This window comes from Acinetobacter sp. UBA3106, assembly GCA_002365595.1.
In the GTDB taxonomy this organism is placed as follows: domain Bacteria; phylum Pseudomonadota; class Gammaproteobacteria; order Pseudomonadales; family Moraxellaceae; genus Acinetobacter.
Window position 1 is genome coordinate 27,382 of the sequence record DFAM01000003.1, and the last position, 48,390, is coordinate 75,771.

The following is a 48,390-nucleotide window of genomic DNA, read 5'->3' on the forward strand; positions in this document are numbered from 1 at the left end:
GAGCGTTTCAATGTCCAGTTTAATTCAACCTGAAATTTTCTTTTCTGCCCTTCCTCCTGCCGAGCAGCGCATTCAACAAGCGCTGGAAGATATACGCCAAGGCAAACCTGTTCTGGTGATGGATGACTTCGACCGTGAAAATGAAGCCGACCTGATTGTTGCCGCAGAAACCTTAACTGTAGAAACCATGGCACGCATGATTCGTGATGGTTCAGGTATTGTCTGCTTATGCCTGACCGATGAACTTGCTAATCATTTAAAACTTTCACCTATGGTAGCTGATAACTCAAGCCAGTTTAAAACAGCCTTTACCGTGACCATTGAAGCAGCGACAGGTGTAACTACCGGTGTTTCAGCCCAAGACCGTACTACTACAGTTAAAGCGGCAATTAAAGATGGTGCTGTAGCAAGCGACTTAAACCGACCAGGTCATGTCTTCCCTTTGCGTGCCCGTGAAGATGGTGTATTGACCCGTCGTGGCCATACCGAAGGTACCATTGATTTGGCACGTTTAGCCGGTTTAAAACCTGCTGGAGTTTTATGTGAATTAACCAATCCTGATGGCAGCATGGCATCCGGTATTCAGGTGCTATCTTATGCACAAACTCATCATTTAACCGTGATTACCATTGAAGAATTGGTGCAATACCGTTTAAAGCACCAAATTTAATCAAATACTCAAATTTAAAACCCAGCCAATCTGCTGGGTTTTTATGTCTAATCATAGTCAAAAGAGGTAAAAACGAATTCAAATTTATTTAGAAGAATGATGATACAACCCTGTAAATACCATACTCTGCGACAAGCATTAAAATTGCAGCGCACATACCCAGTAATTTCGAATAGCAGCGTGACTGGGATAATTTATTAAAAGAAAAATACACTATAGATAAGGTTGCGAAATCTAAAATAATCCAACTCAGGGTTAATAACCACAGACTCATATCCAGATGCGGGGTCACCGTGACAAATTGCGGAAAAAATGACGCAAAGAAAATAATATCCTTGGGATTGGAAATACCCACCAGAAAACCGGTTTTGAATCCGCCTTGAACCGGTTTTAAATATAATCCTGCATCAGCCTGACCAGCCCATACTTCCTTGAGCAAACCAAAGCCCAGATAGGCAATATATAGACAACCCAATAACTGAATTGCATTCAACCAGTTTTCATTCACAACCAGTAGCCCCTTTAAGGTCAGAACTGATAACCCAATTAAAATCAGCGAGGCAAAATTTGTTCCAAATATGGTTCTAAGTGCAGCAGAATAACCACCGCGCAGACCTGCACTTGCCACCAAAAGCATCACTGGACCAGGCGTAGCAATCATCACAATGACAGCCAAACAATACAGCACATATTCAGTCACATTCATCCTTGACTCTTTTTACATTTAACCCGCATATAAAAAAAGGACTTACTCGTCCTCTTCATCTAAATTCAATAAATGTTGGCTCATGCCATCGGCTCGCAAGAAAGCCAAATCATAACTGGCCTTGGCCAAGGCCAGCACACGATGTTCAAACTCATCCCAAAGCGGGCGGACGTGCTTATAGTGAATGCCTAAACCGCTATGATCAGTGAGATGACGATTTTTTTCACAAAGTTTCAGTGCATGGTACAACTTACGCCCGGCAGTAGCATCCTCTCGCAAACGGATGCGTTTAGATAAAATGAAGGTTTCGACTTGTGCCAGATTGGCATGAGGTAGCATGGGTACCAGAATTTGATTCAACTGTGCATCCAGGCGTTGCCAGACCACAGTATGTTGCTCTGTTGTATAAGTATTCCATTGAATCACTTCATGATTAAAACGACGGCAACCCCGACATACCGAATCACCAAACACGGTAGAGCAACGCCCTGCACATGGAGTCAAAGAGGCAATTCGACGATCAGTATTCAAAATAAACTCCGAAATTCAACAACATTCAGGTCCAAAGAATTGAGACCATCTTCTGATTTAATATGAAATAAGCATAGGCATCATACATCCCGGCACAGCAAATTAAAAACCATATTTTGCGAAGGGTTTTCTCGCTAATTTTGACAATTCAAGGTAAAATATGCGCCTTAAATTTTGTCCTATTTTAAATACATTTGGAGTATTCCATGAACGCTACTGTAGAACAGCTTGCACCTGTAGAACAGCAAGCGACCACTGACTGGGTTGTTGCCGCACTTTATCAATTCAAAGAAGTTCAAGATCCTGCCAATCTTCAACAACGCCTTCTTGATTTGGTAAAAACCATCAATCTTTGTGGAACTCTAATTGTAGCGGGTGAAGGCATTAACGGCACTGTAGCCGGAGACCGTGCAGCCATTGATACCATTCATCAATTTCTGCTGAATGAAGGCTTTAACGCAATGGAATATAAAGAGTCACACAGCGCTGACAAACCATTTCGTAAAATGAAAATCAAACTGAAAAAAGAAATTGTGACCCTAGGCGTTGAAGTAAAACCGCGTGATTTAGTGGGTCACTATCTAGATCCAAAAGAATGGAACGAACTGATTGCACGTGATGATGTCATCCTGATTGATACACGTAACGACTACGAATATAAAGCCGGTACTTTTAAAGGCGCAATTGATCCTAAAACTGAAACCTTCCGTGAATTCCCGGAATATGTTAAACAAAATCTTGAACAGCATAAAGACAAGAAAATTGCCATGTTCTGTACAGGCGGTATTCGTTGTGAAAAATCTACCTCATTATTGCTTCAAGAAGGCTTTAATGAGGTGTATCACTTAAAAGGTGGTATTTTAAAATACCTGGAAGAAACCCCTACTGAAGAAAGCATGTGGGAAGGTGAATGTTTTGTATTTGATGGCCGTACTGCTGTTACGCATGGTGTAGAAGAAGGTCAAAATATTAAGTGTCATGCTTGTGGCTGGCCTTTGCTTCCTGAAGAAGCTGAACTTCCAAGCTATGAACACGGTGTATCGTGCAAATACTGCATCGACAAAACGACCGAGAAACAAAAAGCCGGTTTCCGTATGCGTCAGTCGCAAATTGCAGCCGCTAAACGCAAACGCCTGTAATCTAAATGCATGATAAAAGCCCTCATTTGAGGGCTTTTTATTTACCGCAAATAAACAATAAATAAAAAAAGATCACCAATTTTTACCATAAAGGTATGTTAAGTCACAAATAATCTGATATTCTGAGATAAAAATTAAAACAACCATGTAACTTATTAATTTTTAACGTGAAATATTCAACATATAGCATGAAAAAGTAACATGAAAAAGGAGCTAAATTATGTCAAGAACAATTAGTCGTTCAGCCGCTTCTACACAACGTTTCCACTTGGTTCGTGAAAAAAATCTTCAAAAAGTAGAACAAATCAAACACGCCTTAGAACAAGAATCTCATCTTTTTATAGTGATCATGGGTGCTGTTATTGGCAGTATTTTTTCCATATTCATTGCATATCATCTTACGCCTAATTTTATAGAATACGCCCTACTCAGTGTGATTCCTTTTGCACTCGCCTATAGTTTAAGAAAAGTTTATATCCATACTCTGATTCATAGCCAGGAATAATCCGGACTGATTACCTGGCTACACTTTACCCTAAATCTAATAAACTTTAGGATGGTGTAAATATCACGATTATTTTTATAACTTTATGAATCTGACAGACTGGATTATCTCCATCATGGAACAACTGGGCTATCTCGGTATTGCCCTACTGATGTTTCTTGACAACGTATTTCCGCCTATTCCCTCTGAAATCATCATGCCCTCGGCTGGCTATTCTGCATCACAAGGTCAGCTTATATTATTTGGGGTAATTATTGCTGGCTGTTTAGGTTCACTGCTCGCTGCAGCTTTTCTGTATTGGATTGGCTATCAATTCAAACATGAAAGCATTTTTCGCTTTATAGATCGTTACGGCAAGTATTTGTTTATCAAGACCCAAGATGTAAAAAAATCACTGGACTGGTTTGAACACTATGGCCATCGTATCGTATTCTTTGGCCGTATGATTCCAGCTGTACGTTCTCTGATTAGTATTCCCGCAGGCATGAGCCGTATGCCTTTTTGGAAATTTATGTTTTACAGCGGCTTAGGTACTATTATCTGGACCACTTTTTTGGCCTATGTCGGATTTTATTTTGGTGAAAACCAGCAGCTCATGCAGCAAATTTTCAGTAAAGTCAGTTATGTGATTATTGCCATCGTAATCATCATTATTGGTTGGGTTGTATACCGTAGACAGCAGCGCAAAAATCGCTCATCCTGAGTGAAGGCTATCTTCAGGAGACTAAGACAATGTCGCATTATCTTAAATATTTTGCTGTTGTTTATAGTATGGTCTTAATCCTGTTAGTAATTATCTTGATTTATGCTTTAAAACTCGATGCCATTACCTTGCTGCCTGGACTAATCGCTTGTGCTTTCCTAAGTGCCAGACATTTTGTCGAAAAAGAATAACGCTTACCGAATGCCAAAGAAAGAAATACTCTGGTGTGGGGATCAACTGTAGTCGCCATGACCATTGGTTTTATCGTAATGCTGGTCTTAATTGTAATGCATCCACGTGCTGAAGAAATTTTGATGACTATAGGTTATGCTGGAAGATCTCTGAATTCATTGCTGGTTGCAGCTGCCATTGCCCTACATGGCCTGATTTTCCATATCGCTTACAATGGTTATGCTCGATATACTCTCAATAAGCACAAGTTTGAATAAATACAAATCAGGCCTACTGATGAATTTGCCTGATCCACTCTAAACATAAAAATTCAAGCTTAAAAAAAGCACCATAAGGTGCTTTTTTTATTTAACGAATGAATTTGCTGTGTAATCCATGAGCCGCGATTGTACGGCTCAAAATGTGACATTACGCTGGCGTGTGATACATTAAATAAAGTTCATTTAAATTATCTGGAATTTCTTCAGCAATTTCATCCATAAGCTGACCGTTGCGGCGGAAAGATTCCATTTGTGGATCTTCTTCATCCACACCACTGAAGACCATCATCGGTAAAGTTAAATCTACCAGTTGCTCTTCATGTTCAGGCGTGAACCAGGCTTCTTCGTTTAAGAACATGGCATCGACAAAGCCAACACTCCAGTCGCCTAAACTTGAATCCACATCTGCTTCTTCAATTTCAAAAGGAAATTCAATTCCTTCTTCATTAGCCAGGCTTTGACGAATCGATTCTAACCATGCTTTTACTTGCGCAATAATTTCAGCAGGTACTTTCTTTTGATTGTTGTCAAAAAGTTCATCCAACCATTTATCGAATTTCGGACCAACCGCAATTGCACATAAAAAGCCATGAGTAGCCGGGAAATCTAGACCATATTCATTTTGGTCGCCATCTAGATATTCGCTCAAAAGGTCTAAATCTAAAGCACTCATTTAAAATCCAGTTTTGTAAAATAACTACGGCATAGCATAGCATTTTAGCCCGCTATACAGAATCCTATTTTAGCCTTCTTCATCATCAAAATCGTCGTCATCATCCAGATCATAATCGAAATCTTTCAGCTCACGCTCTAAACGACGTTGTGCGAGAAGGTCATCAATGAGACGACGTTTTTCTAACGACTCTTTAGCACTAATTTTGCTTGATACTTCATCAAAACTAACATCATCATCACTGTAGCTATCATCTAGTTCAAAATCTGTAGAAGACACTAAAACTACCTCATGGTGAAAAAAAGTGAATGGGTCTAGGCGCTATTTATCGTGCTTATGCAATCTTGTCAAGTTTTTTTATTTTTTTATCCTAGAAATACGATTTAATCTTGTTTTTTACCTCTAAAATTGTGTATTTATGAACACCTAGAATTTTTATCATGCCGTATAAAGAAAACGCAGAATATTTTCAAAGCAAAGTCTCACGGACTTGAAAAAAAAAATTCCACCCCAATATTGAAAACAATTGTTAAATCAAATTCATATTTTAAATGAGACTTGAACAATCAATATTCAAAACAATTTTAAGCGAATTGTGCTATCATGCACGGTTTTTCACTGCCACAGATTCAACGAAGAGTAAGCAAAGATGAGCGATATGACTTCCCCTACTTCGCAAGTAGCGGCTCTGATTAGCCGAGGCAAAGAGCAAGGTTACCTAACTTACGCTGAGGTTAACGATCATCTCCCAGACTCGATCACGGAAAGCGAACAGATTGAAGACATCATTCAGATGCTTCAAGACGTGGGTATTCCTGTGCATGAACGTGCACCTGAATCTGATGACACCATGTTTGATGGATCTAGCGCTGAAGCAACCGATGAAGTTGCGGAGGAAGAAGCTGCAGCTGTTCTTGCCTCAGTTGAAAGTGAACCTGGTCGTACAACCGACCCTGTGCGTATGTACATGCGTGAAATGGGAACGGTTGAACTGTTAACGCGCGAAGGCGAAATTAGCATTGCTAAACGTATTGAAGAAGGTATTCGTGACGTTCTTCATTCTATTGCCTATTGGCCAAATGCTGTTGAAGTTGTACTAAAAGAATATAACGATGTCACTGAAGGTGAACGTCGTCTTGCTGATATTTTATCGGGTTATTTGGACCCTGAATCTGATGAAGAAATTCCGGAAGTTTTAGAAGATGAAGCTGAAATCGAAGAAGATGAAGAAGCAACGTCTAAAACCACCAAAGATGTGAAACTGGATGATGACGACGAAGAAGAATCTGAAAGTGATGATGATTCTGAAGGTGAATCAGGTCCTGATCCAGAAATTGCACGTGTACGCTTTGCTGAACTGGAAGAAGCATGGAAAGTGACTAAAGCTGCCATTGCAGAACATGGCCGTAACAGCAAACAAGCTGAAGAAGCGCTTGAAGCACTTGCAACCGTGTTTATGATGTTCAAATTTACTCCACGTTTATTTGACATCATTTCTGAAATGATTCGTGGTACTCATGAACAGATTCGTACTTCTGAACGTGAAGTGATGCGTTATGCAGTACGTCGTGGTCGTATGGATCGTACTCAATTCCGTACTTCTTTCCCGGGCCAGGAATCAAATCCAGCCTGGTTAGATGAGCAAATTGCCAAAGCACCTGCCGAGCAAAAAACTTATCTAGAAAAAGTACGTCCAGATGTATTGGCATTCCAGCAAAAGATTGCCGACATCGAAAAAGAATTGGGCTTGAATGTTAAGGACATTAAAGACATTTCTAAACGTATGGCAGTCGGTGAAGCGAAAGCTCGTCGTGCCAAGAAAGAAATGGTTGAAGCCAACTTGCGTCTGGTTATTTCGATTGCGAAAAAATATACCAACCGTGGCTTGCAATTCCTTGACTTGATTCAAGAAGGTAACATCGGTTTGATGAAAGCCGTAGATAAGTTTGAATACCGTCGTGGTTATAAATTCTCGACCTATGCAACTTGGTGGATTCGTCAGGCAATTACCCGTTCGATTGCCGATCAGGCACGTACCATTCGTATTCCGGTACACATGATTGAAACCATTAACAAGATCAACCGTGTATCTCGTCAATTGCTTCAAGAAATGGGCCGTGAACCGACTCCTGAAGAATTGGGCGAACGTCTGGAGATGGATGAAGTTAAAGTTCGTAAAGTGCTTAAAATTGCCAAAGAGCCGATTTCTATGGAAACGCCGATTGGTGATGATGAAGATTCGCATTTGGGCGACTTCATTGAAGATGGCAACATCACTTCTCCGATTGATGCTGCAACTTCAGAAGGCTTAAAAGAAGCGACTCGCGAAGTACTTGAAAACCTGACTGAACGTGAAGCGAAAGTCTTGAAAATGCGTTTTGGTATTGATATGCCAACCGACCATACTTTGGAAGAAGTTGGTAAACAGTTTGATGTCACCCGTGAGCGTATTCGTCAGATTGAAGCTAAAGCATTACGCAAATTACGTCATCCTTCTCGTTCTGAACACTTGCGTTCATTCCTTGAAAATGACTAACCCATAGGGATACGACGGGGAGTTGAAAATTTGTTTAACATCCCCATCTAGTATTCAGCAACATAATAACGCCTGCATCTATGCAGGCGTTTGATATATAAGTGGGACTACTATGACCATGTTAGACCGTACACCCTCTCGCGAACTTCAAGAACATCTTTGGGTTTTCCCAATGGATTACCCTATTAAACTGATTGGTGAAGCCTGCGAAGAGTTACATATTGCTGTTGTAGAAATTTTGGTAAAACATTTTCCGGATTTTGATGGTAACAGCATCAAGGTACAACCTTCACGTACTGGAAAATACCATTCTTTAACTGCCCAGATTGTGTTTGTAGAGCTGGAACAGGTGCACGCTTTATATTCTGACCTCGCAGCCTGCCCGTTGATTAAAACTGCTCTTTAAGAGCACATAAAAAACACGCTTCTGGCGTGTTTTTTTATTTATATAACAATAAAAATATGACTAATTCTGCAAAAAACTTTAAATCGGCCAGCGATCACCTCCTATCTCAGCATGATTTCATTATAATCCTTCTATCCTGTTGAAATTTTTTAAGGACGCACTTCACGTGACTGATGCTGTTCTAAAACCCAAACTGATTATTCGTCAATTTAACCAGCTTACTCCCTACCTCGATCGTTTTCAGGACATGAAAAACCTGACTGAAAACCGCGATGAGAATACACCGGATGAACTGTGGATTCTGCAGCATCATGATGTGCTTACCCAAGGCCAAGCTGGCAAGCCTGAACACATCCTGATGCCCAGCAATATTCCAGTCGTTCAAACCGATCGTGGTGGACAGGTCACCTGGCATGGTCCGGGGCAACTGGTTGCCTATTTCATGTTTGATTTAAACCGCTTGGGCTGGAATGTACGCACTTTGGTATCGTATGCTGAAAATTTGATGATTGAACTGCTGGAAAAATATGGCATTGAAGCTTACGCCAAACCGGATGCACCGGGTGTATATGTCAATGAGCGTAAAATTGGTTCTCTGGGTTTTAAAATCCGCAAAGGACGCAGTTATCATGGACTGGCATTGAATATTGATTGTGACCTGACTGGTTTCCATACTATTAACCCATGTGGTTATGCTGGTTTGGAGATGGTCCGCATTCAGGATTTAGTGAAAGATTACCCAAAATTCGAGAACTTATGCGTCGATATTATTGAAACTTTCAACAACAGCGGTTACTTTAGTGAAGTTCAAATCATGCAACAATAACTTTGCTTTTGGCATAAAAATAAATTAGAGTATTTACTCTAAACTAATAAAATATTTTTTAGATAAGGGATACGCGAGTGATTTCAACCAAATCCGTTAAGCCCGCTTTACAACTGACCTATGTCAAACTCATGATGGATGTGATTGGCAGAGGTCTGGTAATGGCGAGTCAAGTCGACGCCGAAGTCAAACAGGAAGTTGCAAAATTCCCTGTGGATTTCGTTCTATCGATGAAGGTATTTCCCAATGGTCCTGCTTTTATTGCAAAAGTCACGGAAGACCATCAATTACAATTACTTCGATCTGTCAGCAGCAAACCTGACCTTACCATTACTTTTAAGCACTTAAGTCATGCTTTTTTAGTATTTTCTTTTCAGGAAAGTACTGCGCAGGCTTTTGCTCACGACCGTATGATTGCCGATGGAGACATTTCTTTCGCGATTCGTCTGGTACGCTGCTTAAACAAAATGGAAGCACTGATTTTACCTAAACTGCTTGCTGAGCTTGCTGTAAAACAATATCCAACCGAATTAAGCCTAAAAGAAAAACTGACTGGAGCTGCAAATATTTATTTGAAACTAGCTCAATCCTATTTTAAACGGAGTGCATAACATGGCTAAGCCTTATTACGAATTTTTCTGTCCAGTAAAAGTCATCGCAGGTCATGCCGCGTTAGAACATATTCCGTTTGAACTTGCTACTTTAGGTGCAAAACGCCCACTGATCATTACCGACAAAGGTGTACGCAGCAATAACCTACTTGCCCCAATTGAGGCGGCTTTTGAATCGACCGATGCGGTAATTGGTTATATTTTTGATGATGTTCCACCAGATTCAAGTGTACAAACCGTTCGCAATGCAGCCAAAGCTTATCGAGACAATAATTGTGATGCGATTATCGCTGTGGGTGGCGGTTCGGTGATTGATACCTCCAAGGCAACCAATATTCTGGTGACTGAAGGTGGCGATGACCTGCTTAAATATTCAGGTGCACATAACCTGCCAAAACCGTTAAAACCATTTTTTGTGATTCCCACCACCTCGGGTACCGGCTCAGAAGTGACGATGGTTGCGGTGGTCTCTGATCTTGAGAAAAACGTCAAAATGCCGTTTGCATCTTATTATTTGATGCCGCATGCAGCGATTCTTGACCCGCGTATGACCCAGACCTTACCACCGCATTTGACTGCCATGACGGCTATGGATGCACTGACTCATGCAGTTGAAGCTTATACCTGTATGGCAGCCAACCCGATCAGTGATGCCTATGCGACCGCTGCGATCAAGAAAGTCAGCAACAGCCTGTTCAATGTTCTGGACAATCCGACGGATGAATTTGGTCGCCTGGAACTGGCACAAGCCTCAACCATGGCTGGCATTGCTTTCTCTAACTCTATGGTCGGTCTGGTTCACTCACTCGGACATGCCTTAGGTGCAGTGGCTCACCTGCCTCATGGTTTATGCATGAACCTGTTCCTGCCTTATGTGCTTGAGTACAATAAGGAAGTGAATGGTGACAAGATTGCCGAATTGTTACTTCCTTTAGCAGGACCAGATATTTATGCGCAGACTCCTGCGCATTTACGCGCCGACAAAGCGATTGCCACAATTCTGACCATGCGCGACCGCTTATATGCTTTAACCAAGTTGCCACGTACTTTACGTGAAACCGGTAAGGTTTCAGAAGCGCAACTCGACGAGGTTGCAGATAAAGCATTAAATGATGGTTCCATTATTTACAATCCTAAAGAAGCCAGCTTGAGTGATTTAAAAGCAATTTTAGAAAAAGCTTGGTAAATATTGAAAATTAAGCGAATATAGCTAAAAATTAGCCTGATGTTTTTTTAAGCATCAGGCTTTTACTTTATGGAAAATTAAAGCTAATTTTTTATATCAAATGGCATATTTTCTGCATTAAAAATTCATAAAGATATTGGCAAAAGGGACCAAACTAGAGTAGATTGGCGCACTTTTGTTTTATTCATATAGGGGGGATCGTTCGTCTCAAACGATCCTTGTAAACATGACTGATCCTTGATCAACGATAAGAGGATAACGCCGTTGACAAATATCTCTGGGACTCAATCGGCAGCTAAACTGCAAAAAACGCTTGGACTCTGGCACATTATTATTATTGGTTTAGCTTATATTCAACCAATGACACTATTTGATACGTTCGGTCTGGTTTCTGAAGAAAGCCATTACCACGTACCAACTTCTTACATTATTGCCTTAATTGCAATTCTGTTTACGTCTATCAGTTACGGACATATGATCCGCCGTTACCCGTCATCAGGTTCGGCATATACTTATGCACAAAAATCGATCCATCCTAATGTCGGTTTTATGGTCGGCTGGTCATCATGGTTAGATTACCTGTTGTCACCAATGGTCAACATCATTTTGGCGGTCATTTATCTGGAAGCACTGTTCCCTGAAGTTAACCATTGGGTTTGGGTGGTTGTACTGACTGCATTCATGACCGGGGTAAACTTACGTGGTGCCAGATTCGTTGCCAACTTTAATGGCCTGATTGTAGTGGTTCAGCTGGCAGTCATCGCTTACTTCACCTGGATGGTTTACACGCTGCTTGCAGGCGGGGTCAATGCCGATGGTAGCTTAGCGAATGCCAAGTACCAGTTATGGAGCCTGGAACCCTTCTGGAATGAAATGACGGCTTTAGGTCCTTTAATTACCGGTGCAACCTTACTGTGTTTCTCTTTTACCGGTTTTGACTCACTCAGCTCACTGGCAGAAGAAACCAAAGATACTGAAAAAACCTTACCTAAAGCGATTTTCCTTACGGCGCTGCTTGCAGGTATTATCTTCATTATCAGCACCTATTTCATGCAAATCTACTTCCCGAATGATCCGAAGACTTACTTTGAAGATGTCGCTGCAACCCAGCCAGATATTCTTCTAGCAGTAGGCGGCGTAGCATTCAAAACTGTAGTGCTTTACTTTGCAATCGTCACCGTGATGGCATCGGGTATTTCTGCGCATGCAGGTGTATCACGTCTCATGTATGTGATGGGTCGTGATGGCGTGATCAATAAAAAAATCTTTGGTCATATCAGTCCAAAAAGCTACACACCGGTTTACAACATTCTGATTGTAGGTGCGGTGGCTTTAACCGCTGGCTTTATGGATTTGGACATCGTGATTTCGATGATCAGCTTTGGTGCTTTAACTGCATTTACCTTTGTGAATTTGTCGGTGATTTCACGTTATGCATTACGTGATGGCCGTACCAAAAACATCAAAGACATTTTCAGCTTTGTTGTGATTCCTTTACTGGGCTTCTTAAGCATTTTTGCGATGTGGCTAGAAATTGAAGATACCGCACTAAAATTCGGTCTATGGTGGGCAATGTTCGGTATTTTGTACCTGGGTTATAAAACCAAAGGCTTCAAACACCCGGCTCCACAACATAACGAGTTTGATAATACTCATTAATGGGTTAATTCCATGCATAAAAAAAGACGCTTCATGCGTCTTTTTTTATAACTTTATTTTAAACCAGTTCTTTAAAACCTTGCTGACGCCAAGCTTCATAGAGAATAACAGCGGTGGCATTCGACAAGTTCAAGCTGCGTGAATTTGGCGCCATTGGCAAACGAATCCAGTGGTTCTCAGGAAACATCATGCGAACATTTTCAGGCAGACCACGGGTTTCAGGTCCCATCAACAATGCAACCGGACGGTTTAAGTCTGAAGTATGCGGAGTTTCAAAACCTTTGGTGGTTAAGGGATAAATCGCATCGTTATCAATCCCCTGCTCTTTTAAATGCGCCACACATTCTGCAAAGTTTTCCCAAACTTTCATATGTGCCCATTCATGATAGTCCAACCCTGCACGTCTGAGCTTTTTATCATCCAGCTCAAAACCTAGTGGTTTGACCAAGTGCAATTGCGCACCGGTATTGGCACATAAACGAATGATATTCCCCGTATTTGCAGGAATTTCTGGCTCGTATAAAACAACATGAATCACTGAATTTCTCTACTCTTTCAATGCAACAGGACTCGAATTAGCCTTGCCACTGTAATTGTTCGCGCAATTTTACCACCTCACCAATAATGGTCAGGGTCGGCGCTTGAATTTGATGTTCTGACACTTTTGAAGCGATATCTGCCAAGGTTCCGACCACGACTTTCTGGTCTGGTGTCGTCCCTTTAGAGATCAAGGCGACTGGCATATCTGAACGTTGACCATGTGCAATCAGTTGAGCACATATTTTTTCCAAACCCACTAGACCCATATACAGTACCAAGGTTTGGTTTTCATAAACCAGTTCATTCCAAGGCAACTCCGGCGAGCCTTCTTTTAAATGTCCAGTCAGGAAGCGAACACTTTGCGCATAATCACGATGCGTTAAAGGAATACCGGCATACGCAGAACAGCCAGAAGCAGCAGTAATCCCCGGCACTACCTGGAACGCCACACCGGCAGCAAACAGCTCCTGAATTTCTTCGCCACCACGACCGAAGATAAACGGATCACCACCTTTTAAACGGCAAACACGCTTACCTTGGGCTGCATATTCCACCAATAAAGCATTAATGCCTTCTTGCGGCACACTATGATTGGAACGGGCTTTACCGACATAAATCTTTTCCGCATCACGGCGGCATAAATCCATAATCGCAGGAGAAACTAAACGGTCATAAATAATGACATCTGCCTGTTGCATCAAGCGTAATGCTTTTAAGGTCAACAGTTCAGGATCACCCGGACCGGCACCGACCAGATAGACCTCGCCTTTAGGCGTTTGCCACTCAGTTAAGGCTTGTTCGATTAAACGATCCGCTTCTGCAAGATTGTCATTAAACACCTGTTCTTTGAGCGGACTGGCATACAAGTCTTCCCAAAAAATACGGCGTTCATCCGGATTTGCAATTTTCGCTTTGACTGCAGCACGCCATTTTCCGGAAAATTCCGCCAGCTTGCCCATACCATGCGGAATACTGGCTTCGAGCTGAGTACGAATTTGACGGGATAACACCGGTGATGTGCCATTGGTGGCAATGGAAACTACTAACGGTGAACGATCGATAATGGCAGGAACCATAAAACGACAGTGCGGCGGATCATCGACACTATTCACCAATATTTTTTCAGCTTCAGAGGCTTCAAAAACTTGAATGTTGGTGGCTTTATCGTTGGTTGCGGCAATCACCAAACGGTAATCACGTAATGGAATATCTGGACTAAAAGGTGCCTGAACATACTGCCCCTGGCTTGACTCAACAATCTCAAGCAAAGAACTTTCGATTTCAGGTGCAATCACATCAATGACTGCGCCTGCTTTTGCCAAAAGTACCGCCTTACGGTAAGCAATATGTCCACCACCGACAATCAGACAAGGTTGCTGTTGCAACTTTAAAGAGATTGGAAAGATATCCACGAATTACCTCAATATTTTAAATCTGACTGTCTTAAGCAATTTTCATGCACAAAATTGTGCTATTCACATAATTATTGATCAATCCGGAGATTAATCAATAAATTCTGCACCACCCATATATGGACGTAGCACTTCAGGAATCTCAATCGAACCATCTGCACGTTGATAATTTTCCATCACAGCAAGCAAGGTACGGCCAACCGCCAAACCTGAACCATTTAGAGTGTGTAAAAACTCAGTTTTCTTTTGATCGACACGGTAACGTGCTTTCATACGGCGTGCCTGGAAATCACCCATGCATGAACAGCTTGAAATTTCACGGTAAGTATTTTGACTTGGTACCCATACTTCCAGATCGTAAGTCTTGATTGCGCCAAAGCCCATGTCGCCACCACACAGGATAATTTTACGATATGGAAGACCTAAGGCTTGCAAAATACCTTCAGCATGACCAGTCAATTCTTCTAGAGCCTGCATCGAGTCTTCAGGTTTTACAATTTGCACCATCTCAACTTTGTCGAACTGGTGTTGACGAATCAAACCACGAGTATCGCGACCATAAGAACCGGCTTCACTACGGAAACATGGCGTATGCGCAGCATATTTCAGTGGCAAACGTTCAGGATCGACAATTTCATCACGCACGAAATTGGTCACTGGCACTTCGGCAGTCGGAATCAGGTAGTATTCTTTTTCACCTTGTAATTTGAATAAATCTTCTTCAAATTTAGGCAATTGACCTGTACCACGTAATGAATCTGCATTCACCAGGTATGGTACATAGGCTTCGGTATAACCATTTTTTAAGGTATGGGTATCGAGCATGAACTGAGTTAAAGCACGTTGTAAACGCGCCAATGGCCCTTTTAATACGCTGAAACGCGTACCGGTGAGTTTGGTCGCAGTTTCAAATTCCAAACCGCCCATCCATTCACCGAGGTCAGTATGATCTTTGATTTCAAAATCAAATTGACGCGGTGTGCCCCATTTTAAAATTTCAACGTTATCGTCTTCATCTTTACCCTCAGGTACAGATTCATGCGGCATGTTTGGAATAGTTAAAGACTTGGTTTCAATTTCAGTTTGCAATTCAGTCAGCGCAACTTCAGCTGCTTTAATTTCATCACCAATGGCTGCCATACGCGCCATGATTTCAGATGCATCGCCACCAGATTTTTTAATTTGGCCAACTTGTTTAGCACCCGAATTACGTTCTGCCTGTAAAGCTTCAGTTTTCGACTGGAGCTCTTTACGGCGAGCTTCAAGTGAAGCCCACTCTTCTACATTCAGCTGTACACCACGTTTTGCCAAGGCTAAATTTACAGCCTCAATATTATTTCTGATTAATTTCGGGTCGATCATAGCCAATCTTTTGCAAAGAAAAAAACTGGCTATAGTGTAAGCGCTAAACACTAAAAAAGACAGTGATCGAACGGACAGCTGTGGCTTATTAAAGCAACTTTAGCCGAATTAAGTTGAAATTATGGTGTTGGATACTTTGGCAAACTTGGCAGATATTCCGCTTTAATCAGTTTGCTTAGTGCTGAATAAGGCAAGGTCAGCTCAGTCATGCCTTCTGCATAAGAAGCCAGTTCATATAAGGGATAAACAAAGACAATGCCGTTAGCACCATAATAAAAATTATCACTTAATTTTAGCTTGTCTCTTTCTATACTGTGCTGTTCCAGCCAGATGCTATTTGAATCATACAAAGTATTTAATAGTTGCTGTTCTGTGCCTTTCATCAAAATATCTTGCAGCGCCAGACGCTTTTTGTTTTTCAAATCAAAATTGACAAATTCCTGATGATACATGCCATGCGCTGCACCAGATGAATAGGTATAGGTCTGAATGGCAAAGGTTGCCCGATCATACTGTTGACTGACAAAACGGATATAAGTCGAGCTTTGACTTAAATCAGGACTCGCCCCTTCGGCAGTATTGATCTTTTCATTGGGCGCTGTAGAAAACGCAATCGGATCGGCTTTTTTCACCCGATCGATAAAATAGTCATCCACCCACTTCAGGTTGCTCTTTACCGTTTGAATTTCATACTGGGTACAACCTTCAGCATCACACGCTTCTGGTTTGCTCAGTTTTACAGGAACAACTTTGGCTTGAATCAGAGGAATTGTCTGCACATTTTCCTGCTGGGTCGTACTTGCCTGTTCAGGCTGTGGAGCAGGTCGTTCCTGACATCCCGCCATGACAAGCGCTGCTAAAGAAACAGGAACTGCCCATAGCCATTGTTGATTCATGCGTATTTCCATTTTATTTTTACAACCTGATACCTTTTATAATGCCCCTGCACTATACAAAGCCAAGTCACTGAATAAAATTTTAAATATGTATCTTGCAGCAGTTTTAGTTGAATAAAGCTGAATCCTGATCAGAATTGCATGATTTTAAGATAAATCGATCCAATTACCGTGAAAACCTAAAGGTACATGGGTTCCCAGTATAATTTCTGCCTGAGGCTGAATATTTAAACCTTGGGCTTTTAAAATAACCACTTTGGAGGACTGTTTAGGGATATGATGCAGATAAGACAACAAGTAGCCTTCACCTTCTGCTGCGACTGCTGACTCCGGAATAAACACCACTTCTCCAGTCATCCATTGTTCACCAAATTTATAGATGGTTTTTTCATGGCTTTGCAGGTCATGGCAAATTAGATGATTGGCTTGGGTCATGTTTAAAGAATCAAAACTGGCACTATAAATATAACGATGCTGCTCACCAGTATAGCGTTCATCGATTCTTGGGAATTCCTGCGCCTGCCAATCAATAACCTTGCGATCTACCGCATTCCGTTTTAGATCTATGGTCCAGCGTTCCAACTGGGTTTTTTGCTGCTCAAACGGACCCTGATGGGACTTTTTAAACATGGAGCGATGCACGACCACATCCAGAATAATCTGCTGTTGCTCATTGCGGTAAGCATTGGCGGCATGGAAAATAAAACAGAGTTCAATATTGATCCACTGTACTTCATCGGCATGACCATATTTAGGCAAAATGCCAATTCGCGCAGCATGCTGGTCATTCCACTGATAAGGCAAAGGATTGCCTTTGATGAGTTGCTTGAAAGAGAACGTGACCGGTAAATCAAAAATTAAGACATCTTGCTCGGTAATAGCACAGTCATGGATCATGGGACCATGCTGTACCGGAATTTTGGTCCAATGCAGCAACATACCTTGCTGATCTATCACTTCATAATAGGCATGCTTAATATCCAGCGCATCATAGCAAATCGCGTGCAAATGCCCGCTATGAGTGTCTTTATGCGGGTGTGCAGTAAAAGGCAGATCTGCATCGGTATTAAAAAAACGGTGTTCCTGTGTGTTCAACTCCAAGTCTAAACGTGCGGGCAAAGCGCCTGCTTCAACACTCGCCCAGATCTGATTGGCATGATAAAAAGCATTGGTATTGACCACATCCCCTGGCCCACGGCGAAACCCGGCTTTAACAGGCTCATGCTTTTGCTTTTGGATGGAAGCCGTGGCGATATAGCGGCTTTTGAACCATGTAGCTCGACCCTGCTCAATTTTTAAAGCGTGCAACATGCCGTCGCCTGCAAACCAGTGATATAAATCTTGATTCTCAACATGAATGGGATTGGATCCAATTCTTAACAATAGCCCGGTCAGGTGCTGGGGAATTTCACCGATCACCTGAAATTCGTGCTTTTCCACTTCATCCACAGGGCCAAATATGCCATGTAGATAGGGATTTTCTGCCCTATTTTTAGCTGTCTTTTTTGATCTTCTTTGCAGCCAGCTCACCCCTAGCCCCATCACCCTTTGGCGATAGCTATTGAGTTTGGATTTAAGCGGGGTAAAACGCGGATAATCTGACGATGAAGCCACTGTACTCTTATTTTCCACTATTTTAATTCTCCTGGGCTTTTGCCTTTTTGCTTTTTCTTAGTGTTAGGCAAAGTTGATCTTGCGTATGGTTATACTCAATCCTGATCACTAAATTATTATCTTTAAGTAGTATGAATTGTAAGGTCTATGGCCAAGCTTGAACATATTTTTGTAAGACTGGGCTGGGTTAATTAAAACTTAACTCATTTTTAACAGAATAAACGCAAAAAAGCAGTCCCATAGGACTGCTTTTAAGTGAGGCTTAAAACCTTTTTAAGTGATTAAAAATCAATTAATTATTGATCAATAATATCGGTGCCTTTAGGCGGAGTAAAATTAAAAGTTGACGAAGCAATCGATGGATTCAATTTCACATTGTTAAAGCGAACAGTGGTGGTTTGACCCAACGAATCCTGCAAAATCATCAGACTTGGGGCTTTGTTTGCACCAAAACTAATGGTCAAGCTTTGGAATGCACTGTCTTTCACTTTTGGATACAAAGTGTAATAAGTCTTGCCTTTATCGGGTTGAGTCACACGATAAGACTTCATAATCTGACTGGTATTGCCCGATAGTAATAATGCAGGGGTATTGGCCACCTGTTCATCCAGACTTTGACGCACGGCTTGCTGCAAGTCAGGATCATAAATCCAAACGGTTTTACCTGAAGTCACAATCGTTTGTTTTGAAGGACTGGTGGTTTCCCAGAAGAATTTACCCGGACGTGCAACCTTCATCACCCCTTTAAAGGTTTGATTCATGTGTTGTCCAGTCAAGCCTTTTTTCTGCGGGGCTTTAGCAGCAGAGGTCGCTTTTGTGGTTTGTTCAAAGTTAGCAGACAAAGTGCGAATATTGGTTAACTGTTTCACCAGATTATTGGTTGCTTGCTGCTCCGATGCTGCTACAGGTGCAGCAAAAACAGTGGTACTCATTACCGGTGCGAGCGTTGCAGCACCTAGGGTCATCGCACACAGGGTTTTACGAAGCATTTTCATATCATCACCTTTTTTATTTGCAGTATCGCAATTTGTTCAATGTGTCCATCTTAAACGAAATAATGTGGCTAAAAGTAGAGAAAATAAGAAGTTTTGTATTGTTATTAATATCCAATGTAGAGATTTCTACATCATGATGAAGAACTGAAATTGTTTTGAATAATTTACACCCATAAAAAAACCCACATTAAATGTGGGTTTTTCGCGCCATTAAAACTTATACAGTTTCAACAGATACGTAGCGACGGCCAAATTGACCTTTCACTTCGAATTTGATCACGCCATCAGCGGTAGCAAATAAAGTATGGTCACGGCCCATACCTACGTTTGCACCAGCGTGGAATTCTGTACCACGTTGACGAACGATGATGTTACCAGCAGTCACAGCTTGACCACCGTACATTTTAACACCTAGCATTTTAGGGTTTGAGTCACGACCGTTACGTGTCGATCCACCAGCCTTTTTAGTAGCCATGTTTCATAATCCTCGTAATTAGCCTGAAATAGCAGTAATTTTCAACTCGGTAAACCATTGACGGTGACCTTGTTGTTTACGGTAATGTTTACGACGACGCATTTTAACAATACGGATTTTGTCGTGACGACCGTGGCTAACTACTTCAGCAGTTACTGTAGCACCAGCAACAACTGGAGCACCAATTTGAATGCTTTCGCCGTTTACAAGCATTAATACGTCATCAAACGTAATAGTTGTACCAGTTTCAGCTTTCAATAATTCTACTTTAAGGGTTTCACCCTCAACCACACGGTGTTGTTTACCACCGCTTTGGATTACTGCGTACATAATGTACTCCAAACATGCCCGTGTCGTCGTGCCGATAAAGGAATATATCGATCTTAATACGAACGCCACTGGGGGGATATATAAGGGCAAACATATTAAGTGATAATAAATCAAACAACAAGCTGTTTCAGTGTTTTTTTGAGCTTTAATTTTGTTTAATTTATCAACGATCAAATTATGAAGCCGAAATTGCTTTTACATCCGGATCTTAGATTTTATAAAATGAAATAGATTTTTAAAATCAATTCGCTACTATACACTAGGAAATGCCAACGCTATCCAGACAGCAGATGAGTTGCTGGATTGGGGACGCGTTTAAAATCATTTGCTTAGTCAGGATTTAAGCAACTATATTAAGATCTTAACTATATCGTCAGATATAGTTGTTACACTAAGGTCTGCTGACATTTCATCAACGGCTAGCGTTGCAGGTTAAAGTTGAGCATGAAACTTATTTCCTGCCGAAATATCAACAGAACTTATATAAGCAATTCAATTTTTAGAGGTTTCTCTTCGTATGGCCATCGACTTCAAGCAAGACATTCTCGCTCCTGTTGCTTCAGATTTTGCTGCGATGGACACGTTTATCAATGAAGGGATCACTTCAAAAGTTGCTTTGGTGATGGCGGTCAGTAAACACGTAGTGGAAGCCGGTGGTAAGCGCATGCGTCCGATTATGTGCTTATTGGCTGCAAAAGCCTGTGGCGCAGAAGATATCGAACGGCAACGTAAACTGGCAGCGATTATTGAAATGCTGCACACTGCGACCTTGGTGCATGATGATGTGGTGGATGAGTCAGGCTTACGTCGCGGTCGTCCTACAGCAAATGCCACCTGGAATAACCAGACTGCGGTTTTGGTCGGTGATTTCCTTATTTCGCGTGCTTTCGATTTGCTGGTCGATCTGAACGACATGACCTTGCTGAAAGACTTTTCTACCGGCACCTGTGAAATTGCGGAAGGTGAAGTGTTGCAACTGCAAGCACAGCATCAGCCAGAAACCACGGAAAAAACCTATCTCGACATTATTCATGGCAAAACTTCACGCCTGTTTGAACTGGCTACTGAAGGTGCAGCCATTTTAGCGGGTACCCCACACTATCGTGAACCGCTACGCGTTTTTGCCGGTCACTTTGGCAATGCCTTTCAAATTATTGATGATATTTTAGACTACACTTCTGATGCTGAAACATTAGGTAAAAATATTGGTGATGATTTAATGGAAGGCAAACCGACTTTGCCATTAATCTCTGCACTGCAAAAAACCACCGATGAAGAACATGAAATTGTTCGTTTAAGTATTGCCACGGGTGGTCTTAACCATCTGGACCGTGTGATCGAGATTGTGCAAAACTGCGGGGCTCTGGATTATTGTCGTCAGCGTGCCACTGAAGAAACACAATTTGCACTCAAAGCTTTAGATGCACTTCCGGACAGTGAATATCGCCAGGCATTGATTAATTTGACCCAGCTTGCCCTCAACCGGATTCAATAATGAGATTTGAAAAATATAGTTTTACTCCTCGCCTATGCATATAAATTTTACTGATCTATTCTTAAAAATGCAGGAACAGCTTGAAACCAATCAGGCTGTTCTTGATGATTCACTGCTTATTGAGTTAGTGAACCGTATTCGACCGGATGATTCCACCGATCTGGACGAAATTAACAACAAATTTCAGGCTTTCATTCAAGCGCTGCTGCTTACTCCGCAAGCGGCCATTAGCTTTCAAAATTTTATCTTAAAACTCATTAATCAATACAAGCAAACCAGTCTATATGCTGACACTGGTATTTTGTCTCTGGATGGCTTTTGGAATCAGCTGGTACAGCGTCTGGGGGCGCACTTTCTCCCCCTGATTAATGACGAAAGCCAACTGCAAGATTTGCTACGCCGGGTTTTTTATCAACGCAGTGATAAATACTGGCTAGACAGTATTGCTGAAGAAGACTGGCAAAAGCTGTTTGGACTCATCAATCAAGGGCACAGCAATCAACAGCAAAAGCTCAAAATTAAAAGCGAGCTGATTAAAGCGATTACCGTTTTATCTTACCGGATTAGCGGCATTGGCCTGTATCCGGAATTTATTAATGCCCATCCGGAACTCACCGAATATGAATCACCTTTTCTGGCGCAGAACCGGGAAATCAATGAATTCATCCAGCATTACAAGATGCTCTATCAAAACACCGACGCACTGGCCTTAACTGTTGTACCAGACGCTTCTCAAGCGCTGGTTATGATTGAGCAATGTCGGGATGTGGCGTTGAAAATTCGTCGTGCCACCAAAAGAATTGGGGTCAGTTTAAGCCTGACTTATTTGCTATCATTACTGGAACAATGCCTGGACCGTATTGAACTGTTGCTGAATCTGATTATGGATGAAGATCAGCTTCGCTATGAGTCTCTAGGCTTATTGCTGGTCGATATCACGCATGCCATTTATAGCGAGCGCAGTGTACGCTCACTGTTAGCCGCAAACAGTGAACTGATTGCATTACAAGTCACAGAAAATGCCAGTAAAACCGGTGAACACTACGTAAGTACTGACAAGCAGGGTTTCTGGTCGATGTATAAATCGGCCGCAGGTGCAGGTGTGATTATTGCCACCATGGCAACCCTCAAGATACTGGCAGCACGACTGGCCATGGCGCCGATCATGCAGGCCTTTGTCTTTAGCATGAATTATTCACTCGGATTTATGTTGATTCATGTACTGCATTTTACCGTTGCCACTAAACAGCCCGCCATGACGGCAGCCGCGCTTGCCGCCACAGTACAGCATACTAAAGGCTCCAAAACTGCACAGATTGCTGAACTTGCCGCACTAATCATTAATATTATCCGGACCCAGTTCATTGCCATTCTAGGTAATATTTCGATTGCCATTCCGACCGCAGCGGTCATTACCCTGTTGTGGCAATATGGCATGGATGAACCCCTGTTAACTCATGCCAAAGCCACCAAGACTTTACATTCACTGAATCCATTTACTTCACTGGCGATTCCTCATGCCGCCATTGCCGGTGTGTGTCTGTTCTTTTCAGGTCTGATTGCCGGTTACTTTGACAATATGGCGGTGTACCGCAAAGTTGGTCCACGCTTAAAGGCGCATTTCCGCTTAAAGCGCTTAATGGGACAAGAACGCCTGAATAAATTCGCAGCCTATATTGAACGAAATTTAGGAGCTTTGGCGGGGAACTTCCTGTTCGGGATTATGCTTGGCAGTATGGGCACCATCGGTTTTATTTTAGGGCTGCCACTGGACATTCGCCATATTGCTTTTGCTTCAGCCAACTTTATTCAAGGCCTGATCTGTATTAATGGTAGTCCTGAAATTGGCCTGATTATTGTTTCATTTTTAGGGGTGTTGTTGATTGGCCTGACTAACTTATTTGTGAGTTTCAGCCTGACCATTATTGTGGCTTTACGTGCCCGCCGGGTTCGCTTTGAACAATGGAAACCATTGGCTAAACTGGTACTCACTCACTTTTTAACCCGCCCAAGTGACTTTTTTTGGCCACCGAAAACGCCATTGGAAGTAGATGAGTTTGCACCGGCCCAAAAATCGGCACTGAAGTAATTTGCTATTTTTGTTTTACTTCGCGTTAAAAAATCGGTAAAAAGAAAAGCATAATTTACACATACTTGAAATAAAGTGTACTGATGAGTACACTTTAACCATTAAATTAGTCATGCTTCAATCGGCTAAGATAACAAAGGTTCCTTACATGCCTTATCTGTTGCTTGGTGTAGGATTTTTCTTATTTATTTTCAGCATATTAATGCTTGCCTTCCCATCCTTGAATCTCTTCGACTGGGTGATGATTGAATGGCTGAGCCAGCATCGTACCTTGTCTCTAAATAGGATATTTATCGCACTTTCGACTATAGGCGGTATGCCATTTGTGTTATTTTTAACCACAATCTGGTGTTTACACCAAGCTTGGTATAAAAAATATACAAATGTTATTTTCATTAGTTTAGGACTGATAGGAAGTATAGCCACGGTTTGGCTACTCAAATACGTAATTTCAAGGCCTCGCCCACCCGAAATGTATCATCTGGTTCAAAGTTATGGTGCTTCATTTCCCAGTGCGCATAGTATTTATGCCGCGGCTTTGGGCTGTCTTGCAATTTATCTCAGTCAGAAACATCCACAGCATACCTTAATTTGTATATGTGCTTTTGTTTGGTTGTTCATTATGGGAATTTCAAGGGTTTACCTTGGGGTACATTTCCCCTCTGATGTGTTGGCTGGTTGGAGCATAGGTTTTATTTGGATCACACTACTTTATCTGCTGTATGTCAAATTTAGTAGGGCGAAAACAAATTAGTTTTTAGATAAGAATCTAATCGAGGTGGAACAATGATGTCTGCAAAGCTATGGGCGCCCGCCCTTACCGCTTGCGCATTAGCAACAAGTATTGCACTTGTTGGTTGTAGCAAAGATCCTAAGGATGCGCAGCAAGCTGCAGCAGCCCAACAAATGCCACCGACTGAAGTGGGTGTCATTGTTGCTCAACCCCAAAGCGTAGAGCAATCGGTAGAACTTTCAGGTCGTATGACGGCCTTTGAAATTTCTGAAGTTCGTCCACAGACCAGTGGTGTCATTCTTAAACGTCTGTTTACTGAAGGTAGTTATGTACGTAAAGGACAGGCCCTGTATGAAATTGACTCGCGAACCAACCGTGAAACTGTAGCCAGTGCACGTGCTGCGCTAAATCGTCAACAGGCCAACTTGAACGTATTACGCGTGAAAGAAGGACGTTACAGTCAACTTGTTGGCACCAATGCCATTTCAAAACAAGAATATGATGATATTGCTGCACAAGTAAAACTGGCTGAAGCAGATCTTGCTGCAACTCAAGCTGAGCTTAAGAATGCAGAAATCAATCTCGGTTATTCAACCGTGCGTTCCCCTATTTCAGGTCAAACCAACCGCTCTACCGTGACTGTAGGTGCGCTGGTTACAGCCAGTCAGGCTGAACCTTTGGTGACTGTACAGCGCCTAGACCCGATTTATGTCGACATTAACCAGTCTAGTGCAGAATTATTGCGTTTACGTCAACAATTAAGCCAAGGCAGCTTAGGCAGCAGCAACAACACGAAAGTGAAATTAAAGCTTGAAGATGGCAGCACCTATCCGGTTGAAGGTCGCCTTGCATTCTCTGATGCCAGCGTGAATCCGGATACAGGCACCGTGACTTTGCGTGCCGTGTTCCCGAACCCAAATCATTTATTGCTTCCAGGTATGTATGCCACTGCTCAAATCGTGCAGGGTGTGATTCCAAATGCCATCCTGATCCCTCAGGCAGCGATTACCCGTACGCCAACAGGTCAGGCTATTGCCATGATCGTCAATGCCAAAGGCGCTGTTGAAACACGTCCGGTGGAAACTGCGGGTGTTCAAGGTAAAGACTGGATTGTGACCAAAGGTTTACAGACTGGTGAAAAAGTGATTGTTGATGGTATTGCCAAGGTGAAAGAAGGCGCAACTGTCGTTGCCAAGCCTTATCAACCTCAAGCTGCGCCTCAAGGTGCCGGTCAACCTGCCGCACAAGCCAATAAAACAGCTCAACCTGCGCAGCAAGCACAACCCAAAACTGAACAAAAATCTACTTCAAATACATAAGGGGTAGACTAGATGGCTCAATTTTTTATTCATCGCCCGATTTTTGCCTGGGTGATTGCATTGGTCATTATGCTGGCGGGTATTTTAACCATCAGCAAAATGCCGATTGCACAATATCCGACCATTGCTCCGCCAACAGTCAGTATTTCTGCGACTTATCCGGGTGCATCTGCTGAAACTGTAGAAAATACAGTGACCCAGATCATTGAGCAGCAAATGAATGGTCTAGATGGCTTACGTTATATCTCGTCAAATAGTGCGGGTAACGGTCAGGCATCTATCGCTTTGAACTTTGAACAAGGCATTGATCCTGATATTGCCCAAGTTCAAGTTCAAAACAAATTACAGTCAGCAACGGCGCTACTCCCTGAAGATGTACAACGTCAAGGGCTTCGCGTAACCAAATCGGGTGCAAGCTTCTTGCAGGTTTTGGCTTTCTACTCACCCAATGGTGAATTGACCGATGCCGACATTAAAGATTATGTGAACTCGAATATTTCTGAACCGCTCAGCCGTGTGGCGGGTGTCGGTGAAGTACAGGTATTTGGTGGTTCATATGCCATGCGTATCTGGTTAGATCCTGCAAAACTTAGCAGCTACCAGCTGACTCCAAGTGATGTCGTGGCTGCCTTGCGTACTCAAAACGCGCAGGTTGCTGTGGGTCAATTGGGCGGTGCGCCAGCGGTTGAAGGTCAAGTACTGAATGCCACTGTAAATGCACAAAGTCTTTTGCAAACGCCTGAACAGTTCAAAAACATTTTCTTGAAAAATGCCGGTTCTGGTGCAAAAGTAACTATTGGTGATATTGCCAAAGTCGAATTAGGTTCGGACAACTATCAGTTTACCTCGAAATTCAACGGCAAGCCTGCCGGTGGTGTAGCGATTAAACTGGCCACGGGTGCAAATGCATTAGACACCGCGACTGCGGTAGAAGAACGTTTAGTACAGTTACGTAAAAACTATCCAACAGGTTTAAAAGATCAGCTGGCGTTTGATACCACCCCGTTTATCAAACTTTCGATTGAAAGTGTAGTTCACACTTTAGTTGAAGCGATTATTCTGGTATTCCTGGTTATGTTCCTGTTCTTGCAGAACTGGCGTGCAACCCTGATTCCAACCATGGCTGTGCCGGTGGTTGTACTCGGTACATTCGCGATTATCAACCTGTTTGGCTTCTCAATTAACACGCTCACGATGTTTGCCATGGTTCTTGCCATTGGTCTTCTGGTGGATGATGCGATTGTCGTGGTCGAAAACGTTGAACGTATTATGGGAGAAGAGCATCTAGAGCCGGTTGAGGCGACTGAAAAGTCGATGAATCAGATCTCTGGTGCATTGATTGGTATTACCACGGTATTGTCTGCCGTATTCGTCCCAATGGCGTTCTTTAGCGGAACCACCGGGGTGATTTACCGTCAGTTCTCGATTACCCTGGTGACTGCAATGGTTCTGTCACTGATTGTGGCATTAACATTTACCCCTGCGCTTTGTGCGACCTTGTTGAAACAGCATGACAAGAATAAACCGCAAAGCAACAGTGCCCCTGCCCGCTTCTTCCGCTGGTTCAATGAACGCTTTGAACGTACTGCTGAAGGCTACCAAAAATGGGTCGGAAAACTGCTGATTCATAAAATCATTGCCGGTGCGATTTATGCGGTCGTGATTGTCGGTCTATTGTTCTTGTTCAAAAGCTTGCCAAGTTCATTCTTGCCGGATGAAGACCAAGGCGTGGTCATGACTCTGGTTCAGCTTCCACCGAATGCTACCCTGAACCGTACTGAAAAAGTTATTGATCAAATGACTGGCTTCTTTATGGAAGGTGAAAAAGCCAATGTCGACTCTGTCTTTAGTGTCGCAGGTTTCTCGTTTACCGGTGTCGGTCAAAATGCCGGTCTGGCTTTCATCAAATTGAAAGACTGGAGCGAACGTACTTCTCCTGAATCGCAAATCGGTGCCATTATCCAGCGTGGTATGGCATTGAACGTCATTGCTAAAGATGCGTCTTATGTAATGCCATTGCAGCTTCCTGCAATGCCTGAACTGGGTGTTTCTGCTGGCTTTAACTTGCAGTTGAAAGATGCAGCCGGTCTTGGTCATGAAAAACTGCTCACTGCACGTAACATGATCTTGGGTATGGCTGCACAGGACAAACGTCTTGCGGGTGTTCGTCCAAATGGTCAGGAAGATACGCCACAGTACAAAATCTATGTAGATAACGAAAAAGCCAGCGCTATGGGCGTCAGCATTTCTGAAATCAACAGCACCATGAGTATTGCTTGGGGTGGTTCATACATTAATGACTTTGTCGACCGTGGTCGTATTAAGAAAGTTTATGTTCAGGCCGTTCCGGATGCACGTATGATGCCGGAAGATCTCAACAAGTGGTACGTACGCAGCAACGCTGGTCAAATGGTTCCGTTCTCTGCTTTTGCTACAGGTGAATGGACTTACGGTTCGCCACGTCTTGAACGTTATAACGGTATTTCATCGGTTAACATTCAGGGTACGCCTGCTCCGGGTGTCAGCTCGGGTGATGCGATGCTTGCCATGGAAGAAATCATTGCCAAATTGCCTGAAATGGGTATCGCTGGCCTTGACTACGAGTGGACAGGTTTATCGTTGGAAGAACGTGAATCTGGCTCGCAAACGCTTGGTCTGTATGCGCTTTCAATGCTGATTGTATTCTTGTGTCTTGCGGCATTGTACGAGAGCTGGTCAATTCCATTCTCAGTCATGCTGGTGATTCCACTAGGTATTGTCGGTGCAATTGGCTTGACTTTCTTGGGTATGGTTCTGTTTAAGGATCCAAACCTGTCGAATAACATTTACTTCCAGGTTGCGATTATTGCCGTCATTGGTTTGGCTGCGAAAAATGCGATCTTGATTGTCGAATTTGCCAAGGAGCTGCAGGAAGATAAAGGCGAGCCTTTACTTGAAGCGACCCTTCATGCAGCAAAAATGCGTTTGCGTCCAATCATCATGACCACTTTAGCCTTCGGTTTTGGTGTACTTCCGCTTGCCCTGTCTACAGGTGCCGGCGCAGGTAGCCAGCACTCGGTCGGTTATGGTGTACTCGGTGGCGTAATCAGTTCGACTTTATTGGGTATCTTCTTTATTCCTGTGTTCTATGTCTGGATTCGAAGTATCTTTAAATTTAAACCTAAAAAACCAAATAATCAGGAGCAAGCATCGTGATGCAAAAGGTATGGTCTATCTCAGGTCGTAGCATTGCGGTATCTGCACTTGCGCTTGCTTTGACTGCATGTCAAAGCATGCGTGGCCCAGAGCCCGTAGCTCAAGCGAATATTCCAGAACAGGGTTACTTAACCGCGAATTCTGGACCTTCAATTGCTGAACAAGGTTATAAAGACTTTTTTGCCGATCAACGCTTAATCCAAGTGCTTGATCTGGCATTAGCCAATAACCGTGATTTGCGTACTTCGACCTTGAATATTCAACGTGCGCAGCAACAGTACCAAATTACCCAGAACAATCAGCTGCCAACCATTGGTGCCAGCGGTAGTGTGCTGCGTCAAGACACGCTCAACACCGGTACCATGACCAGCTACAATGTAGGTCTGGGCGTGACTGCCTATGAGCTGGATTTCTGGGGTCGTGTACGTAGCTTAAAAGATAATGCTTTGGATACGTATCTGGCCACTTCAAGTGCGCGTGATGCGACTCAAATTGCCCTGATTGGTCAAGTGGCGCAAGCCTGGTTGAATTATTCGTTTGCCAATGCAAATTTAAGACTTGCAGATCAGACGCTGAAAGCCCAACTTGAGTCTTATAACCTCAACAAAAAACGTTTCGATGTTGGTATCGACAGTGAAGTTCCTGTTCGTCAGGCACAGATTTCTGTAGAGACTGCACGTAACGATGTGGCCAATTACAAGACTCAGATTGCTCAAGCACAGAACCTGCTTAACCTGCTTGTAGGTCAAGCTGTTCCTGCTAACCTGTTACCGACTCAACGTGTGACACGGATCAGTCAAGGCAATGCGCTAAGTGCGGGTTTACCAAGTGACTTACTCACCAACCGTCCAGACATCCGTGCTGCGGAATATCAGCTTTCTGCCGCAGGTGCAAACATTGCTGCAGCGAAAGCACGCTTATTCCCGACCATCAGTTTGACCGGTAATGCAGGCTATGCGTCAACCAGCTTAAGCGACCTGTTCAAATCAGGCGGATTTGTCTGGTCAATTGGCCCAAGTATTGACCTTCCAATCTTCGATTGGGGTACACGTCAAGCCAACATCAAAATTTCAGAAACAGATCAGCAAATTGCTTTATCTGACTATGAAAAATCAATTCAGTCCGCTTTCCGCGAAGTGAATGATGCCTTGGCAGTACGTCAAAACATTGGTGACCGTTTAGCTGCACAGCGCCGTTTGGTGGATGCAACCAATACCACATACCGACTGTCAAATGCCCGCTTCCGTGCCGGTATTGACAGTTACTTAACCGTATTGGATGCGCAACGTGCATCATATGCAGCTGAACAAGGTTTATTGTTGCTTGAACAAGCCAACATGAATAACCAGGTTGAATTGTATAAGACCCTGGGTGGTGGTCTTAAAGCCAACACCGGTGATGCTGTTCAACAGGTGCCATCTAGTGCTGAACGCAAAGCTGCAAACAGCGCTCAATAAATTATAGCTCATAAAAAAGCCTGCGCAATGCAGGCTTTTTTATTGCTTTTTCAAGCCCGATTTCCTATCTTCACTAGACTCCATTTCGTTTGAATATCAAAAAATGCTCCTTAGTAATTTAGAATCTGTTCCGGCTCACACCATTATTCGTCAAATTGATGTGGTCTACGGCAGCACTGTACGCAGCAAGCATGTCGGACGTGACTTGCTGGCTGGCCTGAAAAATATTGTTGGTGGTGAACTGACTGCCTATACTGAACTGCTGGAAGAATCGCGTCAGGAAGCCATGAACCGGATGATTGAAAAGGCTCAATCTTTAGGTGCAAATGCTGTGGTCGGCATCCGTTTTTCTACCTCGAATATTGCACAAGGCGCTTCTGAACTTTTTGTTTATGGAACTGCAGTGGTTGTGGAACCAAATGCGACCAAACTTCCTGATCCCTTCCCGACGCAAGGTTAAGTCATGGATGCTTTTCTATTAAAAGTCATTATCTTTGTGGTTTTATTTACTATTGGCTGGGGATTTGGCCGCCGCGCGGAAAAAAAACATTTTACTGAACTGGATGAGCAAGAACAGCGTTTGGCTTATATCACCCTGGACAATAGCCGCTTTAAAACGTCTTCCCATCCTGGGCAACTGGTCAGTAGCAATGTGGTGATTTCGCATGATTACTTTAAATATGTCATTGCCAATATCCAGAATTTTTTTGGTGGTCGCTTAACCAGTTATGAAAGCGTAGTTGAACGAGCCCGCCGTGAGGCAATTGTGCGCTTAAAACAGGAAGCGGAAAAAATCGGTGCGACGTATATTATGGGTTTACGCTTAAGTACCACAGAGCTTGGTATGCAAGGCGGCATGGTCGAAGTGTTTGCATATGGAACGGCGATTCAACGACCTTCAGATTAAATAAAGCAGTTAAAGACTCAGTATCGGTAGTCTTCAGCAAAAGCTTGAGGAACCTGGTATTGAGTTCCATCAAATTTCAGTATAAAACTTTGCTGAGCTCGGTTGCGTTTTCCCTCTACACAATGTTCTAGTGTTCCTGACATTTCGTAGTGGCTGATTTTGCTGCGTACCTGAATATCAGAATATTGATGTGACTTTTTTGGAAGCATCACTAATGTTGAATTACGTTCCTCAATCTCAGCATTGCATTGTGTATCGGTTTCAGCACGATAACGCTCTACAATCAAGCCATCTAAAATCATCGTTTTATTGTTTAAATCGTACAAATTAAGCAATTGCATACGATATGGATTGGGCTGTGAATGTCCGCTGTAATTTAATCTTAAGCCAATGGCTCTAACCGTCTGTGAAACTTTATAAGCTCCTAGATCGAGTGATATTGAATCCAGTGAAATCGCATCGGAAATTAAAGATTGCTGCACCACATACTTCGATTGTACGGTATTGGTTTTCGTCTCCAGAGTTAAAAACGTGAGTTGATAAACGCCAATAGTTTCATCTTCCTTCGAAGCTATCCATTTCGTATAGGCAACCAGACTCAGCTCAGGAGATTGCGGCAATGACTTGCATGACAAATAATTTGAATCAAATGAGCCTATAATTTTTTGCTGCCTTAACAATTTTTCAAGTTGGGCTTTATTACTGCATAAGTCCCCGGCAAAGGAATATTGCGCTGCAAAAAGAAAAGAGATCATACATAATCCAAGAATGAAAAATCGATTTTCATAGTGTTTAACCATGTACAACCTCGTAATATTATTTTTTTAAGAAATCTGAATAAATCAGACCTTACTTCACTTTCATCTTACGAATCATTTTATACAGTGTACTTGGTGATAGGCGCGATACCCATACGCCCAGTTTTTCTTTCGTCCCGCCTACCACAATGTATTCTTCACCGTTCAGCAATGCACTCACCACTGTTTTGGCAAACACATCTGGCTCTAAACCATTTTCAATCGCTTCATCCTGATGCCCCTGTGGTTTACCTGCACCATTCAAGGCATTAAACGACACATTGGTTTTAACAAAGCCGGGGAAAATCACCGAGACATCCACGCCATTCTGCGCCACTTCCGCACGCAAGCTGTTGGCCCACATGTGAATGGCTGCTTTCGCTGCTGAATAGGAAGCACGGTATTGCGTACCCAAAATTCCTGCCACACTGGACACAAAGGCAATACGACCGGACTTTTGTGCAAGGAATGTCGGTAAAACTGTTTTGGTTAGAAACACTTGCGAGAAATAATCCACTTCCATAATGGCGCGTTCAGTTTGCATAGTGGTATCGGCAATCAGGGCACGCTGGCTGAGACCCGCGTTATTGATTAACCAGTCAATACGACCTTTCTGATTCAGCACTTTTTCATAGGCATGGCGAACCTGATTTTCATCGGTAATATCGGCACTGACACAGATATGCCGCTCAGGATCGGTCAAACTTAAACGGACATTTTCCAGTTCATCCATACGCCGTGCAGTCAGTACGACTTGCGCCCCTTGCAAGGCACACTCATGCGCCAGTGCCTTGCCTAAACCTGAAGATGCGCCGGTAATCCATACCACTTTGTTGTTTAAACTGTCCTGCTGCGCCATGTTATGTTTCCTGTTTTGAATTACGATTCTGAATGGTTTGATCTGTCATTTTTAGGCCCTTGATTCAAAAACATCAGAAAATGATCAAAGTAACGATGGGTTTCTTGAGCATCGTAATAAGCACCCAATTTTTCCAGACGTTTATAGCCTAATTGCGTGGTCAAACTAATGACACCATTTAAGGTTTTATCAACCACCAAATTGAATTTCAACATTTTTTTGGGTTCACGTACCAAATACGTCACACCTTGATCGACCATTTCGGTAAATGCTTTCAAGGCAGGCGAAACGTATTGGCTATTTCCACTTTTTACCTGTTCCACACAACCTAAAAGCTCCACCACCAGCACATGATCAACCTGATAGGAAATATAGTGTTGATCATCTTTTTCGTGGGCCATTTTAATCAAATAGTTGACCATTGGAATTAAGCGGTCATTGCCAAAAAATGACACTGACCACGGCATATATTTACGGACCGTATCTAAAATCTGCTGCACCACCTTGTCTGACTCTCGGTCACCCGAGGTAGATAAACGCGAGATTTCGCCAAAAACCTGATCGACAATTTCGCAGGAAATATCTGCCAGCACCTCACCCAGCGGTTTCGCCAGGCTTTGGGTTTCACCTTCATTCAGTTGCTGGTGAATCTGCCGGAATCGTTGATGGGTTTCAGCTTTTAATTTTAAAGAAATCAAATGACTCATAATAATTATCTCCTTTTAGAATTGTTCTGCGATCTTCTGCGCTGTTTTTATAATACTCTCATCATAGAACCTAATTGTGTATGTGCCAAATGCTTATTTTTTGCATTTTCTTTAGCTGCCTAATCTGCCATTTTTTTTGCTACAATAGATGCAATTTTTTATTCACTTTCGATCTGTTTTCACTATGACTGATTCTGCGCAAAATATTGCTACAACCTACGATCCGACCGAGATCGAGAAAAAATGGTACCAAACCTGGGAAGAGCGCGGTTACTTCAAGCCGTCTGAAAAAGGCGAGTCTTTCTGTATCATGATTCCGCCACCGAACGTCACTGGTAGCTTGCACATGGGTCATGGTTTTAACAATGCCATCATGGATGCTTTGACGCGTTTCAACCGTATGTCAGGTAAAAATACCTTATGGCAACCGGGTACTGACCACGCGGGTATTGCAACGCAAATGGTGGTAGAGCGTCAGTTGGGTGCACAAGGCATTAGCCGTCATGACCTAGGCCGTGAAAAGTTCATCGAAAAAGTCTGGGAATGGAAAGAGCAGTCTGGCGGTAACATTACCCGTCAAATCCGTCGCCTCGGTTCTTCGGTTGACTGGTCACGTGAACGCTTCACCATGGATGATGGTTTATCAAACGCAGTAAAAGAAGTGTTTGTTAAACTTCACGAAGAAGGTCTGATCTACCGCGGTAAACGCCTGGTTAACTGGGATCCAAAATTACAAACTGCCCTTTCTGACTTAGAAGTTGAGTCTGATAAAGAGGAAGCAGGTTCACTTTGGCACTTCAAATACTTCTTTGAAGATAAGTCACTGCGTACCCACGATGGTAAAGATTACATCGTAGTTGCAACGACGCGTCCTGAAACATTGTTAGGTGATACAGCGGTTGCTGTTGCCCTTGATGATGAACGCTATGCAGCACTCGTTGGCAAGAACATCATTCTTCCAATTACAGGTCGTGCTGTTCCGATCGTTAAAGACGAATATGTCGACAAAGAATTCGGTACCGGTTGTGTAAAAATCACGCCTGCACACGACTTCAATGACTATGAAGTGGGTAAACGCTGCGAATTGCCAATCATCAATATCTTCAACAAAAATGCTGAAGTGCTGGCTGAGTTTGAATATATTGAAAAAGCGGGCGAGCAAATTTCTAAAACCATTCCTGCGCCTAGTGAATATGTTGGTTTAGAGCGTTTTGAAGCACGTAAAAAGTTAGTTGAACAAGCTGAAAGCGAAGGCTGGTTAGACCAAATTCAACCCTATACGCTGAAGCCACCTCGCGGTGACCGTTCAGGCGTGATCGTTGAGCCATTACTTACAGACCAATGGTATGTAAAAATTGCTCCGCTTGCGAAGCCAGCAATTGAAGCAGTTCAGGACGGTCGTATCAAGTTCGTTCCTGAGCAATATAGCAACATGTACATGGCGTGGATGAACAACATCCAGGACTGGTGTATCTCGCGTCAATTATGGTGGGGTCACCGTATCCCGGCTTGGTACGATGCGGAAGGTAATGTGTACGTTGGTCGTGACGAAGCTGAAGTTCGTGCGAAAAACAACATCCCTGCTGACGTACAGTTAAACCAGGACGAAGACGTACTGGATACATGGTTCTCTTCAGGTCTCTGGACATTCTCAACTTTAGGTTGGACTGGCGATGCCAAGAAAGATGCGGAAAACTATTTCTTAAATACTTTCCACCCAACAGATGTGCTGGTGACAGGTTTTGACATCATCTTCTTCTGGGTAGCGCGTATGATCATGCTGACCATGCACTTCATGAAGAATGAAGATGGTACGCCACAAGTGCCGTTTAAAACTGTGTACGTTCACGGTTTGGTACGTGATGGCGAAGGTCAGAAGATGTCTAAATCTAAAGGTAACGTACTTGACCCATTAGACTTGATTGACGGTGTAGATTTAGAAACTTTAGTACAAAAACGTACAACAGGTTTGATGAACCCGAAACAGGCGGCGAAGATTGAGAAATCGACTCGTAAAGAATTCCCTGAAGGCATTCAATCTTACGGTACAGATGCGGTTCGTTTCACCTTCTGTGCGCTTGCAAACACCGGTCGTGACATCAAGTTCGATATGAAGCGTGTTGAAGGCTACCGTAACTTTGCCAACAAAATCTGGAACGGTACACGTTTCGTGATGATGAACGTTGAAGGTCAAACTGTTGGTCAAACTGCACGTCCTGATCTTTGGGAATTGCCTGAACAGTGGATTGTTAGCCGTCTGCAAAAAGCGACTGCTGCAGTACAAACTGCATTTGCAACTTATCGTTTAGACTTGGCTGCACAAGCGATTTACGAATTCATCTGGAATGAATACTGTGACTGGTATGTTGAGTTAACCAAACCGGTTCTGAACGATGAAAATGTATCTGAAGAGCGTAAAGCTGAAGTACGTCGTGTATTGCTTGCGGTGATGGAAGCGTCTTTACGTCTTGCTCATCCGTTAATGCCGTACTTGACTGAAGAAATCTGGCAAACACTTGCGCCGAAACTTGGTATCGCTGGCGAAACCATCATGCTTGCTCAGTACCCAACTGCTGATGAAGCGTTAATGAATGACCAAGCTGAAGCAGATATGCAATGGCTTCAAGGTTTGATTGGGGCAGTACGTAACATTCGTGGTGAAATGGGTCTAGGTAACGCTCGCTTGTTGCCTGTTCTTCTTCAAAACACGACTGATGCTGAAAAAGCGCAGATCACACGTATTGAAGCGTTGTTTAAAGCATTGGCTAAAGTTGAAAGCATCACCTTCTTGGCGGATGGCGAGCAACCACCATTGTCTTCTTCATCTGTAGTCGGTCACGTATCTGTGTACGTTCCAATGAAGGGCTTAATTGATCCTAAAGCGGAATTGGGTCGTCTACAAAAAGACTTAGACAAAGTTCAAAAGCAACATGACCAAATTGCCACTAAACTTGGCAATGAAGGTTTTGTGGCAAAAGCACCTGCTGCTGTGGTCGAAGGCGAGAAAGTGAAACTTGCTGAGTTTGCTGATCAGTTAGCGAAGATTAAAGCAAATATGGAGCAGATTGCAGCGCTTTAATGTGTTGTTAGTTTGATCTATTTTTTGTATAAAGGGCTGATTATTCAGTCCTTTATATTTTATTTGGTAAATCCTCTCATATCAACAAGATAAGGTGGAAATAAAATACCTACCCTTTTTGTTTCCTCATTAAAGCCTAATGTAGATGTTTCTAAAAGATGTTCTATGTGCTCTTTAATATTCTCATTTAATTTACTTAAAATATAATTTATAAAATTTTTCACAATTTCATATTCACCATGAATTGATTGAATATTCATAGTCCGAATAGATACACCTATACTTTTTTCCCAAAAATCTTCATATTGATCAAAAATAGGCATTTTTTTATCAAAATATACATTTCCAAATGCCTGCTTATTGATATTTACGTTACCATGAAGCAGATCATTTCTTTCATTCATCAAAGTATGAAACCTTTTACACTCCTCTGTTGTATAATCAACATTAGATGAAAATCCATTACAATTTAAATGCAATGATTGAACTCTAATATCTATAGGCTGTCTAAGAGTAGTTTGATAGAGTCTGTCATTTGATTTAATTTCAGGCTTAGCTAATATAAATAATAAGAAATTTACAAAAGATTCTGCCATAACAGGCAACATAGCTCTTAAACCAAAGACTTGCCCAACTGCAAAATCATATTTTTGAAGTGTTTGTGTCCATTTTTCTTTAACTTCCTCAAACTCCAATTGATTTTGAGTGATCTTTAAATCTATACGATCTTGCTCTAAGTTTAAATTCAGCTCATTTAACTTTATAAAACTTTGTTCAATCGTAGACTTAATACGATAATACGGATTAATAAATTCAGTCCATTTTTCCAATGACTTTTTAGTTATAGATATACCTTGTCCATAATTTTTAAAATCTCCTTTGATTTGGCTAATGAAGTCGAACTTATTTAGTCCTAACTCGATAACTTCACCACTAACATGTATTTCTGTTCTGAAATTATGTCCTTGAATATGAACTAGTCCTTTAGGGGAATCTAACATCCAATCCCAATGAATTAAATTATCTGAATCATCATTTTTTAATATTGTTAAAATTCCATTGGGATCACCATATTTTGCTGATAAATAGCAAAATAAATCAATTGGTTTGATCTCATTTGTGATTTCCCAAATTTCGCCTTTTTTTGAACTATTATTTAATTTTCTTTTATCTAATAATTCTACAATGTCTAAAGGATTAAATTCTTGTAATTCCAAGAAAAAATTTTCCATTTAATTATCCAAATAACATAACTCCTTGTGATAATACATTTTTCTATTATTTATCAAAAGGCTAGACCGTCACTTAAAGATAATTTTTTTCATAGTTCAAACCCTCACCCCAGCCCTCTCCCATAGGGAGAAGGAGCGTCATTTGATTTTATACCTGCATCAATTTTATAACAAAGTTCCCTCTCCTTTTAGGAGAAGGTTAGGGAGAGGTATTTTTCAATTCAGTACACACTTTCCATAACTGTTCCAACACTACATCCGTCCGCCCCAACAAATCATGATTGCAATAACGTACCACCGTTAAACCCAAAGCCTCTAAAAACTTTGTACGCTCAGCATCGTATTCAATCACATCATCCATTCCATGCTGACAGCCATCCAACTCAACAACCAAACCAATTTCATGGCAGTAAAAATCCACAATATACGGCGCAATCACATGCTGACGACGGAATTTAAGCCCCATAAAACGCTTAGCACGTAGCAGTTGCCACATGAAAGCTTCTGCATCGGTGGCAGTGTGGCGCATGGATTTGGCGAATTCTAATAATTGGGGATCTATTTTCATTGTTATTTCCCCTCTCCCTAGCCCTCTCCCATAGGGAGAGGGAACTTTCATTGTGAATCTAATTCTTATTATTAAATTTTATACCAATTACTATAACCAAATTTACATCTTAAATCTGATATGTAATGGATTCCCCTCTCCTTCCAGGAGAGGGTCAGGGAGAGGTGATTTTTTTAAATTACAAAAACCCATTCTCCATCAACATCTCCACCCCACTCACCTTTCTCATATACTTCAAGCGTTCCTTTTCACCTTTTAGTTGCTTTTTCATCGCTGAAGTATCAGCATCCACCTGCTTATATAAATCTGTAATTTTGACCTTGCCTGTCCATGTTTTTCTATTCCAGTTCAGCAATTGAATAATTTCTTCTATCTGCTCATCTAATTTTTGACTTTGTAGATCTAAAGCCAGTTGATAAAACTTCATCTGCTCAGTACTTAAACTTTTTTGTGAAGCGCCCCGATTCTGCTCAATCTGGATTTGCAGTTTCAGCAGATAAAATAAATCCTGCGCTGCATAGGCCTCATTCGCCCGTTGCAATAACTCGGTCTTTTCAACTTTCTTGGTTTCATCCGGTTCACGGTCAGGATGAATGGTCGCAGCAATTTTTAAGTACATGGTTTTCAACGACTGCTCGGCCAGCTTTGACGCTTGCTCCAGTTTTTCCTGCTGGCGTTTAAGCTTGGCTTGCTCGCGTGCCTGACTATACTTTTCGCTATCCCACTCTTCAAAATCGTCAGAGGCCATCTGATCTGAATTATTTTCTTCATCAAAAAATAAATCTATATCCTCTGCGCTTTGCTTTTTATTTTTTCTGGCTTGAGTGTATTCAATATGCTGTTGATAGTAATTGTAAATCTCATCCACGATCTGGGCCTGTTGCCCTGATAAAGATTGAGAGTCTTTTAAGTAAGCTGCAAGATACTGGATTTTGACATCCAGCTGGGTCGCCTCTGCCTTGGAAAACGCTGCCTCATGCAAATGCTTCCATAATTGTTCCAGTTGCTGAAACAACACCGCATGTAATTCATGATAGACCGGCATCAAGGTCTGACGGGTATATTGCTGAATTTCTTCCTGCGCCTGCTGCCACTGCTTCAGTTCAAGCTGCTGCTGTTCAATTTTATCAATCAGACGGTTCAGCTTTTTTTGCTGCGGCGAAAGCTCGGCATCGGGCTGAACAGTAGTTTTCAAATCGAAAGACATAGTAGAAAAAAGACAAAAGAAAAATTATAGCTGATTTCTATCCAAGACTTTATGTCTCTCGGTAAGCGTTTTTCTTGGTCAATAACACTTCAGATCTATTGAGCTAAAGCAGCCACTGTACCTATAACATTAGTGGGCAATTTCACGTTCAAACCGGCAGCAAGTTTAGATAAAATTCTGAATTGATCTTTTTAATTTAACTTTTTATTTTTCTGTAGTTTAACTTGTCATCATCCCGCATATAAATTGCTACACAACTCTACAGCTCTATTTTGCTAAAACTTGCTAAATTCCTTAATAACAAAGAGAAAAGGAAACTAAATGGATTTATCGGATATTTTTATCTATGACACCAGCTTGGCCCTTGCCGGTGAAATTCTGATTCGCTGTGTCATTATGTATTTAATGATTATCCTGTTTTTGCGTCTGACGGGAAAACGCGGTGTACGTCAGCTCTCGATCTTTGAAGTCGCGATTATTCTGGCCTTGGGGTCGATTGCCGGTGACCCGATGTTTACTGACGATATTCCGCTGATTCAGGCCGTGATTGTCATGTCCGTGATTACGGTCATGTATCGCCTCACTACCTGGCTAATGATGAAATATCAATGGTTTGAAGACTTACTTGAAGGTAAGGCACTGTATATTGTAGAAGAAGGCGAACTGGTACTGGATAAAATCAAAAAAGGTTCCATGTCACATGATGAATTCTTTGCCGAAATGCGCCAGCAAAATACTGAACATCTGGGGCAAATCAGAACCGCTTTACTGGAAACAGATGGAACTTTCAGTATCCTGTTTTATCCGAATAATCAGGTGAAATACGGTTTGCCGCTATTTCCCAAAGCCTGTCATATCGTCACAGAGGTTCAACCCGATGTGCTTTATGCCTGTATTTATTGTGGCAATACTCGAACGCTTTCTCATGCCAAACAGCAATGTGAGCGCTGTGACGACTGCGACTGGACCGTAGCCATCAACACTACCCGCATTGGTTAAGGGTTAAAAATAGAGATCATTACTTACTTCGAAGTCTTGGTAATGCGGCTTTATTAGACTTTAGTCCACCTCGTCTCCTTGAAAAAAAGTTTTGGAATAAACTGTGCTTTCTAATAACAGCTCACAGCAAAAAAATAGTTATTTCATAATCATTTATTAGTAACAAAACCGTAAAAAAATTTGCTTGAGCAATCCTTCATAACTCGCTTAAGATGAAATCTGATGTATTTATATACAGTAAAGAAAACATCTTTTGCATAAGAAATGAGTCGCTTTTACAGGCAACTTAGCACTTGATGATAATGATATAAAAAGGAGTTTTATACATGACACATAAACGCAGTATTACTTCCCTACTTTGTGCAAGCGCGCTCATGCTTGGCCTGAGTGCTTGTAGTGACAATAAAGCTCCAGCTTCCGGTGAAAAAGCCGCTGGTACAAATGATGCAAGCGCGTCAGGTACACTCGACAAGATTAAAAAATCAGGCACGATTGTTCTTGGATATCGTGACTCCTCTATTCCTTTCTCCTATATTGCCGACAACCCGAATCAGCCGGTCGGTTATGCACACGATTTAGAGTTAAAAGTTGTAGATGCGGTGAAGCAGAAACTGAATATGCCGGATTTAAAAATTCGTTATAACCTGGTGACCAGTCAAAACCGTATTCCTCTGGTGTCAAACGGTACGGTAGACCTGGAATGTGGTTCGACCACCAACAACAAAGAACGCCAGCAACAGGTCGATTTCTCGGTCGGTTTCTTTGAAGTAGGTTCTCGCCTGCTTACCGCTAAAGATTCCGGCATCAAAGATTTTGCCGACTTAAAAGGTAAAAAACTGGTGACTACGGCGGGTACCACTTCGGAGCGTTATATCCGTCAGCATCAGCAAGAATGGGGTATTGGTGAAATCATTTCTGCCAAAGACCATGCGGAATCTTTCCTGATGCTGCAAAACGGTCGTGCCGCTGCCTTTATGATGGATGACATCCTGCTTGCCGGTGAAAAATCCAAAGCCGCCGATCCGAATAAATGGGTAATTGTCGGAACTGCGCCAATTCACGAAATTTATGGCTGTATGCTGCGTAAAGGTGATACCGGCTTTAAACAGGTGGTGGATGATGCCATTAAAGCCACATACAGCTCTGGTGAAATTAACAAGATGTACGAAAAATGGTTCCAGCAGCCAATTCCACCAAAAAATATCAATCTGGACTTCAAAATGTCTGATCAGTTGAAAGCGTTAATTAGCAATCCGCATGATCGTGACCAATAAGCATTAAAAAAATAACTTTATACTTCAGGCAGAAAAAGGATCTTTTTGCCTGATTCTACTCAGGAGTTACTATGAATTATAGTTGGAACTGGGGAGTTTTATTTCAGTCCACCGGGGTGGGCGACACGACCTATCTAAACTGGATTATAACCGGTCTGGGCTGGTTGCTGGTCATTGCCGTAGTGGCTTGGAGCATTGCCCTGGTTTTGGGCAGTATTCTGGGCATCATGCGCACCTTGCCCAGTAAAACAGCACGCGGTATAGGCACTGCTTATGTGACGCTATTTCGTAATGTCCCTCTGCTCATTCAATTGTTTATCTGGTTCTATGTGGTTCCCAATTTCTTGCCGACTCCCATCAAGTTATGGTGGATGAATGACTTGGGCGCAAATACCACGGCACTTATTTCAGCCAGTGTAGGTTTGGGCTTATTTACCGCTGCGCGAGTGTGTGAACAGGTACGTACCGGGATTGAAGCCTTGCCAGTTGGTCAGGTCAATGCCGGTTATGCCATGGGCTTTAGCACCCGCCAGTTATATCGCTACGTGATTTTGCCGCAATCGTTCCGCACTATTTTGCCGCCACTCAGTTCAGAGCTGACCAACTGTGTGAAGAATACTTCGATTGCCTCACTAGTCGGTGTAGCAGAAATTATTTCCCAGATGAAAACCATCAGTGAATATACCCAGAACACCATCGAAATTTATACCTACGTGACCATCATCTTCATCGTGATTAACTTTTGTTTAATTCAGGCAATGAATATGCTGGAAAAACGCTTACGTGTTCCCGGTCTGATTGCAGGAGATAAATAATGGAATGGCTCACTGCATTTTTAAATGACTTACAACTGTCTGCTCCAGCCTTGTGGCATGGCATGAGCATTACCTTAAAAGTGGTCATCAGTGCGACCATCGGCGGTATTTTGATTGGTACCCTGCTCGCCCTGATGCGCTTGTCTTCATTTAAAGTCCTGAATTTATTTGCGCAAGCTTATGTCAATCTGTTCCGCTCTATTCCTTTGCTGCTGGTGTTGATGTGGTTCTATTTTGCCGTACCGTTTATCTACACGGCTATGACGGGCAATTACCTGACTATTGATACTGCTTTGGTCTCCAGTATTGTGGCCTTCATGCTGTTTGAAGCAGCTTACTTTTCGGAAATTGTCCGTGCCGGTATTCAGTCTATTCCTAAGGGTCAGACTGCAGCAGCCTATGCCTTAGGTATGAGCTATGGCCAGTCGATGCGGCTGATTATTTTGCCGCAAGCATTCCGTAAAATGACGCCTTTGCTATTACAGCAGACCATTATCCTGTTTCAGGATTCGACCATGGTTTATGCCATTGGTTTACTGGACTTTTTCCGGACCAACTATGTCCGCGGCGACCTGATGTCGCTGTTAACCCAATATATTTTATTTGCAGGTTTGGTGTACTTTACCGTGAGTATGATCGCGACCTATGCCGTTAAAAAATTACAAAGGAAGTTAACTGTATGACTGATGGTAAAGTGATGATTGACCTCCAGAATGTCAGTAAGTGGTACAAAGATTTTCAGGTACTGACCGATTGCACCACCCAGATTCATCAAGGTGAGGTGGTGGTGGTGTGTGGTCCTTCAGGTTCAGGTAAATCGACCCTGATCAAAACGGTCAATGGTCTGGAACCGTTCCAGCAAGGCAATATCACTGTTGATGGTATTTCCATTAAAGACCCAAAAACGGACCTGACCAAACTGCGCAGCCGTGTAGGCATGGTGTTCCAGCATTTCGAACTGTTTCCGCACTTGAGCATCACCGAAAACCTGACCATTGCCCAGATTAAAGTCCTAGGTCGTTCGGAAGCTGAGGCCAAGAAAAAAGGCTTGGCTTATCTGGATCGTGTCGGTCTAAGTGCACAGGCCAGCAAGTTTCCGGCCCAGCTTTCAGGCGGTCAGCAGCAACGTGTGGCGATTGCCCGCGCCTTAAGCATGGACCCGATTGCGATGCTGTTTGATGAACCAACCTCAGCCCTTGACCCCGAAATGATCAATGAAGTGCTGGATGTGATGGTAGAACTGGCCAAAGAAGGCATGACCATGATGTGTGTTACCCATGAAATGGGCTTTGCTCGTCAGGTAGCGAACCGGGTGATTTTTATGGATCAGGGCAAAATTGTTGAGGACTGCACCAAAGATGAGTTTTTTAATACCCAACGTAGTGATCGCGCTCAGCAATTCCTGAATAAAATTTTGCACTAAAGCTTTAACTATAAAAAAAAGCAGATCAAATGATCTGCTTTTTTTGGTATTAATTATTCAAGTACCAAGCGTGCATTCACTGGTTGTACAGGACGATTATTGGGATGCTCCATCAAGCTTGAAAATGCCTTAATTTGCTGTTTTGAAGCTTGTTGAATGTCTTTCAGTACAATCCAGCGCACCCCTTCAGAACACGGTGGCGTGGTTAAAGAACCATTAAACCGATAGTAATCCAGATTTTCAGGTAAGAATGCAGCGGCTAAATCCTGATGTTTCAACTGTACCGCATTCCCTGCTTTTTTCGGCAATTCTTTCCAGAGTCGTTTCAGCTTTTTATTTTCCTCACCTTCTTCAAACATGACAGCCACTACGGCTAACTCGCCTTGTTCAGTGGCATGTACCAGATGCATCTCCATGGCAAAACTTTGTCCTTTAATGGTATTTTCGCTTGGGCTATGTAAATGGAATTGTTTGAGATGAAATACCTGTTGCTCTAATTCTAGAGTATTGCCCGGATTAAAATTGATTTGCACGGTACGATTGTTATTGATGATCGTATCCGCTTTTGAACTGTAATTTAATTTTAAAGCAGGCAATTTGGCTGATATGGTTTGATCAATATTAATGGGTGCCTGATTTAGGCCTTCGCAAGCTTTGTATTCAGGCTTAAGCTTAGCCCATTGTGCAGGTGCAGTCTGTTCTGCATATCCCCAGTCAAAGTGGGTGCCTTCTGCTGCAAATGAAGAATTAAAACCCATTAATACCGTTAACGCAAGCATACTCCGCTTCATGTTTAAACCCTAAAATATAATATAAAATGAGCACTTATCTTCTAGTGTTGAAACAGTGATATCAAAACCAAAACTACCATTTCCTTATTGTTTTTGTATCTCATATTGTTTAATTATTCACCTTGTTTGCTTTCAATAAATTTAGCCTTCCTGACTTTATTTTTATCTCACTTAATATTCATTCAGACTTCAAGCCAGAATGATTTTTTCTTAAACGCACTATAATTGATTATAAAATCATCTTAAATTGCGTCATCAAAATGCATTTAATTCATTTATCTTTAAATTTTTTTTAATTTCTCAGATTAACAGTATTGCCACTATTCAGTGCCAAGGCTGAAAGGTTAAAAAACAACCAAAACAGCAAACTCTAAATTTAATCTAATTATCATATATTTATTTATAACTTAATTTTAGAAAAATGCACCATAATGGAGCCAATATTGCCTAATAATGTAAACCTTTGCTTTATATCGAGTCTTAAGCATTTTTTTGCATAAATGATCAAAATTTCCCTTTTTCAAATCTCTTCCTCAAATTCTGCGCCTCGATATACTGATCTTCTTTTTGTGAAAAACAGCACTAAAATGGGGCTAAAATATGCAAAATATAGATTTACTTTTTCTCCTTCTTGGTGCGATTTTAGTGTTAGCCATGCATGCAGGTTTTGCATTCCTGGAACTGGGCACAGTACGACATAAAAATCAGGTCAATGCCCTGAGTAAAATTCTGACAGATTTTTCCATTTCTGCTATCGCCTACTTTTTTGTCGGCTACTATATTGCTTATGGTCAACATTTTTTCCACATCGGTTCAACCTTAGCCGCAGATCATGGCTATAACCTGATGCGCTGCTTTTTCCTGCTCACCTTTGCTGCCGCCATTCCTGCCATTATTTCTGGCGGTATTGCAGAACGCGCCAAAATGCGTTCTCAGGCTATTGCCACTTTAATTTTAGTGGCATTGATCTACCCCTTTTTCGAAGGTATTGCCTGGAATGGCAATTTAGGCTTACAAGATTGGCTAGCCAAAACTTTCGGTGCAGCTTTCCATGATTTTGCCGGTTCAATCGTGGTGCATGCCATGGGCGGCTGGATTGCGTTAGCCGCTGTAATTTTACTGGGTGCACGTCATGGGCGTTATAAAAAAGATGGTCGTGTCAGTGCACATCCTCCTTCTTCCATTCCTTTTTTGGCACTGGGTTCATGGATTTTAATTGTTGGTTGGTTCGGTTTTAATGTGATGAGTGCACAACGTCTGGACGTGATTTCCGGACTGGTTGCCATTAACTCGCTCATGGCGATGGTTGGCGGTACGCTTTCGGCCAACATTGTAGGTAAAAATGACCCGGGTTTCTTGCACAATGGTCCTTTGGCCGGCTTGGTTGCCATCTGTGCAGGCTCGGATGTGGTTCACCCGGTTGGCGCACTGATTATTGGTGCCATTGCCGGTCTGATTTTTGTCAAGCTGTTCACTTACACCCAAAACAGACTTAAAGTGGATGATGTACTCGGTGTTTGGCCCTTACACGGCATATGCGGCACCTTTGGGGGTTTAGCCGTGGGAGTTTTCGGGCAACAATGGCTCGGCGGTTTAGGCGGTGTTTCAATCATCTCTCAACTGATTGGCACCTTACTGGCAATCTCGATTGCACTTACTGGCGGCTTTGTAGTTTACGGTCTGCTTAAAGCCATTATGGGCATTCGTTTATCGCAAGAAGAAGAATTTCGTGGTGCGGACTTATCCATTCACAAAATTTCAGCTAATTCAGAAGAAACCATTTTTTAAAGTTTGGCTTTTAGAGCTTAACTTTTAAACTCAGTTTTCATTTTCAGCGCGACTCGAAAGGGTCGCTTTTTTCTTAGATTTAACTGTCTAAACCAGTTTTACCTTATTCAAAAGACTTCTTTATCAATCATTTTCAATGACTACAAATTGTTCGTAATACAAATTTAAAAATAGATTTTAGTAGGTATTTGATTCATGAGTGTGGCATGGATGCCACAACGTTTCCCACCCCTTGCGCTGCATTTTAAAGCAGTGCTTAAAACTGGCTCAGGATGTTGTGTATGGGAAACAAAAGGTTTTTCTTGCGGACTCAAAATATATTTTGAAATCCTCATTTTGACCTTTCAAAAATAGAGACATTGCCTACACAAAGGTATCAAAATGAAATCACTGAAATGTGAGGCCATGGTGATTTAGATAATCTAATTTTATAGATCATCAACATCATAAAAATTGTTTAATTTCAGCCAGACGTTGAATGCTATGTATGGGCTGAGGTTGTTTAGCCTCATGAAAACCTTGCAGCCATAAAGCCTGCATGCCGGCACTCTTTGCGCCTTGTATATCATTGATGGGATGATCTCCCACAAAAAGGCAGTTTTCTGGTGCAACCGCTAACTTTTGACTGGTATAAAGAAAAATTTCCGGATTTGGTTTACTGATGCCAACCAGTTCAGAACTGACGATTTCATGAAAATAATGACTAAAACCCAAACCCTGTAAAATGGTTAAACGGGTAGCATGTCCACCATTTGAAATGACTGCCAGTTTGTAACCTGCCTGTTTTAATTCAGTTAAGAGCTGACTGGCACCCTGCATGGCCACTGCGGAAAGTCCAAATTGCTGAAACCAGAACTGGGTGAGTTCTTCCAAATCCGGGCGGCTTTTCCAGGTTAATTCTTGCAGCAAAGCATGAGCCACAGATGCAGCAATACTGGGATGGGTGAGCAATTCTTTTTTCGGATAGCCGCCATTATCGATACGACGGATAATGGCTTGTATCTGGCTGATTTCATCATGCGGTAACTGATGCTGATAAGCCTGAGCCAAAAATTGGCTATACGCCAAAATGCTCTGGTCACGATGCGTTAAAGTATTATCAAGATCGAATAAAACAGCTTGAATAGTCATTTAAATCCCAGCCTAAATTTTGTGTTTAATGTAGCACTGACCCTTTGCATCATTATGCTCTTTCCTGGATATGCTTATCAGCATTTGACACAACTTGCCATTTAACCCTTAACCTTTGTACTCTTTTTACCCGCCGATTCAAGCTCGCTTAAGTCTGGATTAAGTTTTTATTGTTGTAATTGCAGTACTAAAATCAATTGATCTTTACTATGCACGATAAGCAACGCTTCATGCTCTATCAGGGCTGTTTCCTTATTATCAGTTTCTGCCTGCTTTTGGTGCTCTTTCCCATCGGTGG

General features: G+C 42.2%; 45 protein-coding genes and 1 pseudogene. 26 read left to right on the plus strand and 20 right to left on the minus strand.

Annotated features, from left to right (window positions below; all coding sequences use genetic code 11):
- Window positions 1–10 precede the first annotated feature (10 nt).
- On the plus strand, window positions 11–670 hold the full coding sequence (ribB, locus tag B4C48_RS01435; RefSeq protein WP_291352783.1) for a 3,4-dihydroxy-2-butanone-4-phosphate synthase: 660 nt from the start codon (window positions 11–13) through the stop codon (window positions 668–670).
- Between the two features lie 88 nt (window positions 671–758).
- Here the strand turns inward: ribB and B4C48_RS01440 are convergent, their stop codons facing one another.
- Both B4C48_RS01440 and B4C48_RS01445 read right to left on the minus strand, forming a co-directional pair.
- Window positions 759–1,376, minus strand: coding sequence for a LysE family translocator (locus tag B4C48_RS01440; protein WP_291352699.1), 618 nt, complete (start codon window positions 1,374–1,376; stop codon window positions 759–761).
- 42 nt (window positions 1,377–1,418) lie between these two features.
- The gene (locus B4C48_RS01445) at window positions 1,419–1,907 is read right to left on the minus strand and encodes a DUF1289 domain-containing protein (RefSeq protein ID WP_291352701.1); all 489 of its coding nucleotides are present in this window, start codon (window positions 1,905–1,907) and stop codon (window positions 1,419–1,421) included.
- A 206-nt stretch (window positions 1,908–2,113) separates the two neighbouring features.
- On the opposite strand from B4C48_RS01445, the gene B4C48_RS01450 reads away from it, so the two are divergent.
- From B4C48_RS01450 to B4C48_RS01465, 4 genes and pseudogenes are all read left to right on the plus strand, one after another.
- A complete protein-coding gene (locus tag B4C48_RS01450) occupies window positions 2,114–3,046 on the plus strand; it encodes a rhodanese-related sulfurtransferase (RefSeq protein WP_291352703.1) in 933 nt (310 codons plus the stop codon).
- Between the two features lie 220 nt (window positions 3,047–3,266).
- A complete protein-coding gene (locus B4C48_RS01455) occupies window positions 3,267–3,551 on the plus strand; it encodes an FUSC family protein (protein ID WP_291352705.1) in 285 nt (94 codons plus the stop codon).
- 85 nt (window positions 3,552–3,636) lie between these two features.
- Complete coding sequence (locus tag B4C48_RS01460) at window positions 3,637–4,254, plus strand: DedA family protein (RefSeq protein WP_291352707.1); 618 nt, start codon at window positions 3,637–3,639, stop codon at window positions 4,252–4,254.
- 29 nt (window positions 4,255–4,283) lie between these two features.
- Window positions 4,284–4,703 (plus strand): annotated as a pseudogene (locus tag B4C48_RS01465) (ABZJ_00895 family protein).
- Between the two features lie 151 nt (window positions 4,704–4,854).
- Here B4C48_RS01465 and B4C48_RS01470 read toward each other — a convergent pair.
- Together B4C48_RS01470 and B4C48_RS01475 are read right to left on the minus strand one after the other, a co-directional pair.
- Window positions 4,855–5,379: a YecA family protein gene (locus tag B4C48_RS01470; protein WP_291352709.1), complete on the minus strand. Its 525-nt coding sequence runs from the start codon at window positions 5,377–5,379 to the stop codon at window positions 4,855–4,857.
- 69 nt (window positions 5,380–5,448) lie between these two features.
- A complete protein-coding gene (locus B4C48_RS01475) occupies window positions 5,449–5,658 on the minus strand; it encodes a PA3496 family putative envelope integrity protein (protein ID WP_291352711.1) in 210 nt (69 codons plus the stop codon).
- A 370-nt stretch (window positions 5,659–6,028) separates the two neighbouring features.
- Between B4C48_RS01475 and rpoD the strand changes: the two genes are divergently transcribed.
- The 6 genes from rpoD to B4C48_RS01505 all read left to right on the plus strand — a co-directional run bounded on the left by rpoD (window position 6,029) and on the right by B4C48_RS01505 (window position 12,603).
- Window positions 6,029–7,915: an RNA polymerase sigma factor RpoD gene (gene rpoD / locus B4C48_RS01480; RefSeq protein WP_291352713.1), complete on the plus strand. Its 1,887-nt coding sequence runs from the start codon at window positions 6,029–6,031 to the stop codon at window positions 7,913–7,915.
- A gap of 118 nt (window positions 7,916–8,033) precedes the next feature.
- A complete protein-coding gene (locus B4C48_RS01485) occupies window positions 8,034–8,321 on the plus strand; it encodes a YbeD family protein (protein WP_291352785.1) in 288 nt (95 codons plus the stop codon).
- 166 nt (window positions 8,322–8,487) lie between these two features.
- Window positions 8,488–9,147, plus strand: a complete 660-nt coding sequence (gene lipB / locus B4C48_RS01490; RefSeq protein WP_291352715.1) for a lipoyl(octanoyl) transferase LipB — start codon at window positions 8,488–8,490, stop codon at window positions 9,145–9,147.
- Window positions 9,148–9,224: 77 nt separating this feature from the next.
- Window positions 9,225–9,758, plus strand: coding sequence for a hypothetical protein (locus B4C48_RS01495; protein WP_291352717.1), 534 nt, complete (start codon window positions 9,225–9,227; stop codon window positions 9,756–9,758).
- 1 nt (window position 9,759) lies between these two features.
- Complete coding sequence (locus B4C48_RS01500) at window positions 9,760–10,944, plus strand: iron-containing alcohol dehydrogenase (protein WP_291352719.1); 1,185 nt, start codon at window positions 9,760–9,762, stop codon at window positions 10,942–10,944.
- 264 nt (window positions 10,945–11,208) lie between these two features.
- On the plus strand, window positions 11,209–12,603 hold the full coding sequence (locus B4C48_RS01505; RefSeq protein WP_291352721.1) for an APC family permease: 1,395 nt from the start codon (window positions 11,209–11,211) through the stop codon (window positions 12,601–12,603).
- 58 nt (window positions 12,604–12,661) lie between these two features.
- Here B4C48_RS01505 and B4C48_RS01510 read toward each other — a convergent pair whose 3' ends face one another.
- The 8 genes from B4C48_RS01510 to rplU form a co-directional block, all read right to left on the minus strand.
- The gene (locus B4C48_RS01510) at window positions 12,662–13,141 is read right to left on the minus strand and encodes a tRNA (cytidine(34)-2'-O)-methyltransferase (protein WP_291352723.1); all 480 of its coding nucleotides are present in this window, start codon (window positions 13,139–13,141) and stop codon (window positions 12,662–12,664) included.
- A 37-nt stretch (window positions 13,142–13,178) separates the two neighbouring features.
- Entirely contained in the window at window positions 13,179–14,555 is a 1,377-nt protein-coding gene (cysG, locus tag B4C48_RS01515) for a siroheme synthase CysG (RefSeq protein WP_291352725.1), read from the minus strand.
- Window positions 14,556–14,645: 90 nt separating this feature from the next.
- Window positions 14,646–15,917: a serine--tRNA ligase gene (gene serS / locus B4C48_RS01520; RefSeq protein ID WP_291352727.1), complete on the minus strand. Its 1,272-nt coding sequence runs from the start codon at window positions 15,915–15,917 to the stop codon at window positions 14,646–14,648.
- Between the two features lie 119 nt (window positions 15,918–16,036).
- On the minus strand, window positions 16,037–16,813 hold the full coding sequence (locus tag B4C48_RS01525) for a DUF3298 domain-containing protein (RefSeq protein WP_409514817.1): 777 nt from the start codon (window positions 16,811–16,813) through the stop codon (window positions 16,037–16,039).
- 147 nt (window positions 16,814–16,960) lie between these two features.
- Window positions 16,961–18,445: a carotenoid oxygenase family protein gene (locus B4C48_RS01530; RefSeq protein WP_291352731.1), complete on the minus strand. Its 1,485-nt coding sequence runs from the start codon at window positions 18,443–18,445 to the stop codon at window positions 16,961–16,963.
- A gap of 278 nt (window positions 18,446–18,723) precedes the next feature.
- A complete protein-coding gene (lolA, locus tag B4C48_RS01535; protein ID WP_291352733.1) occupies window positions 18,724–19,422 on the minus strand; it encodes an outer membrane lipoprotein chaperone LolA in 699 nt (232 codons plus the stop codon).
- Window positions 19,423–19,639: 217 nt separating this feature from the next.
- Window positions 19,640–19,897 carry a 50S ribosomal protein L27 gene (gene rpmA, locus B4C48_RS01540; protein WP_166325924.1) on the minus strand — a complete coding sequence of 86 codons (258 nt, stop codon included), beginning with the start codon at window positions 19,895–19,897 and terminating at the stop codon, window positions 19,640–19,642.
- 18 nt (window positions 19,898–19,915) lie between these two features.
- Window positions 19,916–20,227, minus strand: coding sequence for a 50S ribosomal protein L21 (rplU, locus tag B4C48_RS01545; RefSeq protein ID WP_086196864.1), 312 nt, complete (start codon window positions 20,225–20,227; stop codon window positions 19,916–19,918).
- A gap of 517 nt (window positions 20,228–20,744) precedes the next feature.
- Between rplU and sdsA the strand changes: the two genes are divergently transcribed.
- The 8 genes from sdsA to B4C48_RS01585 all read left to right on the plus strand — a co-directional run bounded on the left by sdsA (window position 20,745) and on the right by B4C48_RS01585 (window position 31,422).
- Window positions 20,745–21,722 (plus strand): All-trans-nonaprenyl-diphosphate synthase, encoded by a 978-nt coding sequence (gene sdsA, locus B4C48_RS01550; protein WP_291352738.1) that lies wholly within the window; start codon window positions 20,745–20,747, stop codon window positions 21,720–21,722.
- A gap of 34 nt (window positions 21,723–21,756) precedes the next feature.
- The gene (locus tag B4C48_RS01555; RefSeq protein WP_291352740.1) at window positions 21,757–23,811 is read left to right on the plus strand and encodes a site-specific recombinase; all 2,055 of its coding nucleotides are present in this window, start codon (window positions 21,757–21,759) and stop codon (window positions 23,809–23,811) included.
- A 148-nt stretch (window positions 23,812–23,959) separates the two neighbouring features.
- On the plus strand, window positions 23,960–24,565 hold the full coding sequence (locus tag B4C48_RS01560) for a phosphatase PAP2 family protein (protein ID WP_291352742.1): 606 nt from the start codon (window positions 23,960–23,962) through the stop codon (window positions 24,563–24,565).
- 32 nt (window positions 24,566–24,597) lie between these two features.
- Window positions 24,598–25,863 (plus strand): efflux RND transporter periplasmic adaptor subunit, encoded by a 1,266-nt coding sequence (locus B4C48_RS01565; RefSeq protein ID WP_291352744.1) that lies wholly within the window; start codon window positions 24,598–24,600, stop codon window positions 25,861–25,863.
- A 12-nt stretch (window positions 25,864–25,875) separates the two neighbouring features.
- On the plus strand, window positions 25,876–29,058 hold the full coding sequence (locus tag B4C48_RS01570) for an efflux RND transporter permease subunit (protein ID WP_291352746.1): 3,183 nt from the start codon (window positions 25,876–25,878) through the stop codon (window positions 29,056–29,058).
- Window positions 29,058–30,515, plus strand: coding sequence for a multidrug efflux RND transporter AdeIJK outer membrane channel subunit AdeK (gene adeK / locus B4C48_RS01575; RefSeq protein WP_291352787.1), 1,458 nt, complete (start codon window positions 29,058–29,060; stop codon window positions 30,513–30,515). The genes B4C48_RS01570 and adeK overlap by 1 nt, the downstream gene beginning before the upstream one ends.
- Window positions 30,516–30,618: 103 nt before the next feature.
- The gene (locus tag B4C48_RS01580) at window positions 30,619–30,975 is read left to right on the plus strand and encodes a YbjQ family protein (protein WP_291352747.1); all 357 of its coding nucleotides are present in this window, start codon (window positions 30,619–30,621) and stop codon (window positions 30,973–30,975) included.
- A gap of 3 nt (window positions 30,976–30,978) precedes the next feature.
- A complete protein-coding gene (locus B4C48_RS01585; protein ID WP_291352749.1) occupies window positions 30,979–31,422 on the plus strand; it encodes a YbjQ family protein in 444 nt (147 codons plus the stop codon).
- 17 nt (window positions 31,423–31,439) lie between these two features.
- Here the strand turns inward: B4C48_RS01585 and B4C48_RS01590 are convergent, their stop codons facing one another.
- From B4C48_RS01590 to B4C48_RS01600, 3 genes are all read right to left on the minus strand, one after another.
- Window positions 31,440–32,177, minus strand: coding sequence for a hypothetical protein (locus B4C48_RS01590; protein WP_291352751.1), 738 nt, complete (start codon window positions 32,175–32,177; stop codon window positions 31,440–31,442).
- A gap of 94 nt (window positions 32,178–32,271) precedes the next feature.
- On the minus strand, window positions 32,272–33,078 hold the full coding sequence (locus B4C48_RS01595) for an SDR family oxidoreductase (RefSeq protein ID WP_291352753.1): 807 nt from the start codon (window positions 33,076–33,078) through the stop codon (window positions 32,272–32,274).
- A gap of 20 nt (window positions 33,079–33,098) precedes the next feature.
- Window positions 33,099–33,785, minus strand: a complete 687-nt coding sequence (locus B4C48_RS01600; protein WP_291352755.1) for a hypothetical protein — start codon at window positions 33,783–33,785, stop codon at window positions 33,099–33,101.
- A gap of 184 nt (window positions 33,786–33,969) precedes the next feature.
- Here B4C48_RS01600 and B4C48_RS01605 point away from each other — a divergent pair, with 184 nt between their 5' ends.
- On the plus strand, window positions 33,970–36,864 hold the full coding sequence (locus B4C48_RS01605; RefSeq protein WP_291352757.1) for a valine--tRNA ligase: 2,895 nt from the start codon (window positions 33,970–33,972) through the stop codon (window positions 36,862–36,864).
- Window positions 36,865–36,923: 59 nt separating this feature from the next.
- On the opposite strand, the gene B4C48_RS01610 is transcribed toward B4C48_RS01605, so the two are convergent.
- The 3 genes from B4C48_RS01610 to B4C48_RS01620 all read right to left on the minus strand — a co-directional run bounded on the left by B4C48_RS01610 (window position 36,924) and on the right by B4C48_RS01620 (window position 39,871).
- Window positions 36,924–38,081, minus strand: a complete 1,158-nt coding sequence (locus B4C48_RS01610; RefSeq protein ID WP_291352760.1) for a hypothetical protein — start codon at window positions 38,079–38,081, stop codon at window positions 36,924–36,926.
- A gap of 214 nt (window positions 38,082–38,295) precedes the next feature.
- On the minus strand, window positions 38,296–38,664 hold the full coding sequence (locus B4C48_RS01615) for an endonuclease domain-containing protein (RefSeq protein ID WP_291352762.1): 369 nt from the start codon (window positions 38,662–38,664) through the stop codon (window positions 38,296–38,298).
- A 178-nt stretch (window positions 38,665–38,842) separates the two neighbouring features.
- A complete protein-coding gene (locus tag B4C48_RS01620; RefSeq protein ID WP_291352764.1) occupies window positions 38,843–39,871 on the minus strand; it encodes a molecular chaperone DnaJ in 1,029 nt (342 codons plus the stop codon).
- A 321-nt stretch (window positions 39,872–40,192) separates the two neighbouring features.
- On the opposite strand from B4C48_RS01620, the gene B4C48_RS01625 reads away from it, so the two are divergent.
- The 5 genes from B4C48_RS01625 (at window position 40,193) to B4C48_RS01645 (ending at window position 44,382) form a co-directional block, all read left to right on the plus strand.
- Window positions 40,193–40,870 (plus strand): DUF421 domain-containing protein, encoded by a 678-nt coding sequence (locus tag B4C48_RS01625; protein ID WP_291352766.1) that lies wholly within the window; start codon window positions 40,193–40,195, stop codon window positions 40,868–40,870.
- Window positions 40,871–41,196: 326 nt separating this feature from the next.
- Window positions 41,197–42,144, plus strand: a complete 948-nt coding sequence (locus tag B4C48_RS01630; RefSeq protein WP_291352768.1) for a transporter substrate-binding domain-containing protein — start codon at window positions 41,197–41,199, stop codon at window positions 42,142–42,144.
- A 71-nt stretch (window positions 42,145–42,215) separates the two neighbouring features.
- Entirely contained in the window at window positions 42,216–42,959 is a 744-nt protein-coding gene (locus B4C48_RS01635; protein WP_291352770.1) for an amino acid ABC transporter permease, read from the plus strand.
- Window positions 42,959–43,642: an ABC transporter permease subunit gene (locus B4C48_RS01640; protein WP_291352772.1), complete on the plus strand. Its 684-nt coding sequence runs from the start codon at window positions 42,959–42,961 to the stop codon at window positions 43,640–43,642. Before B4C48_RS01635 ends, B4C48_RS01640 begins: the two co-directional genes overlap by 1 nt.
- A gap of 14 nt (window positions 43,643–43,656) precedes the next feature.
- On the plus strand, window positions 43,657–44,382 hold the full coding sequence (locus tag B4C48_RS01645; RefSeq protein WP_291352789.1) for an amino acid ABC transporter ATP-binding protein: 726 nt from the start codon (window positions 43,657–43,659) through the stop codon (window positions 44,380–44,382).
- Window positions 44,383–44,435: 53 nt separating this feature from the next.
- On the opposite strand, the gene B4C48_RS01650 is transcribed toward B4C48_RS01645, so the two are convergent.
- Window positions 44,436–45,173, minus strand: a complete 738-nt coding sequence (locus B4C48_RS01650; RefSeq protein WP_291352774.1) for a carbonic anhydrase — start codon at window positions 45,171–45,173, stop codon at window positions 44,436–44,438.
- A gap of 600 nt (window positions 45,174–45,773) precedes the next feature.
- Between B4C48_RS01650 and B4C48_RS01655 the strand changes: the two genes are divergently transcribed.
- The gene (locus tag B4C48_RS01655) at window positions 45,774–46,961 is read left to right on the plus strand and encodes an ammonium transporter (RefSeq protein WP_291352776.1); all 1,188 of its coding nucleotides are present in this window, start codon (window positions 45,774–45,776) and stop codon (window positions 46,959–46,961) included.
- 444 nt (window positions 46,962–47,405) lie between these two features.
- Here the strand turns inward: B4C48_RS01655 and B4C48_RS01660 are convergent, their stop codons facing one another.
- Window positions 47,406–48,092, minus strand: a complete 687-nt coding sequence (locus B4C48_RS01660) for an HAD family hydrolase (RefSeq protein WP_291352778.1) — start codon at window positions 48,090–48,092, stop codon at window positions 47,406–47,408.
- Between the last annotated feature and the right edge of the window lie 298 nt (window positions 48,093–48,390).

Coding starts and splice junctions, on each gene's coding strand:
- B4C48_RS01660 (WP_291352778.1), bottom strand. CDS start 48,092: ATGACTATTCAAGCTGTTTTATTCGATCTTGATAATACTTTAACGCAT.
- B4C48_RS01605 (WP_291352757.1), top strand. CDS start 33,970: ATGACTGATTCTGCGCAAAATATTGCTACAACCTACGATCCGACCGAG.
- B4C48_RS01640 (WP_291352772.1), top strand. CDS start 42,959: ATGGAATGGCTCACTGCATTTTTAAATGACTTACAACTGTCTGCTCCA.
- B4C48_RS01585 (WP_291352749.1), top strand. CDS start 30,979: ATGGATGCTTTTCTATTAAAAGTCATTATCTTTGTGGTTTTATTTACT.
- B4C48_RS01570 (WP_291352746.1), top strand. CDS start 25,876: ATGGCTCAATTTTTTATTCATCGCCCGATTTTTGCCTGGGTGATTGCA.
- B4C48_RS01615 (WP_291352762.1), bottom strand. CDS start 38,664: ATGAAAATAGATCCCCAATTATTAGAATTCGCCAAATCCATGCGCCAC.
- B4C48_RS01650 (WP_291352774.1), bottom strand. CDS start 45,173: ATGAAGCGGAGTATGCTTGCGTTAACGGTATTAATGGGTTTTAATTCT.
- B4C48_RS01565 (WP_291352744.1), top strand. CDS start 24,598: ATGATGTCTGCAAAGCTATGGGCGCCCGCCCTTACCGCTTGCGCATTA.
- B4C48_RS01485 (WP_291352785.1), top strand. CDS start 8,034: ATGTTAGACCGTACACCCTCTCGCGAACTTCAAGAACATCTTTGGGTT.
- rplU (WP_086196864.1), bottom strand. CDS start 20,227: ATGTACGCAGTAATCCAAAGCGGTGGTAAACAACACCGTGTGGTTGAG.
- B4C48_RS01560 (WP_291352742.1), top strand. CDS start 23,960: ATGCCTTATCTGTTGCTTGGTGTAGGATTTTTCTTATTTATTTTCAGC.
- adeK (WP_291352787.1), top strand. CDS start 29,058: ATGCAAAAGGTATGGTCTATCTCAGGTCGTAGCATTGCGGTATCTGCA.
- rpoD (WP_291352713.1), top strand. CDS start 6,029: ATGAGCGATATGACTTCCCCTACTTCGCAAGTAGCGGCTCTGATTAGC.
- B4C48_RS01525 (WP_409514817.1), bottom strand. CDS start 16,813: ATGAATCAACAATGGCTATGGGCAGTTCCTGTTTCTTTAGCAGCGCTT.
- lolA (WP_291352733.1), bottom strand. CDS start 19,422: ATGAAAATGCTTCGTAAAACCCTGTGTGCGATGACCCTAGGTGCTGCA.
- B4C48_RS01455 (WP_291352705.1), top strand. CDS start 3,267: ATGTCAAGAACAATTAGTCGTTCAGCCGCTTCTACACAACGTTTCCAC.
- B4C48_RS01600 (WP_291352755.1), bottom strand. CDS start 33,785: ATGAGTCATTTGATTTCTTTAAAATTAAAAGCTGAAACCCATCAACGA.
- B4C48_RS01630 (WP_291352768.1), top strand. CDS start 41,197: ATGACACATAAACGCAGTATTACTTCCCTACTTTGTGCAAGCGCGCTC.
- B4C48_RS01500 (WP_291352719.1), top strand. CDS start 9,760: ATGGCTAAGCCTTATTACGAATTTTTCTGTCCAGTAAAAGTCATCGCA.
- B4C48_RS01595 (WP_291352753.1), bottom strand. CDS start 33,078: ATGGCGCAGCAGGACAGTTTAAACAACAAAGTGGTATGGATTACCGGC.
- B4C48_RS01450 (WP_291352703.1), top strand. CDS start 2,114: ATGAACGCTACTGTAGAACAGCTTGCACCTGTAGAACAGCAAGCGACC.
- serS (WP_291352727.1), bottom strand. CDS start 15,917: ATGATCGACCCGAAATTAATCAGAAATAATATTGAGGCTGTAAATTTA.
- B4C48_RS01625 (WP_291352766.1), top strand. CDS start 40,193: ATGGATTTATCGGATATTTTTATCTATGACACCAGCTTGGCCCTTGCC.
- B4C48_RS01655 (WP_291352776.1), top strand. CDS start 45,774: ATGCAAAATATAGATTTACTTTTTCTCCTTCTTGGTGCGATTTTAGTG.
- B4C48_RS01580 (WP_291352747.1), top strand. CDS start 30,619: ATGCTCCTTAGTAATTTAGAATCTGTTCCGGCTCACACCATTATTCGT.
- ribB (WP_291352783.1), top strand. CDS start 11: ATGTCCAGTTTAATTCAACCTGAAATTTTCTTTTCTGCCCTTCCTCCT.
- B4C48_RS01590 (WP_291352751.1), bottom strand. CDS start 32,177: ATGATCTCTTTTCTTTTTGCAGCGCAATATTCCTTTGCCGGGGACTTA.
- B4C48_RS01460 (WP_291352707.1), top strand. CDS start 3,637: ATGAATCTGACAGACTGGATTATCTCCATCATGGAACAACTGGGCTAT.
- sdsA (WP_291352738.1), top strand. CDS start 20,745: ATGGCCATCGACTTCAAGCAAGACATTCTCGCTCCTGTTGCTTCAGAT.
- B4C48_RS01440 (WP_291352699.1), bottom strand. CDS start 1,376: ATGAATGTGACTGAATATGTGCTGTATTGTTTGGCTGTCATTGTGATG.
- rpmA (WP_166325924.1), bottom strand. CDS start 19,897: ATGGCTACTAAAAAGGCTGGTGGATCGACACGTAACGGTCGTGACTCA.
- B4C48_RS01645 (WP_291352789.1), top strand. CDS start 43,657: ATGATTGACCTCCAGAATGTCAGTAAGTGGTACAAAGATTTTCAGGTA.
- B4C48_RS01555 (WP_291352740.1), top strand. CDS start 21,757: ATGCATATAAATTTTACTGATCTATTCTTAAAAATGCAGGAACAGCTT.
- B4C48_RS01620 (WP_291352764.1), bottom strand. CDS start 39,871: ATGTCTTTCGATTTGAAAACTACTGTTCAGCCCGATGCCGAGCTTTCG.
- B4C48_RS01635 (WP_291352770.1), top strand. CDS start 42,216: ATGAATTATAGTTGGAACTGGGGAGTTTTATTTCAGTCCACCGGGGTG.
- B4C48_RS01470 (WP_291352709.1), bottom strand. CDS start 5,379: ATGAGTGCTTTAGATTTAGACCTTTTGAGCGAATATCTAGATGGCGAC.